Source organism: Streptomyces sp. NPDC050546 (assembly GCF_044457425.1).
In the GTDB taxonomy this organism is placed as follows: domain Bacteria; phylum Actinomycetota; class Actinomycetes; order Streptomycetales; family Streptomycetaceae; genus Streptomyces.
In genome coordinates, this window is the sequence record NZ_JBITGX010000007.1 from 115,344 (window position 1) to 160,759 (window position 45,416).

Consider the following 45,416-nt stretch of genomic DNA (forward strand, 5'->3'; position numbering starts at 1 on the left):
TGACCTCGCCGGCCACGTGAACCAGGCCGGTCGTGATCAGAGTCTCGACGGCGACCCGAGAGGTCGGGTCCTCGCGGAGCAACGCGTCGAGAATGGTGTCGCTGATCTGGTCAGCGATCTTGTCGGGGTGACCCTCGGTCACGGACTCCGAGGTGAACAGGCGACGGGACACAACGCTCCCTGGGGTTGCAGCGGCTGCTGGCTGATCATTGGCGGACGGCGGGGGCTGCACCTCGCGCCGTCCGTGGAACAGTTTACGGGTCACGCTTCGGACACGGTCCCCCTGTCTCGCCACTCGGGAGAGCTGTGACCTGCGGCACGGGCATTCTGCCCAATGTGGAGCGGCGTTGACCAGAGGCGCCACGCCTGGATCAGGCGGGATTCGAGGGGACGCACGGCGACTGGACCATCAGCGCAGGCGCCCGGCCACCAGGTCCCATACGGTTTCGGCCAGGGCTTCTTTGGGGCCGTGCGCCACGGCGGTCTCGCTGCCGTCGGCGCCCAGCACGACGGCCTCGTTCTCCTCGGAACCGAAGGTCTTGCGCTCCCCGACCTCGTTCACGACCAGCAGATCGCAGCCCTTGCGCTTCAGTTTGGCGCGGCCGTTCGCGAGCACGTCGTCCGTCTCCGCGGCGAAGCCGACGATCACCTGTCCGGGGCGGACCCGGTCGGTGGAGATCTCCGCGAGGATGTCCGGATTACGCACCAGGGCGATGGGCTCCGGCTCCTGGTCGTCCTTCTTCTTGATCTTCCCGGCCGCGTAGGTCACCGGGCGGAAGTCCGCCACCGCCGCCGCCATGACCACGGCGTCGGCGTCGGCGACGGCGCTCAGCACCGCCTCGCGCAGTTGCAGGGCCGTGCCGACGGGGACGACGTCCACCCCGGCCGGGTCCGGCAGGGTGCTGTTGGCCGCGATCAGCGTGACACGGGCGCCGCGGGCGGCAGCGGTGCGGGCGAGGGCGTAGCCCTGCTTGCCGGAGGAGCGGTTGCCCAGGAACCGGACCGGGTCCAGGGGCTCGCGGGTGCCGCCCGCGCTGACCACGACATGCCGTCCCTTGAGGTCCGGCTCACTCACGCCCCGGGCCAGCACCCGGCGGCAGACCTCGAAGATCTCGCCCGGGTCGGGCAGCCGGCCCTTGCCGGTGTCGACGCCGGTGAGACGGCCCACGGCCGGCTCGATGACCACGGCGCCACGGCGGCGCAGCGTCGCCACGTTCTCCTGGGTGGCCGGGTGCTCCCACATCTCCGTGTGCATGGCGGGGGCGAAGACGACCGGGCAGCGGGCGGTGAGCAGCGTGTTGGTGAGCAGGTCGTCGGCGAGTCCGTGGGCCGCCTTGGCGAGCATGTCGGCGGTGGCAGGGGCGACGACGACCAGGTCGGCATGCTGTCCGATGCGGACGTGCGGGACCTCGTGCACGTCGTCCCAGACCTCGGTGGAGACCGGGTGCCCGGAGAGCGCGGACCAGGTGGCGGCACCGACGAAGTGCAGCGCGGAGGCCGTGGGCACCACGCGCACGTCATGGCCCGACTCCGTCAGCCGCCGCAGCAGCTCACAGGCCTTGTACGCGGCGATACCGCCACTGACCCCCAGAACGACCTTCGGCTTGTCCACGTCTCTCCCCGGACCTCGGCAACCGGCACACCGTACGACTCCATGACACACCACAGGCCCGGCAGTCGACCTGCCGGGCCTGTGGAAAAGTCAGCGTCAAGCTGGAAATACTACTTACTGCGCCGGGCCCTCGACGGCCTCGGACGTGAGCAGCCCCGCGTTGATCTCGCGGAGGGCGATCGAGAGCGGCTTCTCGTGGACGTGGGTGTCGACGAGGGGACCGACATACTCGAGGAGGCCCTCGCCGAGCTGCGAGTAGTACGCGTTGATCTGGCGGGCCCGCTTGGCCGCGTAGATCACGAGGCTGTACTTCGAGTCGGTGGCCTCGAGGAGCTCGTCGATCGGCGGGTTGATGATGCCCTCGGGCGCGGAGATGGAAGAGGACACGCTCTACCTTCCGATGGGTGGGAAAGAATCTGTCTGGGTGATCAGCGAGGATCGGGACGATCAGCGATGGTCACACGACGTTCGTCAAGGCTAGCAGCTCGCGAGCCACATCCTCGACGGCGGTGTTGACCAGGGTGGTGTCGAACTCCGGCTCGGCGGCGAGTTCGATCTTCGCCGCCTCGAGCCGGCGCTCGATCACCTCGGGCGGTTCGGTACCCCGCCCGGTGAGTCTGCGCACCAGCTCCTCCCAGGAGGGAGGAGCCAGGAACACCAGCTGGGCCTCGGGCATCGACTCCCGGACCAGACGGGCACCCTGCAGGTCGATCTCCAGGAGGACCGGCTCACCGGCCTCCAGGCGCTCCTGCACGGCCGCACGCGGCGTGCCGTAGCGGTTGCCGGCGAATTCGGCCCACTCCAGCAGTTCGCCGTTGGCGATCAGCTTGTCCATCTCGTCGTCGGTGACGAAGAAGTAGTGGACTCCGTGCTTCTCGCCGGGGCGGGGCTTGCGGGTCGTCGCCGACACCGAGAGCCAGACCTCGGGGTGTTCCTTGCGCATATGAGCGACGACCGTGCTCTTGCCGACCCCGGAGGGGCCGGAGAGCACGGTCAGCCGCGGACGTACGTCCGGGGGTACGGGGGTCGTCCCCCGGGGTGTTGCAGCCATGCAGCGATTATCCAGCAATCCCGGAGTGCCCGGGACTCGCTTCCCCGGAGAGCGAAGTTCAGGAGCCGGTGCTGCCGAACTCACGCTCCAAGGAGGCGATCTGGTTGGACCCGAGGCCGCGCACACGACGGCTCTCGGAGATGCCGAGTCGCTCCATGATCTGCTTGGCGCGGACCTTGCCCACGCCCGGCAGGGACTCAAGGAGAGCGGAGACCTTCATCTTGCCGATGACGTCGTTCTCCTGGCCCTGCTTGATGACCTCGTGAAGGGAGGCGCCGGAGTGCTTGAGTCGATTCTTGACCTCGGCCCGCTCCCGGCGAGCCGCGGCGGCCTTTTCGAGCGCGGCTGCGCGCTGTTCAGGGGTAAGGGGCGGAAGAGCCACGCCTACGTCACCTCGGATGTCGAACTGTCGGATACGGACCGGTGAGGAACCTAGTCGCCCCACACCTGGGGAGCCACGAGCAACACGCTTGCCCGGTGACTCTCGTCGGAGACTAGCGGGCAAGTCCGCCAGAGTCAGCGAGAACAGCGGAAAAGTCCTGGTCAGCCTTCATCTGAACAGACATTTAGGACATACTGCCCCGGATTTGAGGATGTATTCAGACTCAAGCCCGTCCCCGGCCACTCATCGGAGGACTCACAAGAAGGTCAGGAAGTGGTCAGGAGGAGGTCACAGCGTGACGGATCTCCTGAGCGAAACGTTCCGCGGCGTCACGCAGCGCGACCGCTTCGGGACCGTGGCGTAGCACTCCCCGGCTGACGTTCGGCACGACATTGCGCACCGCCGCCCCGAAGACCGCCGGAAGATCGGCCGGCGTGGCCCCCTGGGCGCCGATGCCGGGCGCGAGGAGCGGGCCGTTGATGTCCAGGTCGTACGACGACAGATCACCGAGGGTGGCGCCGACGACCGCTCCGAAGGACCCCAGGGGCTCCTCCCCGGCGTTCTCGGCGGACAGGTGCGCGAGCATCGTCGCTCCGATGTTCCGGCCGTCGGACCGTACGGCGTGCTGGACCTCGCCGCCCTCCGGGTTGGAGGTCAGCGCCAGCACGAACAGCCCGGAGCCGCTCTCCCGGGCCAGTGCGACGGCCGGGCTGAGCGAGCCGTAGCCGAGGTAGGGCGAGACCGTCAGCGCGTCGGAGAACAGCGGCGCGTCCTTGTGCAGGAACGACTCGGCGTACGCGGCCATGGTCGAGCCGATGTCGCCGCGCTTGGCGTCCATGACGACCAGGGCGCCCGCCGCCCGCGCCTCGGCCACCGACGCCTCCAGGACGGCAAGGCCGCGCGAGCCGAACCGCTCGAAGAACGCGCTCTGCGGCTTGAGCACGGCGACCCGGTCGGCCAGCGCCTCGACGACCGTGCGGCTGAACCGCTCCAGGCCCGCCACGTCGTCGTTCAGGCCCCACTCGGCGAGCAGGGAGGCGTGCGGGTCGATGCCGACGCAGAGCGGGCCGCGCTCGTCCATGGCCCGGCGCAGACGCGCGCCGAAGGGTTCGAGAGGACTCATGCCGTCTTCCTCACGTCGGCGCCCACCGCGTCGGCGAGCGTGGCGTACGGGCTGGTGCGCAGGCGCGCGGCGAGCCCTTTGTGGATCGCGCGGCCCCAGAAGGGCCCCTCGTAGATGAAGGCGCTGTAGCCCTGGACCAGCGTGGCACCGGCCAGGATGCGCTGCCAGGCGTCCTCGGCGCTCTCGACGCCGCCCACGCCCACCAGGGTGATCCGGTCGCCCACGCGCGCGTAGAGGCGGCGCAGGACCTCCAGGGAGCGTTCCTTCAGCGGCGCCCCGGACAGGCCGCCGGTCTCCTTGACCAGGGAGGGGTCGGACTTCAGGCCGAGTCCGTCGCGCGCGATGGTGGTGTTGGTGGCGATGATGCCGTCCAGGCCCAGCTCCACGGCGAGGTCGGCGACCGCGTCGATGTCCTCGTCGGCGAGGTCCGGCGCGATCTTGACCAGGAGCGGGACACGCCGCGCCGACACCGCGCCGTCGGCGGCCTCGCGGACGGCGCTCAGCAGGGGGCGCAGCGCCTCCGTGGCCTGCAGATTGCGCAGACCGGGCGTGTTCGGGGAGGAGACGTTGACCACGAGGTAGTCGGCGTAGGGCGCCAGCCGCTCGGCGGACTTCACGTAGTCCGCGACGGCCTCCTCCTCGGGTACGACCTTGGTCTTGCCGATGTTGACGCCGACGACGGTCCTGAGGACCGGCGTACGGGAGGCCAGGCGGGCGGCGACGCGGAGCGAGCCGTCGTTGTTGAAGCCCATGCGGTTGATCAGTGCCCGGTCCTTGACCAGGCGGAACAGCCGCTGCTTGGGGTTGCCGGGCTGCGGCTCGCCGGTCACCGTGCCGATCTCGACGTGGTCGAAGCCGAGCATCGCCATGCCGTCGATGCCCACGGCGTTCTTGTCGAAGCCCGCCGCGAGCCCGAAGGGGCCGTGCATGCGCAGCCCGAAGGCCTCCGTGCGCAGCTCCTTGTGGCGGGGCGCGAGGGCGGCCGCGAGGAAGGTGCGCAGCACGGGGACGCGGGCGGCCAGGCGGATCCAGCGGAAGGCCAGGTGGTGGGCCTGCTCCGGGTCCAGCCGCTTGAAGACGAGACTGAAGAAGATCTTGTACATGATGTCCTCACGAAGACGTGGCGTCCTCACGAAGAGGGGGACACCGTTTCCGGTGTCCCCCTCGGGGCTGCTAGTCGCGGGCCGCGGTCAGATGTTCCGCGTGTTCCTGGAGCGACCGGACGCTCACGTCGCCGCGGTTGAGGGCGTCGATGCCCTGGACCGCCGCCGCGAGCGCCTGGACCGTCGTCAGGCACGGCACGGAGCGTGCCACGGCCGCCGTACGGATGTCGTAGCCGTCGAGGCGGCCGCCCGTGCCGTACGGGGTGTTGACGATGAGGTCGACCTCGCCGTCGTGGATGAGCTGGACGATGGTCTTCTCGCCGTTCGGGCCGGTGCCCTCGGACTGCTTGCGCACGACGGTGGCGTTGATGCCGTTGCGCTTGAGCACCTCGGCCGTGCCGGACGTGGCCATCAGCTCGAAGCCGTGGGCGACCAGCTCGCGCGCCGGGAAGATCATCGAGCGCTTGTCGCGGTTGGCGACCGAGATGAAGGCGCGGCCCTTGGTGGGCAGCGGGCCGTAGGCGCCCGCCTGCGACTTGGCGTACGCCGTGCCGAAGACGGAGTCGATGCCCATGACCTCACCCGTGGAGCGCATCTCCGGGCCGAGGACCGTGTCGACGCCGCGGCCGTGGATGTCGCGGAAGCGCGACCACGGCATGACGGCCTCCTTGACGGAGATCGGCGCGTCGAGCGGGAGCTCGCCGCCGTCGCCGGTGGCCGGGAGCAGGCCCTCGGCGCGCAGCTCGGCGATGGTCGCGCCCAGCGAGATCCGGGCGGCGGCCTTGGCCAGCGGCACCGCCGTCGCCTTCGAGGTGAAGGGGACGGTCCGGGAAGCGCGCGGGTTGGCCTCCAGGACGTAGAGGATGTCGCCCGCGAGCGCGAACTGGATGTTGATCAGGCCGCGGACGCCGACGCCCTTCGCGATGCCCTCCGTGGAGGCGCGCAGGCGCTTGACGTCGAAGCCGCCGAGGGTGATCGGGGGCAGGGCGCACGCCGAGTCGCCGGAGTGGATGCCGGCCTCCTCGATGTGCTCCATGACGCCGCCGAGGTAGAGCTCCTGGCCGTCGTAGAGCGCGTCGACGTCGATCTCGATGGCGTCGTCGAGGAACCGGTCGACCAGGACCGGCCGGGACGGGCTGATCTCGGTCGACTCGGCGATGTACGCCTCCAGGCGCGTCTCGTCGTAGACGATCTCCATGCCGCGCCCGCCGAGGACGTACGACGGACGCACCAGGACCGGGTAGCCGATCTCGTCGGCGATGGCCTTGGCCTCGGCGAAGGTGGTGGCGGTGCCGTGCTTGGGGGCCGGGAGACCGGCCTCCGCCAGGACCCGTCCGAAGGCGCCCCGGTCCTCGGCGGCGTGGATGGCCTCCGGGGAGGTGCCGACGATCGGCACGCCGTTGTCCTTGAGCGCCTGCGACAGGCCCAGCGGGGTCTGGCCGCCGAGCTGGACGACGACGCCTGCGACGGGTCCGGCCTGCTGCTCGGCGTGGACGATCTCCAGCACGTCTTCCAGCGTCAGCGGCTCGAAGTACAGGCGGTCGGAGGTGTCGTAGTCCGTGGAGACGGTCTCCGGGTTGCAGTTGACCATCACGGTCTCGTAGCCCGCGTCGCTCAGCGCGAAGGAGGCGTGGACACAGGAGTAGTCGAACTCGATGCCCTGGCCGATGCGGTTCGGGCCGGAGCCCAGGATGATCACGGCCGGCTTCTCGCGGGGCGCGACCTCGCTCTCCTCGTCGTAGGAGGAGTAGAAGTACGGCGTCTTCGCGGCGAACTCGGCGGCGCAGGTGTCGACCGTCTTGTAGACCGGGCGGATGCCCAGCGCGTGCCGGACCTCGCGGACGACGTCCTCGCGCAGGCCGCGGATCTCCCCGATCTGCGTGTCGGAGAAGCCGTGCCGCTTGGCCTCGGCAAGCAGGTCCGCCGTCAGCTCGGGTGCCTCGGCCAGCTCGTCCGCGATCTCCTTGATCAGGAAGAGCTGATCGACGAACCACGGGTCGATCTTCGTGTACTCGAAGACCTCCTCGGGCGTGGCGCCCGCGCGGATGGCCTGCATGACGGTGTTGATACGGCCGTCGGTGGGGCGGACGGCCTCTTCCAGGAGGAGAGCCTTGTCGCCGGGCTCGCCGACGAACGTGAACTGGCTGCCCTTCTTCTCCAGCGAGCGCAGCGCCTTCTGGAAGGCCTCGGTGAAGTTGCGGCCGATGGCCATGGCCTCGCCGACCGACTTCATGGTGGTCGTGAGGGTGGAGTCGGCCTGCGGGAACTTCTCGAAGGCGAAGCGCGGGGCCTTCACGACCACGTAGTCGAGCGTGGGCTCGAAGGAGGCCGGGGTCTCCTGCGTGATGTCGTTCGGGATCTCGTCGAGCGTGTAGCCGACGGCGAGCTTGGCGGCGATCTTGGCGATCGGGAAGCCGGTCGCCTTGGAGGCGAGCGCCGAGGAGCGCGACACGCGCGGGTTCATCTCGATGACGATGACCCGGCCGTCCTCGGGGTTCACCGCGAACTGGATGTTGCAGCCGCCGGTGTCGACGCCGACCTCGCGGATGACGGCGATACCGATGTCGCGCAGCGTCTGGTACTCGCGGTCGGTCAGCGTCATCGCCGGGGCGACGGTGATCGAGTCGCCGGTGTGCACGCCCATGGGGTCGAAGTTCTCGATGGAGCAGACGACCACGACGTTGTCGTGCTTGTCGCGCATCAGCTCCAGCTCGTACTCCTTCCAGCCGAGGATGGACTCCTCCAGGAGGACCTCGGTGGTCGGCGAGAGGGTGAGGCCCTGCCCGGCGATGCGGCGCAGCTCCTCCTCGTCGTGCGCGAAGCCGGAGCCGGCGCCGCCCATGGTGAAGGAGGGGCGGACGACGACCGGGTAGCCGCCGAGCGTCTCGACGCCCTGGAGGACATCGTCCATGGAGTGGCAGATCACCGAGCGGGCGGACTCGCCGTGCCCGATCTTCTGGCGCACGGCCTCGACGACCTCCTTGAAGAGGTCGCGGTCCTCGCCCTTGTTGATGGCCTCGACGTTGGCGCCGATGAGCTCGACGCCGTACTTGTCGAGGGTCCCCGCCTCGTGCAGCGAGATGGCCGTGTTGAGGGCCGTCTGGCCGCCCAGGGTGGGCAGCAGGGCGTCGGGACGCTCCTTGGCGATGATCTTCTCGACGAACTCGGGGGTGATCGGCTCGACGTAGGTGGCGTCGGCGATCTCCGGGTCGGTCATGATCGTCGCCGGGTTGGAGTTGACGAGGATGACCCGCAGGCCCTCGGCGCGCAGGATGCGGCACGCCTGGGTGCCGGAGTAGTCGAACTCGGCGGCCTGGCCGATGACGATCGGGCCGGAGCCGATGACCAGGACGGACTGGATATCGGTGCGCTTAGGCACGCTGGCCCTCCATCAGGGATACGAAGCGGTCGAACAGGTAGGCGGCGTCGTGCGGGCCGGCTGCCGCTTCGGGGTGGTACTGGACGCTGAAGGCGGGGCGGTCTAGAAGCCGCAGCCCCTCCACCACGTTGTCGTTCAGGCAGACGTGCGACACCTCGGCGCGGCCGAACGGGGTCTCGGAGACCTGGTCGAGAGGAGCGTCGACGGCGAAGCCGTGGTTGTGCGCGGTGACCTCGACCTTGCCGGTCGTACGGTCCTGCACCGGCTGGTTGATACCGCGGTGGCCGTACTTCAGCTTGAAGGTGCCGAAGCCGAGCGCGCGGCCCAGGATCTGGTTGCCGAAGCAGATACCGAAGAGCGGGGTGCCGCGCTCCAGGACGCCCCGCATCACGGAGACGGGGTGGTCGGCGGTGGCCGGGTCGCCCGGGCCGTTGGAGAAGAACACTCCGTCCGGGTTCACCGCGTAGACGTCCTCGACGGTCGCGGTGGCCGGGAGCACATGCACCTCTATGCCGCGCTCGGCCATGCGATGCGGGGTCATGCCCTTGATGCCGAGGTCGACGGCGGCGACGGTGAACTTCTTCTCACCGATCGCGGCGACGACGTAGGGCTCGGTGGTGGCGACCTCGGCGGAGAGGTTCGCGCCCTTCATCTGGGGGGCTTCCTGGACGCGGGCCAGCAGCGCGCCGTCCTCCCGCACCGCGTCCCCGCTGAAGATGCCGACGCGCATGGCACCACGCTCGCGCAGGTGACGCGTGAGGGCACGGGTGTCGATCCCGGAGATGCCGACGACGCCCTGCTTCGCCAGTTCCTCGTCCAGCGAGCGCCGGGAGCGCCAGTTGGACGGCACCCGCGCGGGGTCGCGCACGACGTACCCGGAGACCCAGATCTTCTTCGACTCGGGGTCCTCGTCGTTGACGCCGGTGTTGCCGACGTGCGGGGCGGTCATCACCACGACCTGGCGGTGGTACGACGGGTCGGTGAGGGTCTCCTGGTAGCCGGTCATGCCGGTGGAGAACACCGCTTCGCCGAAGGTCTCCCCCACGGCCCCGTAGGCACGGCCGCGGAAGATCCGGCCGTCCTCCAGGACGAGTACGGCGGGAGTCCTGGCTGCTCCCCTTGTGGAGGTGGTCATCGTTCGACGCCTTCCCTGGTGTTCGTTTCGATCATGGTGTTGATGGCCTCGACCCACTCGTTGTGCTCGGCCGCGTGGTCGGAGCGGAACCCGGAGTCGATCAGCCGGTCGCCGTGCGCCCAGGTGACGATCAGCAGGCCGCCCTCGGTGAGGACCTTGCCGGCGATGCCCTTGTCCAGCCGGGCCTCACGGAGCTGCGCGGCCGGGACGAAGAAGTCGCTCGCCCCGGGGCGTACGACGTCGAGGCCGGCGTCCGTGAGGGTCAGCTCGGCGCGGCTGCGGGTGCCCAGGCCCCGGGCCACGATGCGGTCGAGCCACTGACCGGCGGTGGTGGAGCCGTGGTAGCGGCCGCTCATGCGCAGCTTCTCGGCGCCCGGGTCGTCCGGTGCGGTGGGCAGCTCGGGCAGGTCGCCCTGGAGGGTGCCGCGCCACTTCCAGCCCTCGCGCATCAGCCAGTAGACGAGCGCGACGAACAGGGCGAGGCCGACGACCCAGCCGATGCGGGCGGCCCAGTCGGTCACTTGCGCCGATTCCTTCTCGGCGGCCAGCAGGAATACAGGTGTCACGTGAGCTTCCCGTCGACGAGCGTGGCCTTGCCCCGCAGCCACGTGTGCGTCACACGGCCCGGCAGCTCGCGCCCCTCGTAGGGGGTGTTGCGGCTGCGCGAGGCGAAGCCCGCGGGTTCCACGAGCCCACGGTATGCCGTGTCGACCAGGGTGAGGTTGGCGGGCTCACCTGCCGAGACGGGACGTCCATGGCCCGCGGCCTGTCCGATCTGCGCGGGCTTGACGGACATCCGGTCGGCGACGCCGGCCCAGTCCAGCAGACCCGTGTCGACCATGGTCTCCTGCACCACTGACAGCGCGGTCTCCAGGCCGACCATGCCCATGGCGGCCGCGGCCCACTCGCAGTCCTTGTCCTCGTGCGGGTGCGGGGCGTGGTCGGTGGCGACGATGTCGATCGTGCCGTCGGCGAGCGCCTCGCGCAGGGCCAGCACGTCGCGCTCGGTGCGCAGCGGCGGGTTGACCTTGTAGACGGGGTTGTAGGTGCGCACCAGCTCATCCGTGAGGAGGAGGTGGTGCGGGGTGACCTCGGCGGTGACGGCGATGCCGCGGGACTTGGCCCAGCGGACGATCTCGACGGACCCGGCGGTCGACAGGTGGCAGATGTGGACACGGGAGCCGACATGGTCGGCGAGCAGGACATCCCGGGCGATGATCGATTCTTCGGCCACCGCCGGCCAGCCCCCGAGCCCCAGCTCGGCGGAGACGATGCCCTCGTTCATCTCGGCGCCCTCGGTCAGCCGCGGCTCCTGCGCGTGCTGCGCGACGACACCGCCGAAGGCCTTCACGTACTCCAGGGCGCGGCGCATGATCACGGCGTCGTGGACGCACTTGCCGTCGTCGGAGAAGACGGTGACACCGGCGGCCGACTCGTGCATGGCGCCCAGCTCGGCGAGCTTCCTGCCCTCCAGGCCGACGGTGACGGCACCGATCGGCTGGACGTCGCAGTAGCCGTGCTCCTTGCCGAGCCGCCAGACCTGCTCGACGACACCGGCGGTGTCGGCGACCGGGAAGGTGTTGGCCATGGCGAACACGGTGGTGTAACCGCCGCTCGCCGCCGCCCGCGTGCCGGTCAGGACGGTCTCGGAGTCCTCACGGCCGGGCTCGCGCAGATGGGTGTGCAGATCGACCAGGCCGGGCAGCAGCACCTTGCCGTCGGCCTCGACGACCTCGGCGCCCTCGGCGCTCGGACCGGCGCCACTCCAGTCGATTTCGCCCTGCCGGGCGGTGGCGGCGATGGTCCCGCCGTCGATCAGTACGTCCTGCGGCTCGCCGCCCAGCACCTTCGCACCACGGATCAGGATCTTGCTCATCGGTCTTGCTTCTCCTCGGTACGGGACTGGGTGACGGCGGGTTCGTTGCCACCGAGCAGCAGGTACAGGACGGCCATCCGGATGGACACTCCGTTCGCGACCTGCTCGACGACGGTGCAGCGGTCTGAGTCGGCGACCTCGGCGGTGATCTCCATGCCGCGGACCATCGGGCCGGGGTGCATCACGACGGCGTGCTCGGGCATCCGCGCCATGCGGTCGCCGTCGAGGCCGTAGCGACGGGAGTACTCGCGCTCGGTCGGGAAGAAGGCGGCGTTCATGCGCTCGCGCTGCACGCGCAGCATCATCACCGCGTCGGACTTGGTCAGCGTGCTGTCGAGGTCGTACGACACCTCGCAGGGCCAGGTCTCGATGCCGACGGGCACCAGGGTCGGCGGGGCGACGAGGGTGACCTCGGCGCCCAGGGTGTGCAGCAGGTCGACGTTGGAGCGGGCGACCCGGCTGTGCAGGATGTCGCCGACGATGGTGATGCGCCGGCCGGCGAGGTCCTGGCCGAGCCCGGCGTCCGGGCCGACCAGACGGCGGCGCATGGTGAAGGCGTCCAGCAGGGCCTGTGTGGGGTGCTGGTGGGTGCCGTCGCCGGCGTTGACCACGGCCGCGTCGATCCAGCCGGAGTTCGCCAGCCGGTACGGGGCTCCGGAGGCGCCGTGCCGGATGACCACGGCGTCGACGCCCATGGCCTCCAGGGTCTGGGCGGTGTCCTTCAGGGACTCGCCCTTGGAGACGCTGGAGCCCTTGGCGGAGAAGTTGATGACGTCCGCGGACAGCCGCTTCTCGGCGGCCTCGAAGGAGATCCGGGTCCGGGTGGAGTCCTCGAAGAAGAGGTTGACGATCGTGCGGCCGCGCAGGGTCGGCAGCTTCTTGATCGGCCGGTCGGCGACCCGGGCCATCTCCTCGGCGGTGTCGAGGATCAGGACGGCGTCGTCGCGGGTGAGGTCGGCGGCCGAGATGAGATGACGCTGCATCTGTCAGGCTCCGTAAGGCAGTTCAGGAGAATTCGGGCAGACGGGTGCGCTCGGGGGCGCACTGAGCCGGCGTACGACAGCGGCGTACGCCTGAGGCGCTACTGGGAGGTCTGCTTGGCACCGAGCAGTACGGTGTCGCGACCGTCCTCCTCGGCGAGCTGGACCTTGACCGTCTCCCGCAACGACGTGGGGAGGTTCTTGCCGACGTAGTCGGCGCGGATGGGCAGTTCGCGGTGACCGCGGTCGACGAGGACGGCGAGCTGCACCGCGCGCGGGCGCCCGATGTCGTTCAGCGCGTCGAGGGCGGCCCGGATGGTGCGGCCGGAGAAGAGCACGTCGTCGACGAGGACGACCAGCTTGCCGTCGATGCCGTCACCGGGGATCTCCGTGCGGGCCAGCGCACGCGGTGGGTGCATGCGCAGGTCGTCGCGGTACATGGTGATGTCGAGCGAGCCACACGGAACCTTGCGCTCGGTGATCTGCTCGAGCTTGTCGGCGAGCCTCCGGGCGAGGAAGACGCCCCGGGTCGGAATGCCGAGGAGCACCACGTCGTCGGCGCCCTTGGCGCGTTCGACGATCTCGTGGGCGATGCGGGTCAGCACCCGCGCGATGTCGGGCCCTTCGAGAACGGGCCGGGCATCGGACTGCGTGTCGTGCGTGTCCATACGAAACGGACCTCCTTCTCCGCCTCACGGGACGGACCTTAAAGGACGTCGGGATTGCGCCATACACGGTAGCAGGTCCCCGCGATCATCCCGATGGCCCCCTCGGATCACCCGTTCGGCCTAACAGAGTGCCGATACCACGGAAGAGTCGGTGCGGACCATTCGGCTTGACGCGGCAGAGTAACGCTGCGTAACCTCACAGTGAGTTACCAGCCGCGCGGTCCGGCAACACAGCTGACCGCGTCGACACAGTGCCGGGGAGCTATATGTCCAGCGAATACGCCAAACAGCTCGGGGCCAAGCTCCGGGCGATCCGCACCCAGCAGGGCCTTTCCCTCCACGGTGTCGAGGAGAAGTCCCAGGGACGCTGGAAGGCGGTCGTGGTCGGTTCTTACGAGCGCGGCGACCGCGCCGTGACCGTACAGCGCCTTGCCGAGCTGGCGGACTTCTACGGCGTCCCCGTGCAGGAGCTGCTCCCGGGCACCACCCCGGGCGGCGCCGCCGAGCCGCCGCCGAAGCTGGTCCTTGACCTGGAGCGGCTGGCCACGGTGCCGGCCGAGAAGGCGGGCCCCCTGCAGCGCTACGCGGCCACGATCCAGTCGCAGCGCGGCGACTACAACGGCAAGGTGCTCTCGATCCGCCAGGACGACCTGCGCACACTCGCCGTCATCTACGACCAGTCGCCCTCGGTCCTCACCGAGCAGCTGATCAGCTGGGGTGTCCTGGACGCGGACGCGCGCCGCGCGGTCGCCTCCCACGAGGAGGCCTGAGCCCTCACCTGAGCCCTCAGGGGCCAGCGCAGAAACGTGGCGCCCGGGGGGGGGGGGGGGGGGGGGTGGGGGGCCCCCCCCCCCCGGGGGGGGGGGGGGGCCCCCCCCCCGGGCGGGGGGGGCGCCCGCCGGGGCCCCCCCCCCCCCCCCCTGCCCCCCCGGGGGCCCGCCCACAACCGGGCCGCCGGGGGGGCGGGAACCGTTTGTGCCCGCCCCCCCCGGCGGCGTTCTGGGGGCCTGACGGCCCCCGGTCGCAGGAGGGAATGCCGGAGGGCCCGCAGCGAGCTCGCTGCGGGCCCTCCGGCATTCCGTCTGTCTCAGTCCTCGTTGCGGCGGAGCGAGGGCTTGAGGTCCTTCAGCCGACCGAGCAGGCCGTTCACGAACGAGGGCGACTCGTCCGTGGAGAACTCCTTGGCCAGCTGCACCATCTCGTCCAGGACGACGGCGTCCGGGGTCTCGTCGACCCAGATCAGCTCGTAGGCGCCGAGCCGCAGGATGTTGCGGTCGACGACCGGCATCCGGTCGAGTGTCCAGCCGACCGAGTACTGGGCGATCAGCTCGTCGATGCGCTTCGCGCGCTGCGCGTAGCCCTCGACCAGCTCCATCGTGTACTCGCTCACCGGCGGCTGCCGGGTGTCGGCCCGGGAGAGCCGGACCCAGTCGGCGAGGACCGTCAGGACCTCGGCGCCGCGCTGGTCGCCCTCGAAGAGGATCTGGAAGGCGCGCTTGCGGGCCGTGTTGCGGGCAGCCACGGTTAGCTGTTCACCCGGCCGAGGTAGTCGCTGGAGCGGGTGTCGACCTTGATCTTCTCACCGGTGGTGATGAAGAGGGGCACCTGGATCTGGTGGCCGGTCTCCAGCGTGGCGGGCTTGGTGCCGCCGGTGGAACGGTCGCCCTGGACGCCCGGCTCGGTCTCCTGGATGACGAGCTCGACGGCGGCCGGCAGCTCGACGAAGAGCACCTCGCCCTCGTGCTGCGCGACGGTGGCGGTGAAGCCCTCGATCAGGAAGTTGGCGGCATCGCCCACGGACTTGCGGTCGACGTGCAGCTGATCGTAGGTCTCCATGTCCATGAAGACGAAGTACTCGCCGTCCATGTAGGAGAACTGCATGTCCCGCTTGTCGACGGTGGCCGTTTCGACCTTGACGCCGGCGTTGAAGGTCTTGTCGACGACCTTGCCGGAGAGCACGTTCTTGAGCTTGGTGCGCACGAAGGCCGGGCCCTTGCCGGGCTTGACGTGCTGGAACTCGACGACGGACCAGAGCTGGCCGCCTTCGAGCTTGAGCACCATGCCGTTCTTGAGGTCGTTCGTGGAAGCCACGGTTGCGGAATCTCCTGGACTGACGTACGACCCCGGGGCACGCACCTGCCTGGCTACAGGGCGAGCAGCTCCTTGGTCGTGATGGTGAGTAGCTCGGGTCCGCCGTCCGCCTCGGGGCGGACGACGAGCGTGTCATCGATCCGGACACCGCCCCGGCCCGGGAGGTGGACCCCCGGTTCGACGGTGACCGGCACGCAAGCGTCCAGTTTACCCATGGCCGCGGGACTCAATTGAGGGTCCTCGTCGATTTCGAGCCCGACCCCGTGTCCGGTCAGGGCCGTGAGGCCCTCCGTGTACCCCGCGGAGTCCAGCACCTGGCGTGCGGCCCGGTCGACGTCCCGGCAGGCGGCGCCGGGTACCAGGCTCTCACGTCCGGCGCGCTGGGCGGCGAAGACCAGGTCGTACAGCTCGATCTGCCAGTCCGCGGGAGCCGTGCCGATGACGAACGTACGGCCGATCTCACAGCGGTAGCCGCGATACGTCGCGCCGAGGCAGACGGAGAGGAAGTCGCCCTCCTCCACCCGGCGGTCGGTGGGCCGGTGACCGGGGCGGCCCGCGTTGGGCCCGGTGGCGACGGAGGTCGGGAAGGCCGGTCCGTCGGCCCCGTGGTCCACGAGGCGTCTTTCCAGCTCCAGGGCGAGATGCCGCTCGGTACGGCCGACGAGGATGGACTCCAGCAGTTCGCCCAGGGCCTGGTCGGCGATCTCGGCGCCGATCCGCAGGCAGGAGATCTCCTCCTCGTCCTTGACCACCCTGAGCTGCTCCACGGCGCAGCCGAGGCCGGCCAGGCGCAGCCGGGGGGCGACCGAGCCTAGGGCGCGGTGCCGGGCCACGGTGAGGTGGTGCTCCTCCACGGCGAGGGAGTCGGCGCCCTGGCCCGCGGCGAGGTCGGCGGCCGCGACGGCAGGGTCGCCACCGCCGGATCCGGGGAGGTTCTGGACACGCAGGGCCTCGTCGGGGCGTTCCTGCGTGGAGCGGCCCTCGATCGGGCCGGCACACACCAGGAGGTCCTCGGTCTTGCCCAGCAGCAGAACGGCGCCGTGCGGGGCGGGGCCCGCGAGATAGCGCACGTTGGCGGGGCGGGTGACCAGCGCCGCCGCGCTGCCGCCCGCGTTGCAGTATTCCCTCAGACGCGTCCGGCGGGCCGCGTACACCTCTGACATGACCCGAGCGTATGAGCTCCGCGGGTTTGGCGCCGGTTGAGGGCGTCTGAGTGGGCGGTGCTTGGTGTGTCCGGGTGGGCTGGGGTGCTGTTCAGGAGAGGGCGGGCCGCGCGGGGTGGTGTGCCGTCCGCGGCTGTGTGGGAGCTTGTCGCGCAGTTCCCCGCGCCCCCAGAGGTGGGGGCTTGTCGCGCAGTTCCCCGCGCCCCTAAGGGGTGGGGTCCCTAGGGGTGGGGGCTACCACTGGGGTGGGCTGGCGATGGAGCGGGACAGGACGTCGTTCAGGACCTGGGCCGTCTGCGGGATGTCGAGCTGGGAGTTGTCGATGATCGGGAGGCCCGAGCCGTACCAGCCGGCCATGCGGCCGTGGATGCGGGCGACCTCGTCGTCGCTGAGGCGGCGGTTGCCGGAGCGTTCGGCGTTGCGCTCCAGGACGATCTCCAGGCCCGGCAGGAGGACGACCGGCAGCAGGCCCGGCCCGACGTGCCGCTTCCAGCCGCCGAGGCCCACGACGGGCCGGTCGGGGAAGACGGCGTCGTCGAGGATGCAGGAGATGCCGTTGGCCAGGAAGTTCCGCGCGGCGAAGCCGCAGGTGCGGCGGGCGAGGCGGTACTGCGCTTCCGAGTTGTCGTTCCACCCGGACTGGGGGTCGGCGAAGCCCGAGCGGACCCATTCGCGTACGTCGTCGAGGCTGATGTGGGCCGTGGGGATCCGGCGATGGTCCGCCCAGTACTTGGCGACGCTGGTCTTCCCGGCACCCGCCGGGCCGATGAGCAGTACCGCGAGCGTCGTCCCCGCCAGGTCGGGGCCCGCCGCGGCGGGCGGCGCGCTGGGCATGGCGACGGGACCGCCCGGCGGCAGCGGCACATGACCGGTGGTGTCCGGCGCGGCGGGAGCGGAGGCCTGATGCGGGGGCGCGGCCGGCCCGGGCGGTGGCGCGGGGTATCCCGGTGCCGGGGGCGGCGGGGGCACGGGGGCGGAGCCCTGGTGCGCGCCCGGGTGGTGCGAACCCGGGTGGTGTGCGGCCGGCGACCAGCCGGCGGCCGGTCCCTGCCCCGGCTGGTGGGGCGGCGGCAGCGGAGAACCCACTGCGTGCTGCATCCGGTGCCACTCCGTCTCGTACAGGCGATGGGCGCTGACAGCGGGGGCGGAACCCGCTGCTACCGAACGGTACCGCCCCCGGCGATCGTTGTGTGAACGGCCGGAGGCGGCCCGAAGTGCCCGGCGCCGTAAGGCTGTTTCGGGCGTAAGGAGCGCGGGAGGACTTACTGCCCCACTTCGCCGTACGCGGCGAGCAGCACGGCCGGGTCGGGTCCCTCCAGGACGGTGGGCTTGGCCAGACCGTCGAGGACGATGAACCGCAGCAGGTCGCCGCGGGACTTCTTGTCGACCTTCATGGTCTCCAGCAGCTTGGGCCACTGGTCGTGGCGGTAGTACAGCGGCAGGCCGACCGCTTCGAGGACGGTGCGGTGGCGGTCGGCCGTGGCGTCGTCCAACCGGCCCGCCAGCCGGCCGAGTTCGGCGGCGAAGTGCATCCCTACGGACACGGCGGCGCCGTGGCGCCACTTGTAGCGCTCGTTCTTCTCGATGGCGTGGCCGAGCGTGTGGCCGTAGTTGAGGATCTCGCGCAGGCCGGATTCCTTCAGGTCGGACGACACCACGTCGGCCTTCACCCGGATGGAGCGCTCGATGAGCTCGGCGGTGTGCGGGCCGTCCGGGGTGCGGGCGGCCTCGGGGTCGGACTCGATGAGGTCGAGGATCACCGGGTCGGCGATGAAGCCGGCCTTGATGACCTCGGCGAGGCCGGAGACGTAGTCGTTGACCGGCAGGGAGTCCAGTGCGGCCAGGTCGCAGAGCACACCGGCGGGCGGGTGGAAGGCGCCCACCAGGTTCTTGCCCTCGGCGGTGTTGATGCCGGTCTTGCCGCCGACGGCCGCGTCGACCATGGCCAGCACGGTGGTCGGGATCGCGATCCAGCGCACCCCGCGCAGCCAGGTGGCGGCCACGAATCCGGCCAGGTCGGTGGTGGCGCCGCCGCCGACACCGACGATGACGTCCGTGCGCGTGAACCCGGACTGGCCCAGCGCCTTCCAGCAGTAGGCGGCGACCTCGGCGGTCTTGGCCTCCTCCGCGTTGGGCACCTGGATGGCGACGACCTCATAGCCCTGCTCGGCCAGGTCGGCACGGAGCGCGTCACCGGTCTCGGCCAGGGCCTCGGGGTGGACGATCGCGACCCGCTTGGCCCTGCCGCCGATCAACCCGGCCAGTTCGCCCAGGAGTTGCCGGCCCACCAGGACCTCGTAGGGCTCGGTGCCCGCCGTGCCGCCGATCTGGATCCGCGTCACTGCCTCGCTCATGCTTCCTTCAACTCCAGTGCGTCCAGGGCGACTTCGGTGACCTCTTCGGCCGTACGGCCATCGGTGGCGACGACGGCCGTGGCGACCTCCTCGTACAGGTGCCGACGGGCCTCCATCAGCTCGCGCCACTGCTTGCGCGGGTTGATGGCGAGCAGCGGCCGGGCCGCGTTGAGGCCGGTGCGCTTGACCGCCTCCTCGACGTCCATCGACAGGTACACCACCCGCTGCCCGGCGAGCAGCTCACGGGTGTCCTGGTCGAGGACGGCGCCGCCGCCCAGGGCCAGCACACCGTCGTGCCCGGTCAGCGCCTCGCGCACGGCCCGCTTCTCGATCGCGCGGAAGGCGGCCTCGCCCTCCTCGACGAAGATCTCGGCGATGGTCCGGCCCTGCGCGGCGACGATGTCGTCGTCAGTGTCCCGGTATCCGGCCCCGAGCCGCTCGGCCAGCAGCTGCCCGACGGTGGACTTGCCCACGCCCATCGGGCCGACCAGCACGATCAGGGGGGTCACCGGATGGCCAGGTTGTCGAGGTAGGACCGGACGTTGCGGCCGGTCTCGGCCACGCTGTCGCCGCCGAACTTCTCGGCGACCGCGTCCGCGAGGACGAGGGCGACCATCGCCTCGGCGACGATACCGGCGGCCGGCACGGCGCACACGTCGGAGCGCTGGTGGTGGGCGGCCGTCGCCTCACCGGTGACGACGTCCACGGTCTTGAGCGCCCGCGGGACGGTCGCGATCGGCTTCATGGCCGCGCGCACCCGCAGCAGCTCACCGGTGGTCAGCCCGCCCTCGGTGCCGCCGGAGCGGCCGGAGGTGCGCCGGATGCCCTCGTCGGTGGTCACGATCTCGTCGTGGGCCTTGGAGCCGGGCACCCGCGCCAGGTCGAAGCCGTCGCCGACCTCCACGCCCTTGATCGCCTGGATGCCCATGAGGGCGGCGGCCAGCCGGGCGTCGAGACGCCGGTCCCAGTGCACGTGGGAACCGAGGCCGACCGGCACGTCGTAGGCCAGCACCTCGACCACACCGCCGAGGGTGTCGCCGTCCTTGTGAGCCTGGTCGATCTCGGCGACCATCGCCTTCGACGCGTCGGCGTCCAGGCAGCGCACCGGGTCCTCGTCCAGCTTCTCCACGTCCGCCGGCGTCGGGTACACGCCGTAGGGCGCCTTCGCGGCCGCCAGCTCCACCACGTGGGAGACGATCTCGATGCCGGCCGTCTCCTTCAGGTACGACCGGGCCACGGCGCCGAGGGCCACCCGGGCCGCGGTCTCACGCGCCGAGGCACGCTCCAGGATCGGCCGGGCCTCGTCGAAGCCGTACTTCTGCATTCCGGCGAGGTCGGCGTGGCCGGGCCGCGGGCGGGTCAGCGGGGCGTTGCGGGCGAGCCCGTCGAGGATCTCGGGGTCGACCGGGTCGGCCGCCATGACCTGCTCCCACTTCGGCCACTCGGTGTTGCCCACCATGATCGCGACCGGGGAGCCGAGGGTGAGGCCGTGCCGGACACCGCCGATGAAGGTGATCTCGTCGCGCTCGAACTTCATCCGGGCGCCGCGCCCATAGCCCAGGCGGCGCCTCGCGAGATGGTCCGCCACCATGTCCGTGGTGATCGGCACGCCGGCGGGCAGACCCTCCAGCGTCGCGACGAGTGCGGGACCGTGGGACTCCCCAGCGGTCAGCCAGCGCAACCTGCTCAACGGTGCTCCTCAGTGCTCGCGCCCGTACTGCCCTGCGTACGCACGTCCTCGCGTACGGCGACGGCCTGACCGGGTGCGCGGCCCCGGTCCGCCACCTACGATCCTCCCACGTCCGGCGCGCGGACCCGGCCGCCGGTCCATCAGGCGGACGAGGCCGGGCCGCCGGTCTGCCGCTGGGGCGCGTACGCGCCAAGGAAGTCCGCGCCGCTCGGCTGCTGCGCGGACTGCGTCTGCTGCGGTGCGCCGGCGCCCGGATGGTCGGCCCCGCTGCCCTGCTGCGACGGCTGGGGAGGTGCGTACTCCCCCAGGCAGTCCGTTCCGCGGTTGATCTTGACCACCCAGGACGCGAGGACCGCCAGCACGATCAGGGCGAGCACCGTGATCCCCTACGCGGAACCGAGAGCGGATCTCATCGAGCCGCGAGTGCGCGTTCGCCCGCTTTTCGCATGGCGTCCAGGGGCGCCGGGGCCAGCCCTGTCATCTGCTCGACCTGCAGCACGGCCTGGTGAACCAGCAGGTCGAGGCCGCTGACGACCGCGCCGCCGTACGCCGACCAGCGGGCGGCGAGAGACGTCGGCCAGGGGTCGTAGAGGACGTCGAAGAGGGCCGCCGGCCGCTCCGGCACGGACCGGGCGAGGGCGTCGGTGACACCGGCCGGCGTGGTGCTGATCACCAGCGGGGCGCGCAGGGCCTGCTCGGCGTCCGCCCAGTCGGCGATGCGCACCGAGACGTCCAGTCGCTCGGCCCACTGCCGCATCTCGGTGGCCCGGGCCTCGCTGCGGACGTACACGGCGATCTCGCCGGGGCAGATCCGTGACAGCGCGGCCAGCGCGGAGGAGGCGGTGGCACCCGCGCCGAGGACCGCGGCGGCCTCCACCTTGTCGATGCCGTGCTCACGCAGAGCCGCGACCATGCCGGGGATGTCGGTGTTGTCGCCGGTGCGTCGGCCGTCCGTGGTGCAGACCACCGTGTTGACCGCGTCGACCGAGGCCGCGGTCTCGCTGATGCCGTCGAGCAGCGGGATCACGGCCCGCTTCAGCGGCATGGTCAGCGAGAGCCCCGCCCACTCGGCACCGAGCGTCTCGAAGAACCCGGGCAGGGCGGCCTCGTCGACCTCGAACCTGTCGTACGTCCAGCCGCTCAGCCCCAACTCCTCGTAGGCCGTGCGGTGCAGGACCGGGGAGAGCGAGTGGGCGATCGGGGAGCCGAGTACGGCGGCCCGGCGTGGTGCGGCCATCAGGGTTTTCCTCAGTTGTTCCGCGAGGCGTTGAACTTGTCGACCAGCTTCTGGTGCTCGGCGTTGGTCTTGGTGAACTCACTGGTCTTGCCGTCCAGCGAGATGAAGTAGTACCAGCCGTCGTCCGTCGGGTTGAGGGCGCCCTTGATCGCGTCCTCCCCGGGGTTGTCGATCGGCCCGGGCGTCAGCCCCTTGTGGAAGTACGTGTTGTACGGGTTGTCGTAGGACCGCAGCTCGCTCAGGCTCAGGTCGATCTTGCTCTGGTTCTTGATGTAGTTGTACGTGGAGTCGAACTCCAGCAAGCCGTTGGTCTGCGGGTTGCCGGGCTTCATCCGGTTGTAGACGACCTCGGCCATCTTGCGGAAGTCGGCGTGGCTGGTGCCCTCGGCCTGCACCATGCTCGCGACCGTGATCAGCTGCCAGGGGTCCTCGAGTCCGAGGCTCGCGGCCTTCTTCTCCACTCCCAGCTTCTCGTACGTCTCGGAGGCCCGCGTCACCATCTGCTTCAGCACGTCCTCGGGCTTCTGGCCCTTGGCGATGCCGTAGCTGGAGGGGTAGAGGAACCCTTCCAGCGGGTCCTTGACGTTCGCGTGGTTCAGCGCCCAGGCGGGCAGGCCGAGCTTCTTGTAGTCCTTCTTGGCGACCGCGGCGGTGGTGCCGGCCTTCACTTCCAGCCGCTTGTCGATGAGCCGGTAGATGTCGGCGTTGCGCTTGCCCTCGGCGATGATCAGGTTGTCGCGGCTCTCCGGACTGAGCATCAGTTCGACCGCACTGTCGGCCGACATTTGCTTCTGCAGCGTGTACACGCCGTCCTGGAGCTTCTGGCCGTCGGGATTGTTGGCCTGCGCCGTGACGAAGGCGTCGACGCTCTTGACGACGCCGGCGTCCTTCAGCGCCTGCCCGATCTCGTAGCCGCCCGCTCCCCTGGGGATCTCGACGGTGACCTGCTGCCCGCTGCCGTCGCCCGCGAAGTCCGGGGCGTCGCCGAAACGATCCTGGTAGAACTGGTAGCCGAAGTAGCTGACACCGGCGAGGCCGCCGCCGAGGATCACGACGACCAGCAGGCAGGCCATTCCGCTGCGGCGCTTCTTGGGCTTGCCGCCGCGTTCGCGTTTGTCGTCGCGCCCGCGACGACTCCTCGGCTCGTCGCCGTCGTCATCGTCGTCGCCGCCCGCGAAGAAGGCGTGCTCGCCCTGGTCGGGTCCGGGGTCCCAGTCGGTCTCCGGCTCCGGCGGCGGCTCGGCCCGGCGCCGGCCGGGGGGCTCCGGCGGCGGATACGCGCCGGGCGTGCCGTAGTAGTCGGACTGGCCCCCGCCGTAGGCGCCGGGCTGCTGCTGCCCGTACGGGTCGCCGGGGTCGCCGGGGTATGACACCTGCTGCTGTCCGCCGGTGGCCCAGCCGCCGTTGTCATACGGCTGCTGGTGATACCCCTGGTTCTGCGGGTGACCGTGGTCCCCCTGCCCGGGGTACTGCTGATGGCCGTGGGTCTGGGCCGCGTACTGCTGCTGGTCGTACTGGTAGTGCTGCTGCGCCTGACCGTATCCGGCCTGCTCACCGGTGCCCCAGTCGCCGTACTGCGGCTGCTGCGGCTGCTCTGGATAGTGCTGCGGCTGGCCGCCGTAGGGGGACTGCTGACCCGGGTGGGCCTGCTGTCCTCCCCATCCGCCGTCCCCGTACAACGGGTCCTCCGGATGCCACGGTTCGGAGCCTTGGCCCCGGCCATACTCAGTCATCGATCCCCTAGAGCCGCGAGGCGGCGGTCGCTCGGCTTCCGGCCGGGCTCCCGTCCGCCTCTCTCTGGTGCGTCAGCTGTTCGAACACCGGCGCATCGCGCGGAACGTTACCGTATCGCGATCAGATGACCACTTCGACGCCTTCGCCGGGTGCTTTACCTGACACCCGTTCGGATTCAAGCGCCTGCTGGAGGATGACCACCGCGGCTGCCTGGTCGATCACGGATCGGCCCTTCTTGGACTTCACACCGGAAGCGCGCAGTCCCTGACTGGCCGTCACCGTGGTCATGCGTTCGTCAATGAGTCTGACCGGAACCGGGGCGATCATGCGGGCCAGTTCCTGGACGAAGGCACGGACCTTGACCGCGGCCGGGCCCTCGCCCCCCTTGAGGGAGCGCGGGAGTCCGACGACGACCTCAAGCGGTTCGTACTCCTCGACGAGTTGCTTCAACCGCCGCTGAGCTGCGGGGATGTCACGCCCCGGGACTGTCTCCACCGGGGTGGCGAGGATCCCGTCGGGGTCGCACGAGGCGACCCCGATACGGGCGTCCCCGACGTCGATAGCGAGTCGACGTCCTCTGCGCATCTTCCTGACCCGTCTCTTACTTGGCCGTCTCGGCGACCAGGCGCTCGACGGCGTCGACGGCGTCACCGACGGCAGCCGGGTTCTGGCCGCCGCCCTGGGCGACGTCCGGCTTGCCGCCACCGCCGCCGCCGAGGGTCTTGGCGGCCGTGCGGACCAGGTCGCCGGCCTTGAGGCCGCGCTCGCGAGCTGCCTCGTTGGTGGCGATGACTGTCAGCGGCTTGCCGTTCGCCACCGTGAACAGGGCCACCACCGCGGCCCGCCCGCCCTGGATGCGTCCGCGCACGTCGAGCACGAGCTTGCGCAGGTCGTCGGCGGTCGTGCCGTCCGGGACCTGACCGGTCACGACAGCAATGCCGCTGACGTCCTTGGCGGACTCGGCGAGACCGGCGGCGGCCTGGAGGACCTTCTCGGCGCGGAACTTCTCGATCTCCTTCTCGGCGTCCTTCAGCTTGCCGAGCATGGCGGAGACCTTCTCCGGGAGCTCCTCCGGACGGCCCTTGATCAGCTCCTGGAGCTGGGCGACGACCGTGTGCTCGCGGGCGAGGAAGTTGTAGGCGTCGACACCGACCAGGGCCTCGATACGCCGGACACCCGAACCGATGGAGGATTCGCCGAGCAGCTTCACCAGGCCCAGCTGGGCGGTGTTGTGCACATGCGTGCCGCCGCACAGTTCCTTGGAGAAGTCGCCGATGGTCACGACACGCACGCGCTCGCCGTACTTCTCGCCGAACTCGGCGATGGCACCGGCCTTCTTGGCCTCGTCGATGCCCATGACCTCGGCCTGCACATCGAGGTCGCGGGAGAGGACCTCGTTGATCCGCTGCTCGACGTCGGTCATCACGGCCGTGGGAACGGCGGACGGCGAGCCGAAGTCGAAGCGGAAGCGGCCGGGCTGGTTCTCGGAACCGGCCTGGGCGGCCGTCGGGCCGAGGGCGTCGCGCAGCGCCTGGTGGGTGAGGTGTGTGGCCGAGTGGGCGCGGGCGATGGCCGTGCGGCGACGGGAGTCGATCGAGGCATGGGCCGTGGCGCCGACGGTGACCTCGCCGACCTGGACGACGCCCTTGTGGACGTACACGCCCGGGACCGGCTTCTGGCAGTCGCGGATCTCGATGACGGCACCCGTGTCGACCTTGATCCGGCCGGTGTCGCCGATCTGGCCGCCGCCCTCGGCGTAGAACGGGGTGCGGTCGAGGACGATCTCGACCTCGTCGCCCTCGGTCGCGGCCGGGGAGGAGGCGCCGTCGACGAGGATGCCGACGATCCTCGACTCGCCCTCGGTGGCGGTGTAGCCGATGAAGTCGGTGGCACCGGCCTGGTCGGCGATCTCGCGGTAGGCGCCGGTGCCGGCGTGGCCGGTCTTCTTGGCCTGGGCGTCGGCCTTGGCGCGCTCCCGCTGCTCCTTCATCAGGCGGCGGAAGCCGTCCTCGTCCACGGAGAGGCCCTGCTCGGCGGCCATCTCCAGGGTGAGGTCGATCGGGAAGCCCCAGGTGTCGTGGAGCAGGAAGGCCTTGTCGCCGGGCAGGACGGTGCCGCCGGCGGTCTTGGTGTCGGTGACGGCCGTGTCGAGGATGTTGGTGCCGGCCTTCAGCGTCTTGAGGAAGGCGTTCTCCTCGGCGAGGGCGACCTTCTCGATGCGCTCGCGGTCCGTGATGAGCTCGGGGTACTGCTGGCCCATCATGCCGATCACGGTGTCGATCAGGTCCTTGACGACCGGACCGGTGGCACCGAGCAGGCGCATGTTGCGGATGGCGCGGCGCATGATGCGGCGCAGGACGTAACCGCGGCCCTCGTTGCCGGGGGTCACGCCGTCGCCGATGAGCATCACGGAGGTGCGCATGTGGTCGGTGACCACGCGCAGGGAGACGTCCGAGTCATGGGCGTCGCCGTAGGCCACACCCGTCAGCTCGGTGGCCTTCTTGATGACGGCCATGGAGGTGTCGATCTCGTACATGTTCTGCACGCCCTGCAGAATCATGGCGAGTCGCTCGAGGCCGAGGCCCGTGTCGATGTTCTGGCTGGGGAGGTCGCCGAGGATCTCGAAGTTGTCCTTGCCGATGCCCTCGCCGCGCTCGTACTGCATGAAGACGAGGTTCCAGATCTCCACGTACCGCTCGTCGTTGACGGCGGGGCCGCCCTCGACGCCGAACTCGGGGCCGCGGTCGTAGTTGATCTCGGAACAGGGGCCACAGGGTCCGGGGACGCCCATCGACCAGTAGTTGTCCTTCATGCCGAGGCGCTGGATGCGCTCCTTCGGCACGCCGACGACGTCGTGCCAGATGCGCTCGGCCTCGTCGTCGTCCTTGTAGACGGTGATCCAGAGCTTCTCCGGCTCCAGGCCGTAACCACCCTTGTCCTGGGGGCTGGTGAGCAGCTCCCAGGCGTACTTGATGGCGCCTTCCTTGAAGTAGTCGCCGAAGGAGAAGTTGCCGCACATCTGGAAGAACGTGCCGTGCCGGGTGGTCTTGCCGACCTCTTCGATGTCCGGCGTGCGCACGCACTTCTGGACGCTGGTGGCGCGGTCGAAGGGCGGCTTGACCTCGCCCAGGAAGTAGGGCTTGAAGGGCACCATGCCGGCCGGGACGAGGAGCAGAGTCGGGTCGTCCGCGATGAGCGACGCCGAAGGGACGACGGTGTGACCGCGCTCCTCGAAGAAGCTCAGCCAGCGGCGGCGAATCTCAGCCGACTCCATCAGTGGTCCTCATTCCGGTTGTACGAGTACGTCGTCCTGTCGCTGTCGACGGACTTCGGGGTGCTGCGGTTCTCGATGGCGGTGTACCGCCGGGGTGCGGGGAGTTCGGGGTCGCTGTTGATACCGAGAACGTCGCCCAGCTCTTCCTCCCGCTGGGCCATGTTGTCCCGGACCTCGAGCGCGAAGTCGACCGCGCGGTCCTTGAGCCGGTGGCCGGCCTCGATCGCCTTGTTTCCCGCGGTTCTGGCGAGGCTCTCGGGCGTCAGCTGCTTCAGCTTGCGGTTGACCTTGGTGGTGGCCCACACGCCGGCGGCGACGCCCGTGGTGAACCAGAAGGTACGGCGGAACATCGCTTGCTCTCAGTCCCTCTTCCCTCGGGCGCCGCGTCGAGAGACCGTGCGGCCCACGATCACGGTACGCCTGGACGCCTTGGCGGGCACGTCCTCCTTGCGGCCGCCGAGGGCCCGGCGCACGCCGTAGCCGAAGGCGGCGACCTTGACCAGGGGGCCGCCGAAGGTGGAGGCGACGGTGGTCGACAGCGCGGAAGCGTTCGACGTCACCTCCTGGACGTCGGAGGCGATCGAGTCGACCCGGTCGATCTGGGTCTGCGCGGAACGCACCGCCGAGGAGGCGTCGGCCAGCAGCGGGACGGCCTGGTCGGTCACATCCGCCACGAGCTTGGTGGTCGCCCTGAGCGTCTGGGCCACCCTCGCCAGCGCGACGGCGAGGAAGGAGACCAGGATCGCCCAGAAGACGGCCACCAGGATTCCGGCCACCTCTCCACCGGACACTGTGTGCACCCGCTCCCTGAAACGTGCCTGAACATCTGCCTGAATACGAGAAAGTCGTGCCCCGAGCCTATCGCGCCGGGGGTGCGGCTCCGTACCGGATTGCCGCCCGGCGACGGCGGATTCGCGAAAGCCCGCCGCCTCGCCCGACCGGAAGGGACGGGGAGACGGCGGGCTGTGGTACCGCGTGCCTGCCGAAGATCAGCGGGCGTAGTACTCGACGACGAGCTGCTCGTCGCAGATCACCGGGATCTCCTTGCGGTTCGGCTCACGGTCCAGGCGGAACGCCAGGGCCTTGAGGTTCACCTGGAGGTAGCGCGGGGTCTCGCCGTCGGGGGCGAAGCCACCCTCACGGGCGATCGTGAAGAGCGTCTTCTCCTTGGAGCGCTCGCGCACCTGCACGACGTCGTCCGGACGGACACGGAAGGAGGGCTTGTCGACCTTCTTGCCGTTGACCGCGATGTGGCCGTGGACGACCATCTGGCGGGCCTGGTAGATCGTGCGGGCGATGCCCGAACGCAGGACCAGCGCGTCGAGACGGCGCTCGAGCTCGATGATCAGGGCCTCACCGGTCTTGCCCTGGACCTTGGATGCGCGGTCGTAGGCGCGGACGAGCTGGCGCTCGGACACGTCGTACTGCGCGCGCAGACGCTGCTTCTCGAGCAGACGGACCTTGTAGTCCGAGTTCTGCTTGCGGCCGCGGCCGTGCTCACCCGGCGGGTAGGGACGGGCCTCGAAGTACTTGACGGCCTTCGGGGTCAGCGCGATGCCGAGGGCACGCGACTTCTTGACCTTGGGGCGGGACTGGTTCGCCACTGTTTCTCTTTTCCTGGTTTCGGCTTGTCAGGGTTGTGGGAGGTCGCATCCGCAGCCGGGGAAACCTTCCGGGTCCACTGGGGACCTGTCGGGCAGCCGCTCCCCTGGTCTGGGCACATACGTGCAGCACGCGAGTGGCCCACCGGCCGGTCCCGTCGTGCGACAGGTGGTGGTGGGCTGCCCGCGACACCGTTCGACGGTGCGCGACGCTCCTGGAGCCGGTCCGAGGATCGGCTCCGGCCGACTGTCCCGTTCTGACTGCACGGGACGCGGCACTCCGGCCGAGTTTACAGGGTGCTCAGGACCGCTTTCGACCGAGGTTCTTCCGGGTCCACTCGACCGCGTCCGCGTAGCGGGCCTCCGCGCCGTGCCGGGTCGGGGCGTAGTACTCGCGGTCCTTGAGCGCGTCCGGGGCGTACTGCTGGGCGGCGATGCCCTCGGTCAGGTCGTGCGGGTAGACATAGCCCTGGCCGTGGCCGATCTTGGTCGCGCCCTTGTAGTGGCTGTCGCGCAGATGCGCGGGCACGGACCCGGCGAGCCCCTTGCGTACGTCCTCCAGGGCGGCGCCGATCGCGGTGGTCGCGGCGTTGGACTTGGGCGCCAGGGCCAGGGCGATCGTGGCGTGGCTGAGGGTGAGGGCGGCCTCGGGGAAGCCGATCATGGCGACGGCCTGGGCGGCGGCGACCGCGATCTGCAGGGCGTTCGGATCGGCGAGGCCGATGTCCTCGCTGGCGGAGATCATCAGGCGGCGGGCGATGAAGCGGGGGTCCTCGCCGGCCTCGATCATCCGGGCCAGATAGTGCAGGGCGGCGTCGACGTCGGAGCCGCGGATCGACTTGATCAGGGCGCTGGCCACGTCGTAGTGCTGGTCGCCGTCGCGGTCGTACTTGACGGCGGCCCGGTCGACCGTCTCCTCCAGGGTGGTCAGGCCGATCTCCGCCTCGCCCTTGTCGAGGGCGGCTCCGGCGGCCGCCTCCAGGGCGGTGAGGGCGCGGCGGGCGTCACCGCCGGCGATGCGCAGGAGGTGGCTCTCGGTCTCCTCGGGGAGGGCGACGGCGCCCTTGAGGCCTCGCTCGTCGGTGAGGGCGCGCTGGACGAGGCCCTTGATGTCGTCGTCGGTGAGCGGTTCGAGGGTGAGTAGCAGGGAGCGGGAGAGCAGGGGCGAGATCACCGAGAAGTACGGGTTCTCCGTCGTCGCCGCGATCAGCGTCACCCAGCGGTTCTCGACGGCCGGGAGCAGGGAGTCCTGCTGGGCCTTGCTGAAGCGGTGGATCTCGTCGAGGAAGAGGACGGTCTCCTTGCCGTAGCCGCCGGAGGCGCGGCGGGCGCCGTCGATGACCGCGCGGACCTCCTTGACGCCCGCGGTGATCGCCGACAGTTCGACGAAGCGGGCGTCGGTGGCCTTGGAGACGACATACGCCAGGGTGGTCTTGCCGGTGCCGGGCGGGCCCCAGAGGATCACGGAGGAGGCGCCGGCGGGGCCGGAGGCCTCGCCGACCAGTCTGCGCAGGGGCGAGCCCGGCTTCAGCAGATGCTGCTGTCCCACGACCTCGTCGAGGGTGCGCGGGCGCATCCGGACCGCCAGGGGGCTGCTGGACGGTTCCTTCTCCTGGCGTTCTTCTGCTGCGGCGGTGAACAGGTCGGGCTCCACGTCAGAAACCCTAAATCACGGCACTGACAATCCCGCGGGGCCCCGGAGCGGCCGGGGTCAGCTGGTCCAGAAGTCCCACCAGCGGGTCAGGATCAGCATGCCGATGATCCCGATGTGCAGCACGGGCAGGACCCAGGTGAACTCGCCGAAGAAGCTCTTGAGCCAGGTCGGGGCCGGGAGGAAGCCCTTGCGGATGTTGAACGACGTCACGTACCAGAACATGAGGATCGTCGCGACCCAAGCCAGGGAGCACCACAGGCACAGTGCGTTGATCCGGTACAGGGACTGGAACATCAGCCAGGCGCAGAAGACGACGCCGAACAGACAGCCGGCGTTGAAGGTGAGCCAGTACCAGCGCGGGTAGCGGGCGCGGGCGAGGAGGCTGATGCCGACGGCGATGACGATGCCGTAGCAGACGAGGCCGAGCATCGGGTTCGGGAAACCGAAGACGGCGGCCTGCTTGCTCTCCATGACGCTGCCGCAGGAGACGACGGGGTTGAGGCTGCAGCCGGGTGTGAACGTCTTGCCCTCGACCTTGGCCTCGAGGAGCTTGAACTTGTCGATCGTGATGACCCAGGCGGCGAGCAGTCCGGCCGCGCCGGTGATCACCAGCAGCAGGGCGAGGGCCCGGCTGCCGCCCTCGGTGCGGGGCGCGGTCGCGGCGCGCTCCGTCTCGGGCTCCATGGAGACGTCCTTGACTGTCGTCTTGCTCATCACGCCGATTCCGTCGCTTGAGGCCTGACCATCTTCGGGCATGGCCATTGTGCCGCACACGGGCCTCTGTCCACCGTTCAGTGGACATAAGCATGTCCGCACGGTCGGCCCTGAGCGCTCGGTTCCGGCCGATGATCGTGACATGACAGCACACGGGTACGACCTCGCCGTGGACGTGCGAGGGCTGTGCAAGCGCTACGGGGACGTGACCGCCCTGGACGGCGTCGATCTGGGCATCCGGCGCGGCGAGGTGTTCGGCCTGCTCGGGCCGAACGGCGCGGGCAAGAGCACCACGGTGGAGATCCTCCAGGGCAACCGGGCCCGGGACGCGGGCGAGGTGTCCGTGCTCGGGTCGGACCCGGCGACCGCAACGCGCGCGTGGCGCTCACGCGTCGGAATCGTCTGGCAGGACGAATCCGCGCCCGCCGAGTTGACGGTCCGGGAGACCGTGCGGCACTTCGCCCGCTACTACCCGCGGCCGCGCGACCCCGAGGAGGTCATCGGCCTGGTCGGTCTGGAGGCGAAGGCGGACAGCCGGATCAAGGCGCTGTCGGGCGGTCAGCGCAGGCGCCTGGATGTGGCGCTCGGCGTGATCGGCGGCCCGGACCTGCTGCTCCTGGACGAGCCGACGACCGGCTTCGACCCGGCGGCCAGGCGGCAGTTCTGGTCGCTGATCCGCGCCCTGGCCGACGACGGCACGACGATCCTGCTGACCACCCATTACCTGGAGGAGGCGGAGGCCCTCGCCCACCGGCTGGCCATCGTCGCCAAGGGCCGGATCGTCGCCGAGGGCGAGCCCGGGGCGCTGCGGGAGCGGTTCGGCACCGAGGCCGTGGTCGAGTGGACGGAGCCGGACGGCACGCCGCGCGTCGCGCGCACCGAGACGCCGACCCGCACGATCGCCGGGCTCCTGCACCGCTTCGACGGCGAGATCCCGGGGCTGACGGTGAGCCGCCCCACGCTGGAGGACGTCTATCTCCGGCTCACCGGTCAGGAGGAGCTGGGATGACCGCGACCGTCGTACGGGAACGCGGTGAGGTCGGTGGCGAGCGGCTGCCAGGGGTCTGGGGGCTCGGGCTGGGGCGAGGTGCCCTGGAGATCAGGCAGTTCTTCCGGCAGCGCGACCAGGTGGTGTTCACCTTCGCCTTCCCGGTTGTCTTCCTGTTCCTGTTCGCCTCGATCTTCAAGGACGACGTGGAGGGGGCGGGCATCACCGCCTCACAGTTGTACGTCCCGGCGATGATGGCCGCCGGCATCATGTCGACGAGTTTCCAGGCGCTCGGCATCTCGATCGCCGTCGAGCGGCAGGACAAGGTGCTGCGCCGCCTGCGCGGCACGCCGATGCCGCCGACGGCCTACTTCCTCGGCAAGATCTGGCTGGTTCTTTTCACGGGTCTGCTGGAGACGGTGATCCTCCTCGCGATCGGCACCGCCTTCTACGACGTTGCCCTGCCCTCGGACGCGGGCCACTGGTTCGACCTGGCGTGGATCTTCGTGCTGGGGATCACGGCGTGCGCCCTGCTCGGCATCGCGATCAGCTCGGTGCCGAAGTCCGCGAACAGTGCCAGTTCCGTGGTCGTCCTGCCGTTCCTGGTGCTGCAGTTCATCTCCGGGGTGTACATCGCCATCGGCACCATCCCGGACTGGATGCTGACCGTCGGTGCGCTGTTCCCGCTGAAGTGGATGTGCCAGGGGCTGCGCGGCGTGTTCCTGCCGGAGTCGGCGCAGGTGCTGGAGCAGGCGGGGAGTTGGGAACTCGGACGCGTGGCTCTGGTGCTCGCCGCGTGGTGCGTCGGAGGATTGGCGCTGTGCCTGCTGACGTTCCGCTGGAAGGACCGGCGCGAGGGATGAGCGATGCGGCGGATGCCGGCAGCGCCTACACCTGGGAGCGCTCGTTCCGGCTCTGGGACACGTACTTCGCGCTCATCTGGGTCGTCACCGTGGCCTATGTGCTGGCCGCGGAGCATCCCGGCTGGCCGGTCCGTGCGATCGCCGCGGCGCTGCTCGTCCCGCTGGTCCCGCTGTACGTGGGGGTGGGGCGTGGTCTGATCCAGGGCGATCCGCCCGACCAGCGGCGGGCGATCGGCTACCTGGGGGCCGCGTCGGCGCTGTTCCTGCCTTCGGCGGTACTCGCCGGTGAGACGCGGCTGCTGGCCTTCGCGCTGATCCCGCAGTGCTTCATGACGCTGCGGTTGCGGTCGGCGCTGGTGGCCGTGGCCGGGATCAACCTCGTGCCCGTGGCGGGCTGGGCGCTGCTCTGGCGTCCCGACACGAGGGATGTGGTCTTCAACCTCCTCTTCTGCCTGGTCACCCTGGTGTTCTCGGTGGCGCTCGGCAGCTGGACGATCCGGATCATCGAACAGAGCCAGGAGCGTGCCGAGTTGATCGCGGAGCTGGACGCGAGCCGGCACGAGGTCGGCCGGCTGTCCGAGGCCCATGGGGCGCTGGCCGAGCGGGAGCGGCTGGCCCGGGAGATCCACGACACGCTCGCGCAGGGGTTCACGAGTCTGGTGATGCTGGTCCAGGCGGTCGAGGCGGAGCTGGATCATGACCTGCCCGAGGCACGGCGCCATCTGCGGCTGATGGACGAGACGGCCCGGCAGAACCTCGCCGAGGCCCGGGCCCTGGTCGCCGGGGGCGCTCCCGCCGACCTGGAGGGCGCGACTCTGCCGGACGCGCTGCACCGGCTCGCCGCGCGCCATGACGCGAGGCTGGAGGTGACCGGGCCGGTGCGGATGCTGCCCGCCGGACCCGAGGTCGTCGCGCTGCGCACCTGCCAGGAGGCGCTGGCCAACGCGCGTAGGCACGCGGGGAGTTCGGTGACGGTCGGCGTGTCGCTGGCGTACGGGGACGATTCGCTCATGGTGTCCGTGCGGGACGACGGCTGCGGTTTTGAGCCGGCAGCGGTCCGCGGCGGATACGGTCTCGCGGGGTTGCGGGCCCGGGCCGTCGAGGTGGGCGGGACCGCCGAGGTGCGCAGTGCCCCGGGTGACGGCACGGCCGTGATCGTCCGGCTGCCGGTCGTGAGGAGGGAGATGCCGTGATCCGGATCATCCTGGCCGACGACCATCCCGTCGTACGGGAGGGGCTGCGGGCGATGCTCAGTGCCGAGCCGGACCTGGAGGTCGTCGCCGACGCGTCCAGCGGTCCGCAGGCGGAGGCGCTGGCGGCGGAGTTGCGGCCGGACATCGTGCTGATGGATCTGCGGATGCCGGGTGGTGGCGGTGTGGACTCCATCGTGCGGATGACGCGGGCCGGGCTGCCGTGCCGGGTGGTGGTGCTGACGACGTACGAGACCGACCGGGACATCCTGCGGGCGGTGGAGGCCGGGGCGGCGGGCTATCTGCTGAAGGACCTGCCGCGTGCGGAACTCGCGGAGGCCGTACGGGCGGCGGCCCGCGGGGAGACGGTGCTGGCGCCGTCCGTCGCGGCCCGGCTGGTCGACCAGTTGCGGACGAAGCCGGAGCGGCCGCGGCTGTCGGAGCGTGAGACGGCCGTGCTGCGGCTGGTCGCCGAGGGGTGCACGAACGCGGAGATCGGGCGCCGGTTGTTCATCGGCGAGTCGACGGTGAAGACGTATCTGCTGCGGATCTTCGGCAAGCTGGGGGTGGACGACCGGACGGCGGCGGTGACGTGCGCGATGCGGTTCGGGTTGCTGGACTGAGGGATTCCTCGCCCCCGCCGCCCCTACCCGTCCCATCCCCAGGGGCTCCGCCCCTTCGACCCCGCTGGGGGCTGCGCCCCCCAGACCCCGCTTCGGCCTGAACGGCCTCGTCCTCAAACGCCGGACGGGCTGGAGGGAGGGGACGAAGCCGCCCAGGTGTGAGCGGCGGCTCAGCCCAGCCGGGCCTCGAGTTCCGCCACGATCTCGTTCACGCCCACCGCCGTCTGCTCGCCCGACTCCATGTCCTTGAGCTGGACGACGCCCTCGGCGAGGTCCCTCTCCCCCGCCACGACCGTGTAGCGGGCGCCGCTGCGGTTGGCGTTCTTCATGGCGCCCTTGAGGCCCTTGGAGCCGTAGGAGAAGTCCGCGGCGATGCCGTTCTTGCGGAGTTCCGTGACCTTGGCGAACAGGACCCGGCGGGCCTCCTCGCCGAGCGGGACGGCGAACACGCTGGTGGTCGCGGGGAGTTCGAGCTCGACGCCCTCCGCCTCCAGGGCGAGGACCGTGCGGTCGACGCCGAGGGCCCAGCCGACGGACGGCAGGGCCGGGCCGCCGATCATCTCGGAGAGACCGTCGTAACGGCCGCCGCCGCCCACCGCGGACTGGGAGCCCAGGCCGTCGTGGACGAACTCGAAGGTGGTGCGGGTGTAGTAGTCCAGGCCGCGGACCAGCTTGACGTCGTCCTCGAAGGCGACGCCCGCCGCCGTGATCAGCTCGCGGACCTCCTCGTGGTACGCCTTGCACGCGTCGCAGAGGTAGTCGCGCAGCAGCGGGGCGTCCCCCAGCTGCTTCTGGACCGACTCACGCTTGTCGTCCAGGACGCGCAGCGGGTTGATCTCCGCCCGGCGCAGGGTGTCCTCGTCCAGGTCCAGGCCGCGCAGGAAGTCCTGCAGCGCCGACCGGTACACCGGGCGGCACTCCTGGTCGCCCAGGCTGTTGAGCAGGATCCGGAAGTCGCTCAGGCCCAGCGAGCGGTACGCCTGGTCGGCCAGGATGATCAGCTCGGCGTCCAGCGCCGGGTCCTCCGCACCGATCGCCTCGGCACCGACCTGGGAGAAGTGGCGGTAGCGGCCCTTCTGCGGACGCTCGTAGCGGTAGTACGAGCCGGAGTACCAGAGCTTGACTGGGAGGTTGCCCGCCTTGTGCAGGTTGGCCTCCAGCGCGGCACGGAGGACGGAGGCCGTGCCTTCGGGGCGCAGGGCCAGCCTGTCGCCGCCCTTGGTCTCGAAGGCGTACATCTCCTTCGTCACGATGTCCGTCGACTCGCCGACACCGCGTGCGAAGAGCTCGACGTTCTCGAAGCCCGGCGTCTCGATGTAGCCGTAGCCGGAGTCCCGCAGCGGCGCGGCGATCGCCTCACGGACCGCCAGGTACTTCGCGGAGTCCGGCGGGATCAGGTCGTACGTGCCCTTGGGGGCCTTGAAGGTGCTCACGGAAGGTCTCGTCACATTCCTCGTCGGGGAGCGGGCTGAGCTCCCTGGCCGGCGGCCACCTGCCGCAGATACGGATTGGTGGCGCGCTCCTGGCCGATGGTCGTCTGGGGGCCGTGGCCGGACAGCACCACGGTCGAGTCGTCGAGCGGCAGGCACACGCGGCCCAGCGAGTCGAGCATCTCGGCCATGTCACCGCCGGGCAGGTCGGTGCGTCCGATGGAGCCGGCGAACAGCAGGTCGCCCGAGAACAGGATCGGCGGGATGTCCGCCGCCTCGGGCATACCGAAGGTCACCGACCCCTTGGTATGGCCGGGCGCGTGCGCGACGGACAGCTCCAGGCCCGCCAACTCCAGCTTCACCCCGTCGGCCAGCTCCTTGACGTCGTCCGGCTCCCCCACGGTCAGCTCGCCCAGGAGCGGCATCCCGATGGAACGGCCGATCCCCTTCTCGGGGTCGTTCATCATGTACCGGTCGTCTGGGTGGATCCAGGCCGGCACGTCGTGCGCGCCGCACACCGGGACGACCGAGGCCACGTGGTCGATGTGGCCGTGGGTGAGGACGACGGCGACGGGCTTGAGACGGTGCTTTCTGATCGCTTCCTCGACGCCGTCGGCGGCCTGATGACCGGGGTCGATGATCACGCACTCCTCACCGGCGGCGGGGGCGACGAGATAGCAGTTCGTCCCCCAGGCCCCGGCGGGGAACCCGGCAATGAGCACGATCGTCCTTCGTTGTGTCGATACGGGAGGCTGCGGCTGGTGACAGAGCCTACCGGCGCTGCCGATTCCTCAGCGAACCCATATACGGTACGGGGCACACGCAGGCGGTCGGCACACAGGTCGCACGCGTACCGGTCGATGTTCGAGACCCATGAGGAGAGAACCCGGTGGTCAGCCAGGAACAGCGGCGGCGTCAGCTCGCCCGGGAGAAGTTCTTGCGGCAGCAGCAGCGACGCACGGACGCTCGACGCAAGGCCCGTATCCGCAACTCCGTGATCGCCTCGGCTCTCGGCGTGATCGTGGTGCTCTCCGTGACGGTCTTCCTGACCAAGCCGTTCGAGGACGACGGCAAGACGGAGAACGCGAACGCGGACGTCACACCGAGCGCCACGCCCAGCAAGGCCCCGGACCCGTGCGAGAAGCCCGCCGCGGGCAAGGTCGAGTCGCAGACCTGGAAGAAGGAACCTGCGATGTCGATCGACGAGTCGGCGAAGTACACGATGAAGCTGGACACGACGTGCGGTGAGATAGACGTCGCGCTGAAGGCGTCGGCGGCGCCGCACACCGTCAACTCGTTCAACTACCTTCTCGGCAAGGGGTACTTGGACCACAGCAAGTGCCACCGGCTCACCAGCCAGCAGATCTACGTCCTGCAGTGCGGTGACCCGCAGGGCACCGGCATGGGCGGACCCGGCTACACGATCCCGGACGAGAACCTCAAGGACAAGAGCCTCAAGGGCGGGGTGTACCCGGCGGGCACGGTCGCGATGGCGAACCAGTACAGCGCCCAGACGAAGCAGGGGCGGGACAGCGGCGGCAGTCAGTTCTTCCTCGTCTACCAGGACAGTCAGCTGCCGCCCGACTACACACCGTTCGGTACGGTGTCCGAGGCGGGCATGAAGGTCCTGACCAAGATCGCCAAGGCCGGAGCGGAGGCTCCCGACCCTCAGACGGGCAACACGGCGCCCAACGCGACGGTCGTGATCAACAAGGCCACGATCACCAAATCCTGACCCCCAACTGCGAAATTTCGGTCGCGCGGGATGCGGACACGCCCCCCGCCGGTCGCCTATGTTGGCCGTGACGAAACTGTGGACGATGCCCGGGGGTGCTGAGGCCCCTCGCAGGCATCATGTGGAGGAGGCGCTGTGAGCAGCGACCCGTGGGGCCGCGTCGACGAGACGGGGACCGTGTACGTGCGTACGGCCGACGGCGAGCAGGTCGTCGGTTCCTGGCAGGCAGGCTCCCCCGAGGAGGCGCTGGCCTATTTCGAGCGCAAGTACGAGGGCCTGGTTGTCGAGATCGGCCTCCTCGAGAAGCGAGTGAAGACCACCGACCTGTCGGCCAAGGACGCCCAGGTCGCCATCGACCACATCCGGGAGCAGGTCGACGCGCACCACGTGGTGGGCGACCTGGACGCCCTTCGGGTCCGGCTGGACAAGCTCGTGGAGCAGGTGGAGGCGCGCCGCGAGGAGCGCAAGGCGCAGCGGGCGAAGCAGTCCGACGAGGCACGCAAGTCCAAGGAGGCGCTGGTCGCCGAGGCGGAGGAGCTGTCGCAGTCCGACCAGTGGCGGGCGGCCGGTGAGCGGCTGCGGGCCCTGGTGGACACCTGGAAGGGCCTGCCGCGCCTGGACCGCAAGTCCGACGACGACCTGTGGCACCGGTTCTCGCACGCGCGGTCGGCGTTCTCCAAGCGGCGCAAGCAGCACTTCGCGCAGCTGGACTCCCAGCGCGAGGAGGCACGGCGGACCAAGGAACGGCTGGTCTCCGAGGCCGAGGCGCTGTCGAACTCGACGGACTGGGGTGTGACGGCCGCGCGCTACCGCGAGCTGATGGCCGAGTGGAAGGCCGCGGGCCGTGCGCAGCGGGAGCACGAGGACGATCTGTGGAACCGCTTCCGCGGCGCCCAGGACGTCTTCTTCGCGGCCCGCAGCTCGGTGTTCGCCGAGCGGGACGCCGAGCAGGCGGAGAACCTGAAGCTCAAGGAGGAGCTGGCCGAGGAGGCCGAGAAGCTCCTGCCGGTCACGGACCTGAAGGCGGCCCGGGCCGCGTTCCGTTCCGTCAACGAGCGCTGGGAGGCCATCGGCCATGTGCCGCGCGACGCCCGGCCCAAGGTCGAGGGCCGGATGCACGCTGTCGAGCGTGCCCTCCAGGAGTCCGAGGAGGCCGAGTGGCGCCGGACGAACCCGGAGGCACGCGCGCGTGCCGAGGGTCTGACCGGCCAGCTCCAGGCCGCGGTGGACAAGCTGCGGGGCCAGATCGAGCAGGCCCGCGCCCAGGGCAACAACTCCAGGGCCGACAAGCTCGAGCGTGAGCTCGAGGGCCGCCAGGCGCTGCTGGACCAGGCGCAGAAGGGCCTGCAGGAGTTCGGCGGCTGAATCAGCACCTCGAAAGGGGGCTCCCGTACCTGTGCGGTACGGGAGCCCCCTTTCGCGTGGTCCCTATGACCTGCTGCGCGCCGACGTCACCCGGTACACGTCGTAGACGCCCTCCACGCCCCGGACCGCCTTCAGCACATGGCCGAGATGCTTCGGGTCGCCCATCTCGAAGGTGAAGCGGGAGGTGGCGACGCGGTCGCGGGAGGTCTGGACGGCCGCGGAGAGGATGTTGACGTGCTGGTCGGACAGCACGCGGGTGACGTCCGACAGCAGCCGGGAGCGGTCCAGGGCCTCGACCTGGATGGCGACCAGGAAGACCGAGGACTGGGTGGGCGCCCACTCGACCTCGAGGATGCGCTCGGGCTCGCGGGACAGTGACTCCACGTTCACGCAGTCGTTGCGGTGAACCGATACACCACTACCGCGGGTCACGAAGCCGATGATGGGGTCGCCGGGTACGGGCGTACAGCAGCGGGCCAGTTTGACCCACACGTCTTCGACGCCCTTCACGACGACGCCCGGGTCGGCGCTGGAGCGGCGTTTGCGGCTGCGTCCGCGGGCCGGCGGGACCGACTCGTCGATCTCCTCGGTGGCGGCCTCCTCGCCGCCGAGGGCCTGGACCAGCTTCTGCACGATGTTCTGCGCGGAGACATGGCCCTCGCCGATCGCCGCGTACAGCGCGGAGATGTCCGCGTAGCGCATCTCGTGCGCGAGGGTCACCAGGGAGTCGCCGGTCAGGATGCGCTGGATGGGCAGGTTCTGCTTGCGCATCGCGCGGACGATGGCGTCCTTGCCCTGCTCGATCGCCTCGTCGCGGCGCTCCTTGGAGAACCAGGCCCGGATCTTGTTGCGGGCGCGCGGAGACTTGACGAAGCCGAGCCAGTCGCGGGAGGGGCCGGCGCCTGCCGCCTTGGAGGTGAAGACCTCGACGAGGTCGCCGTTGTCGAGGGTGGATTCGAGCGGCACCAGGCGGCCGTTCACCCGGGCACCGATGGTGCGGTGGCCGACCTCGGTGTGGACCGCGTACGCGAAGTCCACCGGGGTGGCGCTGGCGGGGAGCGCTATGACGTCGCCCTTGGGGGTGAAGACGAAGACCTCGTTGCGGGAGAGGTCGAAGCGCAGGGACTCCAGGAACTCGCCCGGGTCCTCGGTCTCCTTCTGCCAGTCCAGGAGCTGGCGCAGCCAGGCCATGTCGTTCAGGTGGTCGTCCTTGCTCTTGCCGGACGACTTGGGGGCGTCGGTGCGTACCTTCGAGGCGCCGGCGACGGCCTCCTGCTTGTACTTCCAGTGCGCGGCGATGCCGTACTCGGCGCGGCGGTGCATGTCGAAGGTGCGGATCTGCAGCTCGACGGGCTTGCCGCCGGGGCCGATCACCGTCGTATGCAGCGACTGGTACATGTTGAACTTGGGCATCGCGATGTAGTCCTTGAACCGGCCGGGGACCGGATTCCATCGCGCGTGCACCGTGCCGAGGGCCGCGTAGCAGTCGCGGACGGTGTCCACGAGGACGCGGATGCCCACCAGGTCGTAGATCTCCGCGAAGTCACGGCCGCGGACGATCATCTTCTGGTAGACGCTGTAGTAGTGCTTGGGGCGGCCGGTCACGGTCGCCTTGATGCGGGCCGCCCGCAGGTCCTGCTGGACCTCGTCGGTGACGATGGCCAGGTACTCGTCACGCTTCGGTGCCCGCTCGGCCACCAGCCGTACGATCTCGTCGTACATCTTGGGGTAGAGGATCGCGAAGGCGAGGTCCTCCAGTTCCCACTTGATGGTGTTCATGCCGAGGCGATGGGCGAGCGGCGCGTAGATCTCCAGGGTCTCGCGCGCCTTCTTCTCCTGCTTCTCGCGCTTGAGGTAACGCATGGTGCGCATGTTGTGCAGGCGGTCGGCGAGCTTGATGACCAGGACGCGCGGGTCCTTGGCCATGGCGACGACCATCTTGCGCACGGTCTCGGCCTGGGCCGCCTCGCCGAACTTGACCTTGTCCAGCTTGGTGACGCCGTCGACGAGGAGGGTGACGACGTCGCCGAAGTCACGGCGCAGGTCGTCCAGGCCGTACTCGGTGTCCTCGACCGTGTCGTGCAGCAGGCCCGCCATCAGCGTGGCGGGATCCATGCCCAGCTCGGCGAGGATGGTCGTCACGGCGAGGGGGTGCGTGATGTACGGGTCGCCGCTCTTGCGCTTCTGGCCGCGGTGCCAGCGCTCGGCGACCTGGTAGGCCTTCTCGATCTGGCGGAGCGTGGCGGTCTCGATCTTCGGGTCGTTGCTGCGCACTATCCGCAGCAGCGGCTCCAGCACCGGGTTGTACGGGTTGGCGCGCTGGACGCCGAGGCGGGCGAGGCGGGCACGGACGCGGTTGGAGGAGCCGGTGCGGGCGGGCTGGCCCCCGGCCTGGCGCACCGCGGGAGGGGCCGGCTTGGGACGCGACTGCTCGGCGGTCTTGTCGACGGGCGCCGACTGGGCATGCTCGACCGGCCCGCGGGTGTCGTTCTTCGCGTGCGGCGCGTTCGGCGCGGGCTTGGCCGCTGCCGAGGCGGACTCGGGCTTGGCGGCGGTCAGGTGCTGGGCCTCGTCTGACAAGAGGGCTCCTCGTGCGCGTTCCGGGTCCCCCGGTCAGGCTCCGGAGACCCCATGGTAGCGATCCTGTGCCCCAGGATCGCCTTCAGGCCAATGTGAGGACCGTCTACCCCGGGAACGTGAGAGGCGGGCACCGGATTCCTCCGGGCCCGCCTCCGCGGTGTCGTGCCGGTGTCCACCGGGCTGCTGTGGCTTGTCAGACCGTGAGCAGGGCCTCCAGCGGCGCACCGCGCAGTGCCGGCTCCAGACGGGCCCGGCCGTCGAGGAAACCGAGCTCCATGAGGACGGCGAGACCGGCGACCTCGGCGCCGGCCCGGCGGATGAGCTGGACCGAGGCCTCGGCGGTACCGCCGGTGGCGAGGACGTCGTCGACGATCAGGACGCGGTCGTCGGCGACCAGGTCCTCGGCGTGCACCTCGATCTCGGCCGAGCCGTACTCCAGGTCGTAGGCCTGGCCGAGGGTGGCTCCGGGGAGCTTGCCCGCCTTGCGTACGGGGATGAAGCCGAGGCCGGCGCGGACGGCGACCGGGGCGCCGAGGATGAAGCCGCGGGCCTCAAGACCGACGATCTTGGTGGCGCCGGCACTCTCGGCGATCTCGGCGAGGGCGTCGGTGAGCGCGGTGAACGCCGCCGGGTCCGCCAGGAGCGGGGTGATGTCCTTGAACATCACACCCGGCTCCGGGTAGTCGGCCACGTCCCTGATGCGGCTGAGCAGCAGTTCCTTGATGTCGGTCATCGGCGCTTCCCCGAGGGGCGGCCCCGGCCGCGAGTGCGGGACGCGGGCTGGTTGCGCGGCCCGACGACAGCCGGAGCGACGTCCTCGGGCTCGTCGGCGTAGGCCTCGTCCCCGGTCTCCGTCTCAGGCGTCTCGCCCTTGGCCCGCTTGGCCAGGACGCGCTTCTTCAGGGCCTTCATCTGTGGCTCGCGCTCCTTGAGGTCGGCGACGAGCGGCGTGGCGATGAAGATCGAGGAGTACGCACCGGCGGCGAGACCGACGAACAGCGACAGCGAGATGTCGTTGAGCATGCCGGCGCCGAGGACACCGCCACCGATGAACAGCAGGCCCGCGACGGGCAGCAGGGCGACCACCGTGGTGTTGATGGAGCGGACCAGGGTGCTGTTGATCGAGCGGTTGGCGACGTCGCTGTAGGTCCAGCGGGTCTGCTTGGTGATGTCCTTGGTCTGTTCCTTGAGGCTGTCGAAGACCACGACCGTGTCGTAGAGCGAGTAGCCGAGGATCGTGAGCAGACCGATCACCGTGCCGGGCGTGACCTCGAAGCCGACGAGGGCGTAGATGCCGACCGTGATGGTGATGTCGTGGATCAGTGCGACGAAGGCGGCGATGGCCATGCGCCACTCGAAGGCGATCGCCAGATAGATCACCACGAGGACCAGGAAGATGCCGAGGCCCTGCCAGGCCTTGTTGGCGATCTGCTCACCCCAGCTGGGGCCGACCAGTTCGGCGTTGATCTGCTCCGTGTCGATCTTGAAATCGCCGGCGAGCGTGTTCTTGATCTTGTTTGCCGCGTCGGTGTCGATGCCCGCGACCTGGATACGAAGAGTGCCGTCGCCGAGCTTCTGGACGATCGCGTCGTGGCCGGAGGCATCCTCCGCGTACGCCTCGGCCTGGGACACCGAGGCGCTGGTGTTCTTCGGAGTGGTGAAGACGGCGCCGCCCTGGAACTCGATGCCCATGTTCAGGCCGCGCACCGCCAGGCCCGCCACGGCCAGGATGGTGATCAGGATCGAGACGCCGTACCAGATCTTGCGGTTCTTGACGAAGTCGTAGCCGACCTCGCCGCGGTGCAGTCGGGCGCCGAGGTTGCCGAGTTTCGACATCTCAGGCCTCCTTCGGGTCGGCAGGGGCGGCGGGGCGGCGAGTACGACGCAGCGGCGGCTGGGCGCCCAGGCTCTTGGGGTCGAGACCGGACCACTTGTGGCCGTTCGCGAAGAACGGGCGACGGGCCATCAGGGTCAGCAGCGGCTTGGTGAAGAGGAACACGACGACCACGTCGAGCAGGGTCGTCAGACCGAGCGTGAACGCGAAGCCCTGGACCTTGCCGACGGTGACGGCGAAGAGCACCGCGGCGGCGAGGAACGACACGAAGTCGGAGACCAGGATGGTGCGCCGGGCGCGCGGCCAGGCCCGCTCGACGGCGGGGCGCAGGGAGCGGCCTTCGCGGATCTCGTCACGGACACGTTCGAAGTACACGATGAACGAGTCCGCGGTGATGCCGATCGCGACGATGGCGCCGCACACGGCCGGCAGGTTCAGCGCGAAGCCGATGGCCGGGCCGAGCAGGGCCATGAGCGTGTAGGTGAGGGCCGCAGAGACCAGCAGCGAGAGGATCGCGATGAACGACAGGCCGCGGTAGTAGGCCAGCAGATAGATGACGACCAGCGCGAGACCGATCGCGCCGGCGATCAGCCCGGCCTGCAACTGGTCACCGCCCAGCGCGGCGGTCACGGTCGTCATGCTGTCCACCTTGAAGGTCAGTGGCAGCGCGCCGTAGCTCAGCATGTTGGACAGTTCCTGCGCGGACTGCTGCGTGAAGTTGCCGGAGATCTCCGCGTTGCCGCCGGTCAGGGCCTGCCTGACGGACGGGTCGGAGACCACGTCGCCGTCCAGGACGATCGCGAACTGGTTCTGCGGCTGCTGGTTCTGCGCCAGCTTGCCGGTGATCTCGCCGAACTTCTTGGCGCCCGCGTCGGTGAAGTCCATCTGGACCGTCCAGCCGGCGCCGGTCTGGGTGTTCAGGGTCGCCTGGGCCTTGTCGACGTCGGTGCCGTCGACCGCGGCGGGGCCGAGGATGTACTTCTGCCACTGGCCCCCCGAGTTCTGGCCGCAGGCCAGGGTCATCTCAGAGGCCTTGACGCCGTCGCCCACGGTGGAGCGGGTCTTCTCGTCGGTGCAGTCGAGCTTGGCGTACTGCTCCTGGAGCTTGCTCGCGTCGTCGCCGGAGGCGCCGCCGGTGGCGGACGGGGAGGGGCTGGCCTTGCCCTTGTCCGAGGCGCCGGCGGACGGCGTCGCGTCGGCCTTCAGCGCGTCCGTGACCGCGCGGCCCTGCGTCGTCGGGCTCGCCGACGGGGAGGCGGAGTTCTTGTCGGTGGCCTCGGGCTTGTCGGTGGCCTTGCCGGACGGCTTGTCCGACGGGCTTCCGGAGGGGTTCGGCGAAGGGCTGGCCTTGCCGGCGCCGCCGGAGACCTCGGTGGTGAGGACCGGGCGGAAGTACAGCTTGGCGGTGGTGCCGACCTGCTTGCGGGCCTGCTCCGAGTTGGTGCCCTTGGGAATGTTGACGATGATGTTTTCCCGGCCCTGCGTCTGGACCTCGGACTCGGAGACGCCCAGACCGTTGACACGGCGCTCCATGATGGAGACCGCCGTGTTCATGTTGGTCTGATTGATCGCCGACTCGTTGCCGGCCTCGGGGACCGCGCGGAGCGTGATGCTCGTACCGCCCGCCAGGTCGATACCGAGACGCGGTTTCGTGTGCCCCGAGGCGAACATCCCACCGGTGAGCGCCACGAGGGCGATCAGGATCAGGACCAGCGAGCGCCCCGGCTTGCTCTTGGCGCTCGCGCTTCGGCCCTTTTTAGGTGTGGCCACCTTCTCGTACTCCCTCTCGGGCCACCTCGCTCCGGATCGGCGGACGGGCGGCCATGACATGGTGTCGGGACTCCGTGCGAGCTGGGCGTGTCCCGGGGTGGGGGGGGGGGGGGGCCCCCCCCCCCCCGCCCCCCCACCCGCCCCCGCCCCCCCCCGCGCAGTGATGGCATCGGCCACGGCCGACAGCTACACGGCGCACGCAAGCGGTGCAGGTGAC

Annotated in this window: 43 protein-coding genes (1 of these 43 only partly in view); 7 read left to right on the forward strand and 36 right to left on the reverse strand. The window is 70.1% G+C overall.

Translation table 11 applies throughout. The features are described 5' to 3' along the window. The 13 genes from metK to pyrR all read right to left on the reverse strand — a co-directional run. Positions 1 to 172 carry the 5' end (the start) of a methionine adenosyltransferase gene (gene metK / locus ACIBK5_RS18755; RefSeq protein WP_399020972.1) on the reverse strand. It extends 1,037 nt beyond the left edge of the window, so the window shows 172 of its 1,209 coding nt (coding positions 1–172); its start codon is at positions 170 to 172; its stop codon lies beyond the left edge, outside the window. 237 nt (positions 173 to 409) lie between these two features. After that, complete coding sequence (gene coaBC, locus ACIBK5_RS18760) at positions 410 to 1,612, reverse strand: bifunctional phosphopantothenoylcysteine decarboxylase/phosphopantothenate--cysteine ligase CoaBC (protein WP_399020974.1); 1,203 nt, start codon at positions 1,610 to 1,612, stop codon at positions 410 to 412. Between the two features lie 114 nt (positions 1,613 to 1,726). After that, positions 1,727 to 1,999, reverse strand: a complete 273-nt coding sequence (rpoZ, locus tag ACIBK5_RS18765) for a DNA-directed RNA polymerase subunit omega (RefSeq protein WP_003988945.1) — start codon at positions 1,997 to 1,999, stop codon at positions 1,727 to 1,729. A gap of 70 nt (positions 2,000 to 2,069) precedes the next feature. Beyond that, complete coding sequence (gene gmk / locus ACIBK5_RS18770; RefSeq protein ID WP_399020976.1) at positions 2,070 to 2,663, reverse strand: guanylate kinase; 594 nt, start codon at positions 2,661 to 2,663, stop codon at positions 2,070 to 2,072. 58 nt (positions 2,664 to 2,721) lie between these two features. Beyond that, complete coding sequence (locus ACIBK5_RS18775) at positions 2,722 to 3,045, reverse strand: integration host factor (protein WP_003977346.1); 324 nt, start codon at positions 3,043 to 3,045, stop codon at positions 2,722 to 2,724. Positions 3,046 to 3,322: 277 nt separating this feature from the next. Beyond that, positions 3,323 to 4,168 (reverse strand): orotidine-5'-phosphate decarboxylase, encoded by an 846-nt coding sequence (gene pyrF / locus ACIBK5_RS18780; RefSeq protein ID WP_399020977.1) that lies wholly within the window; start codon positions 4,166 to 4,168, stop codon positions 3,323 to 3,325. Further along, the gene (locus ACIBK5_RS18785) at positions 4,165 to 5,271 is read right to left on the reverse strand and encodes a quinone-dependent dihydroorotate dehydrogenase (protein ID WP_399020979.1); all 1,107 of its coding nucleotides are present in this window, start codon (positions 5,269 to 5,271) and stop codon (positions 4,165 to 4,167) included. Before ACIBK5_RS18785 ends, pyrF begins: the two co-directional genes overlap by 4 nt. A 70-nt stretch (positions 5,272 to 5,341) precedes the next feature. Then, on the reverse strand, positions 5,342 to 8,650 hold the full coding sequence (carB, locus tag ACIBK5_RS18790) for a carbamoyl-phosphate synthase large subunit (RefSeq protein ID WP_399020981.1): 3,309 nt from the start codon (positions 8,648 to 8,650) through the stop codon (positions 5,342 to 5,344). Continuing rightward, complete coding sequence (gene carA, locus ACIBK5_RS18795) at positions 8,643 to 9,785, reverse strand: glutamine-hydrolyzing carbamoyl-phosphate synthase small subunit (RefSeq protein WP_399020984.1); 1,143 nt, start codon at positions 9,783 to 9,785, stop codon at positions 8,643 to 8,645. Before carA ends, carB begins: the two co-directional genes overlap by 8 nt. Next, entirely contained in the window at positions 9,782 to 10,351 is a 570-nt protein-coding gene (locus ACIBK5_RS18800) for a hypothetical protein (protein WP_399020986.1), read from the reverse strand. Before ACIBK5_RS18800 ends, carA begins: the two co-directional genes overlap by 4 nt. Further along, entirely contained in the window at positions 10,348 to 11,661 is a 1,314-nt protein-coding gene (locus ACIBK5_RS18805) for a dihydroorotase (protein WP_399020988.1), read from the reverse strand. The genes ACIBK5_RS18800 and ACIBK5_RS18805 overlap by 4 nt, the downstream gene beginning before the upstream one ends. Then, the gene (locus ACIBK5_RS18810) at positions 11,658 to 12,644 is read right to left on the reverse strand and encodes an aspartate carbamoyltransferase catalytic subunit (RefSeq protein WP_399020990.1); all 987 of its coding nucleotides are present in this window, start codon (positions 12,642 to 12,644) and stop codon (positions 11,658 to 11,660) included. The genes ACIBK5_RS18805 and ACIBK5_RS18810 overlap by 4 nt, the downstream gene beginning before the upstream one ends. A gap of 98 nt (positions 12,645 to 12,742) precedes the next feature. Beyond that, a complete protein-coding gene (gene pyrR, locus ACIBK5_RS18815; RefSeq protein ID WP_184597184.1) occupies positions 12,743 to 13,309 on the reverse strand; it encodes a bifunctional pyr operon transcriptional regulator/uracil phosphoribosyltransferase PyrR in 567 nt (188 codons plus the stop codon). A 266-nt stretch (positions 13,310 to 13,575) separates the two neighbouring features. Between pyrR and bldD the strand changes: the two genes are divergently transcribed. Continuing rightward, a complete protein-coding gene (gene bldD / locus ACIBK5_RS18820) occupies positions 13,576 to 14,079 on the forward strand; it encodes a transcriptional regulator BldD (RefSeq protein WP_018570201.1) in 504 nt (167 codons plus the stop codon). 317 nt (positions 14,080 to 14,396) lie between these two features. On the opposite strand, the gene nusB is transcribed toward bldD, so the two are convergent. From nusB to ACIBK5_RS18905, 17 genes are all read right to left on the reverse strand, one after another. Further along, complete coding sequence (gene nusB / locus ACIBK5_RS18825; protein ID WP_399020992.1) at positions 14,397 to 14,831, reverse strand: transcription antitermination factor NusB; 435 nt, start codon at positions 14,829 to 14,831, stop codon at positions 14,397 to 14,399. Positions 14,832 to 14,833: 2 nt separating this feature from the next. Continuing rightward, positions 14,834 to 15,400 (reverse strand): elongation factor P, encoded by a 567-nt coding sequence (gene efp, locus ACIBK5_RS18830; protein ID WP_189726434.1) that lies wholly within the window; start codon positions 15,398 to 15,400, stop codon positions 14,834 to 14,836. A gap of 53 nt (positions 15,401 to 15,453) precedes the next feature. Next, entirely contained in the window at positions 15,454 to 16,563 is a 1,110-nt protein-coding gene (locus ACIBK5_RS18835; RefSeq protein ID WP_399020993.1) for an aminopeptidase P family protein, read from the reverse strand. Positions 16,564 to 16,797: 234 nt separating this feature from the next. Continuing rightward, complete coding sequence (locus ACIBK5_RS18840; RefSeq protein WP_399020994.1) at positions 16,798 to 17,661, reverse strand: Pro-rich N-terminal domain-containing protein; 864 nt, start codon at positions 17,659 to 17,661, stop codon at positions 16,798 to 16,800. 164 nt (positions 17,662 to 17,825) lie between these two features. Beyond that, the gene (gene aroB / locus ACIBK5_RS18845) at positions 17,826 to 18,917 is read right to left on the reverse strand and encodes a 3-dehydroquinate synthase (RefSeq protein WP_399020995.1); all 1,092 of its coding nucleotides are present in this window, start codon (positions 18,915 to 18,917) and stop codon (positions 17,826 to 17,828) included. Then, a complete protein-coding gene (locus ACIBK5_RS18850) occupies positions 18,914 to 19,396 on the reverse strand; it encodes a shikimate kinase (RefSeq protein WP_399021284.1) in 483 nt (160 codons plus the stop codon). Before ACIBK5_RS18850 ends, aroB begins: the two co-directional genes overlap by 4 nt. Positions 19,397 to 19,422: 26 nt before the next feature. Continuing rightward, complete coding sequence (gene aroC / locus ACIBK5_RS18855) at positions 19,423 to 20,607, reverse strand: chorismate synthase (protein WP_399020996.1); 1,185 nt, start codon at positions 20,605 to 20,607, stop codon at positions 19,423 to 19,425. 140 nt (positions 20,608 to 20,747) lie between these two features. Further along, entirely contained in the window at positions 20,748 to 20,984 is a 237-nt protein-coding gene (locus ACIBK5_RS18860; RefSeq protein ID WP_399020997.1) for a hypothetical protein, read from the reverse strand. 32 nt (positions 20,985 to 21,016) lie between these two features. Next, positions 21,017 to 21,844 (reverse strand): shikimate dehydrogenase, encoded by an 828-nt coding sequence (locus tag ACIBK5_RS18865; RefSeq protein WP_399020998.1) that lies wholly within the window; start codon positions 21,842 to 21,844, stop codon positions 21,017 to 21,019. Positions 21,845 to 21,855: 11 nt separating this feature from the next. Continuing rightward, complete coding sequence (mltG, locus tag ACIBK5_RS18870) at positions 21,856 to 23,577, reverse strand: endolytic transglycosylase MltG (RefSeq protein WP_399020999.1); 1,722 nt, start codon at positions 23,575 to 23,577, stop codon at positions 21,856 to 21,858. Between the two features lie 121 nt (positions 23,578 to 23,698). Then, complete coding sequence (gene ruvX, locus ACIBK5_RS18875) at positions 23,699 to 24,163, reverse strand: Holliday junction resolvase RuvX (protein WP_382497604.1); 465 nt, start codon at positions 24,161 to 24,163, stop codon at positions 23,699 to 23,701. Between the two features lie 16 nt (positions 24,164 to 24,179). Continuing rightward, entirely contained in the window at positions 24,180 to 26,852 is a 2,673-nt protein-coding gene (gene alaS / locus ACIBK5_RS18880) for an alanine--tRNA ligase (RefSeq protein WP_399021000.1), read from the reverse strand. Further along, on the reverse strand, positions 26,852 to 27,202 hold the full coding sequence (locus ACIBK5_RS18885) for a hypothetical protein (RefSeq protein WP_399021001.1): 351 nt from the start codon (positions 27,200 to 27,202) through the stop codon (positions 26,852 to 26,854). Before ACIBK5_RS18885 ends, alaS begins: the two co-directional genes overlap by 1 nt. A gap of 9 nt (positions 27,203 to 27,211) precedes the next feature. Then, positions 27,212 to 27,652: a DUF948 domain-containing protein gene (locus tag ACIBK5_RS18890; RefSeq protein WP_399021002.1), complete on the reverse strand. Its 441-nt coding sequence runs from the start codon at positions 27,650 to 27,652 to the stop codon at positions 27,212 to 27,214. A gap of 189 nt (positions 27,653 to 27,841) precedes the next feature. Next, entirely contained in the window at positions 27,842 to 28,456 is a 615-nt protein-coding gene (gene rpsD / locus ACIBK5_RS18895; protein WP_053668303.1) for a 30S ribosomal protein S4, read from the reverse strand. A 298-nt stretch (positions 28,457 to 28,754) separates the two neighbouring features. Beyond that, positions 28,755 to 30,107, reverse strand: a complete 1,353-nt coding sequence (locus tag ACIBK5_RS18900; protein ID WP_399021003.1) for a replication-associated recombination protein A — start codon at positions 30,105 to 30,107, stop codon at positions 28,755 to 28,757. A gap of 57 nt (positions 30,108 to 30,164) precedes the next feature. Then, entirely contained in the window at positions 30,165 to 30,821 is a 657-nt protein-coding gene (locus ACIBK5_RS18905; RefSeq protein WP_399021004.1) for a vitamin K epoxide reductase family protein, read from the reverse strand. Between the two features lie 142 nt (positions 30,822 to 30,963). Between ACIBK5_RS18905 and ACIBK5_RS18910 the strand changes: the two genes are divergently transcribed. Genes ACIBK5_RS18910 through ACIBK5_RS18925 form a run of 4 tightly spaced genes read left to right on the forward strand, consistent with a single transcriptional unit; the run spans position 30,964 to position 34,485 of the window. Further along, on the forward strand, positions 30,964 to 31,830 hold the full coding sequence (locus ACIBK5_RS18910) for an ABC transporter ATP-binding protein (protein ID WP_399021005.1): 867 nt from the start codon (positions 30,964 to 30,966) through the stop codon (positions 31,828 to 31,830). After that, on the forward strand, positions 31,827 to 32,672 hold the full coding sequence (locus ACIBK5_RS18915; RefSeq protein ID WP_399021006.1) for an ABC transporter permease: 846 nt from the start codon (positions 31,827 to 31,829) through the stop codon (positions 32,670 to 32,672). The genes ACIBK5_RS18910 and ACIBK5_RS18915 overlap by 4 nt, the downstream gene beginning before the upstream one ends. Then, the gene (locus tag ACIBK5_RS18920) at positions 32,669 to 33,865 is read left to right on the forward strand and encodes a sensor histidine kinase (RefSeq protein WP_399021007.1); all 1,197 of its coding nucleotides are present in this window, start codon (positions 32,669 to 32,671) and stop codon (positions 33,863 to 33,865) included. The genes ACIBK5_RS18915 and ACIBK5_RS18920 overlap by 4 nt, the downstream gene beginning before the upstream one ends. After that, positions 33,862 to 34,485 (forward strand): response regulator, encoded by a 624-nt coding sequence (locus tag ACIBK5_RS18925; RefSeq protein ID WP_399021008.1) that lies wholly within the window; start codon positions 33,862 to 33,864, stop codon positions 34,483 to 34,485. The genes ACIBK5_RS18920 and ACIBK5_RS18925 overlap by 4 nt, the downstream gene beginning before the upstream one ends. Before the next feature lie 170 nt (positions 34,486 to 34,655). On the opposite strand, the gene hisS is transcribed toward ACIBK5_RS18925, so the two are convergent. Together hisS and ACIBK5_RS18935 are read right to left on the reverse strand one after the other, a co-directional pair. Then, the gene (gene hisS, locus ACIBK5_RS18930) at positions 34,656 to 35,918 is read right to left on the reverse strand and encodes a histidine--tRNA ligase (RefSeq protein ID WP_399021009.1); all 1,263 of its coding nucleotides are present in this window, start codon (positions 35,916 to 35,918) and stop codon (positions 34,656 to 34,658) included. An 11-nt stretch (positions 35,919 to 35,929) separates the two neighbouring features. Beyond that, entirely contained in the window at positions 35,930 to 36,637 is a 708-nt protein-coding gene (locus ACIBK5_RS18935) for an MBL fold metallo-hydrolase (protein WP_399021010.1), read from the reverse strand. A 167-nt stretch (positions 36,638 to 36,804) separates the two neighbouring features. Between ACIBK5_RS18935 and ACIBK5_RS18940 the strand changes: the two genes are divergently transcribed. Next, positions 36,805 to 37,650 (forward strand): peptidylprolyl isomerase, encoded by an 846-nt coding sequence (locus ACIBK5_RS18940; protein WP_399021011.1) that lies wholly within the window; start codon positions 36,805 to 36,807, stop codon positions 37,648 to 37,650. Positions 37,651 to 37,785: 135 nt separating this feature from the next. After that, positions 37,786 to 39,015 (forward strand): DUF349 domain-containing protein, encoded by a 1,230-nt coding sequence (locus tag ACIBK5_RS18945; RefSeq protein ID WP_399021012.1) that lies wholly within the window; start codon positions 37,786 to 37,788, stop codon positions 39,013 to 39,015. Between the two features lie 63 nt (positions 39,016 to 39,078). Here ACIBK5_RS18945 and relA read toward each other — a convergent pair whose 3' ends face one another. The 4 genes from relA to secD form a co-directional block, all read right to left on the reverse strand. Beyond that, on the reverse strand, positions 39,079 to 41,595 hold the full coding sequence (gene relA, locus ACIBK5_RS18950) for a GTP pyrophosphokinase (protein ID WP_399021013.1): 2,517 nt from the start codon (positions 41,593 to 41,595) through the stop codon (positions 39,079 to 39,081). A gap of 193 nt (positions 41,596 to 41,788) precedes the next feature. After that, positions 41,789 to 42,328 (reverse strand): adenine phosphoribosyltransferase, encoded by a 540-nt coding sequence (locus ACIBK5_RS18955; RefSeq protein WP_399021014.1) that lies wholly within the window; start codon positions 42,326 to 42,328, stop codon positions 41,789 to 41,791. Continuing rightward, positions 42,325 to 43,431, reverse strand: coding sequence for a protein translocase subunit SecF (gene secF, locus ACIBK5_RS18960; protein ID WP_399021015.1), 1,107 nt, complete (start codon positions 43,429 to 43,431; stop codon positions 42,325 to 42,327). The genes ACIBK5_RS18955 and secF overlap by 4 nt, the downstream gene beginning before the upstream one ends. Position 43,432: 1 nt before the next feature. After that, a complete protein-coding gene (secD, locus tag ACIBK5_RS18965; RefSeq protein WP_399021016.1) occupies positions 43,433 to 45,199 on the reverse strand; it encodes a protein translocase subunit SecD in 1,767 nt (588 codons plus the stop codon). Positions 45,200 to 45,416: the final 217 nt, after the last annotated feature.

Bases quoted from the DNA above. Each gene is read 5' to 3' on its own strand.
- gmk (WP_399020976.1), bottom strand. From the start codon at position 2,663: ATGGCTGCAACACCCCGGGGGACGACCCCCGTACCCCCGGACGTACGT.
- pyrF (WP_399020977.1), bottom strand. From the start codon at position 4,168: ATGAGTCCTCTCGAACCCTTCGGCGCGCGTCTGCGCCGGGCCATGGAC.
- ACIBK5_RS18785 (WP_399020979.1), bottom strand. From the start codon at position 5,271: ATGTACAAGATCTTCTTCAGTCTCGTCTTCAAGCGGCTGGACCCGGAG.
- carA (WP_399020984.1), bottom strand. From the start codon at position 9,785: ATGACCACCTCCACAAGGGGAGCAGCCAGGACTCCCGCCGTACTCGTC.
- ACIBK5_RS18805 (WP_399020988.1), bottom strand. From the start codon at position 11,661: ATGAGCAAGATCCTGATCCGTGGTGCGAAGGTGCTGGGCGGCGAGCCG.
- ACIBK5_RS18810 (WP_399020990.1), bottom strand. From the start codon at position 12,644: ATGCAGCGTCATCTCATCTCGGCCGCCGACCTCACCCGCGACGACGCC.
- pyrR (WP_184597184.1), bottom strand. From the start codon at position 13,309: ATGGACACGCACGACACGCAGTCCGATGCCCGGCCCGTTCTCGAAGGG.
- bldD (WP_018570201.1), top strand. From the start codon at position 13,576: ATGTCCAGCGAATACGCCAAACAGCTCGGGGCCAAGCTCCGGGCGATC.
- ACIBK5_RS18835 (WP_399020993.1), bottom strand. From the start codon at position 16,563: ATGTCAGAGGTGTACGCGGCCCGCCGGACGCGTCTGAGGGAATACTGC.
- ACIBK5_RS18840 (WP_399020994.1), bottom strand. From the start codon at position 17,661: ATGCAGCACGCAGTGGGTTCTCCGCTGCCGCCGCCCCACCAGCCGGGG.
- aroB (WP_399020995.1), bottom strand. From the start codon at position 18,917: ATGAGCGAGGCAGTGACGCGGATCCAGATCGGCGGCACGGCGGGCACC.
- ACIBK5_RS18850 (WP_399021284.1), bottom strand. From the start codon at position 19,396: ATGGGCGTGGGCAAGTCCACCGTCGGGCAGCTGCTGGCCGAGCGGCTC.
- ACIBK5_RS18865 (WP_399020998.1), bottom strand. From the start codon at position 21,844: ATGGCCGCACCACGCCGGGCCGCCGTACTCGGCTCCCCGATCGCCCAC.
- mltG (WP_399020999.1), bottom strand. From the start codon at position 23,577: ATGACTGAGTATGGCCGGGGCCAAGGCTCCGAACCGTGGCATCCGGAG.
- ruvX (WP_382497604.1), bottom strand. From the start codon at position 24,163: ATGCGCAGAGGACGTCGACTCGCTATCGACGTCGGGGACGCCCGTATC.
- alaS (WP_399021000.1), bottom strand. From the start codon at position 26,852: ATGGAGTCGGCTGAGATTCGCCGCCGCTGGCTGAGCTTCTTCGAGGAG.
- ACIBK5_RS18885 (WP_399021001.1), bottom strand. From the start codon at position 27,202: ATGTTCCGCCGTACCTTCTGGTTCACCACGGGCGTCGCCGCCGGCGTG.
- ACIBK5_RS18905 (WP_399021004.1), bottom strand. From the start codon at position 30,821: ATGAGCAAGACGACAGTCAAGGACGTCTCCATGGAGCCCGAGACGGAG.
- ACIBK5_RS18910 (WP_399021005.1), top strand. From the start codon at position 30,964: ATGACAGCACACGGGTACGACCTCGCCGTGGACGTGCGAGGGCTGTGC.
- ACIBK5_RS18915 (WP_399021006.1), top strand. From the start codon at position 31,827: ATGACCGCGACCGTCGTACGGGAACGCGGTGAGGTCGGTGGCGAGCGG.
- ACIBK5_RS18920 (WP_399021007.1), top strand. From the start codon at position 32,669: ATGAGCGATGCGGCGGATGCCGGCAGCGCCTACACCTGGGAGCGCTCG.
- ACIBK5_RS18955 (WP_399021014.1), bottom strand. From the start codon at position 42,328: ATGACCGACATCAAGGAACTGCTGCTCAGCCGCATCAGGGACGTGGCC.
- secF (WP_399021015.1), bottom strand. From the start codon at position 43,431: ATGTCGAAACTCGGCAACCTCGGCGCCCGACTGCACCGCGGCGAGGTC.